This window comes from Methylobacterium oryzae (assembly GCF_036441375.1).
GTDB lineage: Bacteria > Pseudomonadota > Alphaproteobacteria > Rhizobiales > Beijerinckiaceae > Methylobacterium > Methylobacterium oryzae_A.
Genome location: NZ_MLCA01000015.1, coordinates 54536 through 111871, shown reverse-complemented (window position 1 = coordinate 111871; position 57336 = coordinate 54536). Strand labels below are relative to the sequence as shown.

The following is a 57336-nucleotide window of genomic DNA, read 5'->3' as shown; positions in this document are numbered from 1 at the left end:
ACACCGCGGTCGTGGACCGCCCGATCCGGATGTTCGGGGGCGGCGGCGACGACTACAATCCCGCCGCGACCTGCGCGGCCTACGCGGAGCGGCTGAAGGCGGCCGGTGCCGATGTCGACCTGACCGTCTATCCCGGGGCGCAGCACGTCTTCGACAACCCGACCGGGCCGAGCCAGCCCGTGACCGCCAAGGGCGCGCAGACCGTCCGCGCCTGCGAGATCCGCGAGGCGGCGGACGGCGCCCTCGTCGAGGGCGCGAACGCCGCGCCGTTCACCTATGCCGACCCGTGCGTGCAGCGCGACCCGCATATCGGCTCCGACGCCGCCGCCCGCGCCGCGGCCCTGTCGCGCGTCTCGGAGGCGCTCGACACGGCTTTCCGGGCGCGGTGAAGGACGGATCGCCGCGCGCGTCCCCGCGCTGCCCCGGCATCCGCGCGCAGGATCGTTCGATCAATCGGGGTCGACAGCATGGCCGCCGCGGCTGCCGCGACACGGCGGAGCGCGGCCGATGCCGCGCCGGCCCACCGCGTTGGCGGACCCCGAGGCATGACGTGCGGCGTTCCTCCCGGCGGGCGGCGCCGCGAATTCAGTCAGACCGAACAGGCTCTGCCGGATTTTCCCGACCTCGTGACCAGCAGGCCAGTAGACGCGGGCGTCTCGACGGCACTCGCCTTATCCGGGCAGCCATAGATCGCCCGGACATCCGCAGGCCCGCTGGCGCGCTGACGGACATCATCCGACCCGCGCTTCGCGAATCCCGCGGCATCGGGAGCGGAACTCCTCGAAAGTCCGGCGCTCTTCTACGGTCGTCGGAGCGATCAGAATAAACAATGCAGCATATATCGATCTTATAATATCTCCGGAAAACGAATTCTATTTTTACTCGGACCAGAACGCATCTGCCCCGAGAGCGAACCCGCTCGCAGGACGCCTCCGGGAAGAAAATCCGTCGGCATATATACTACTTTTGGACATTGCGCACTGCAGTGATCTCTGTAACCGGCTTATAGGGTTGGACTCGCACCGGCCAACACTGATATGTCATGTCCAAGCTTGGCTAGAATGGCCCGGCTCAGCGCGAGGGCGGCCATGGCTTTCAAACGAATCGGAACGCTCGTGGTGGTGCTGACATCGAGCGCGTGTTCGCACCTGCCGCTGATGCCGACCGCCTACAGCTCCTTGCCGCCCGCCTCGGCCACGGGCCCGCTCGTGGGCGCCGCGGCACCGCATGCCGAGGCCGATCTCGGCCCGCTTCCCGTCGTCATTCCCGGCACCCTGAAGCTTCGGGAATCCGAGATCGGGCAGCGCGGCGTCAACCCTCTGGCGGTGCTCGATTCCTCGACGCGCAGCCGCGCGACCTGGAAGTCTTTCCGTCCGGAAAACCTGGCGAAGCCGCCCGTCTATGCCGGCCTGTCGAGGATGGCGAGCGGTCTCGACGTCGGGGAGACCTCGGCCACACGGAAGGAGACCGTCCCGGGCTTCGACAGAGAGCGGGCGACGAGACGAATTCTGTCGGAATACAATCGCGAAGCGACGATGACGACTCTCCTGAAGGGCGGGCGCGACGCCGCGAAGAGCATCTGCTCGGGATGCTGACATCGCGGGCCGACGCGGTACCGGCCCGGGGCGACCTGATCTGTCCGGGACCCTCAGCGCCGCCGGGTCGTCCGAGATAGCGATCGGCTCCGCGGACCTCTCGGCGACGTCGGGGCCCGCAGGACCCCTCCAGCGCCCAGCGAGCGAGCGTCGTCCGGGGAGGAAGCCGACGATGTCACCGTCCTGCGGCGCGGATGCGCGCTTACCGGCGGCGCGCCGATCCCGGCCCGTCGCTGTCCCGCACGCGGAGCGGCGTCAGTAGCGCGGCGAGAAATCGATCCCCGTCACGACGGTGAACACCGGCGGCGTGCGGTCCGCAAGCTCGACGGAGGCGGGATCCTGCGACCGCTCCGTCTGGACGGAGGGGCAGAACAGGGCGGAGGGCAGCTCGGCCTTCGGCGAGAGGACCCGCTCCAGAGGTGCCGGCTTCGTCATGGCGGGCTTCGGATCCAGCCAAGTTCCGGGCATCACCTGCTGCCCGCAATTGCTGACGACCGCCTCGTGTATCGTCCCGTCGATCGCTGCGGAGACGACACAGCTGGCGGGATGATACACCAGCTCGTACTGGAATTTCCTGCTCTCATCGGACTCGGTCCGGAACCGGTCGTCCAGGACGACCGCCGTGTGAGGCCGGTCGGTCGTACCGACCACATAGAGGCGGCCTGTGGTGATGGCCGCCACGGTGATGTCGGAGGCGGCCCGGGCGGGCATGCCGAGGGCGAGCACCATCGCGCCAGACAGCGCCGCCGTCGATAACAAGCCGAGCATCCTGCCCTCACTCTCAACCCGTAACCCGATCGAACCCGACTCAATCATATCGCGAGCCGCAGTCGCGCCACGAACAGCGCATTCCACAGCCATTTTGCCTAAATACGGCCAGTCTTCATCACTCAATAGGGGTACGTCGCGCACTCGTTCCGCGGGATTCGGGCCTCTTCTACTGCATGCCCGGCGACACATCGGCCGCCGCACGCGTCATCGCCAACTTACCGCGCCGCCATATCTCGAAACAATATAGATCAGGCCCGCTATCATCGCACCGGCGAGAACGCAGACGAATATCGACAACCAACGATCAAAATATACGGCATCACGATCCGCGTGGTCGATCGCGCAGGCGACGCAGTAAGTGTTGGAGGGTTCCACCTTCGCGCCGCACGATTGGCAAACGCCGATCGAAAGCGAACGCTCTTTGGCAGTCATTCTGCGCGTTCGCGCCGGCCGACCGAGGCGCCGGCGCCGAATCGCAGCGCCCGTCTCCCAAAGCCTCATACAAGCACTCACCATCCAACATCGAAAAATTGCAGTGCATTAAAGTTGGAGCGACCGCCTTTCTCGTAAGTTCAATGCATTACGACGGTATATTTCAACTCGATTATTGTCAATTTTCGACAGGCGAAACACCGGATCCCGACCCAGCTTTCCCGCCGGGGTGACGACCGAGAACTGTCAAACGTTGAGACGATCGACCGAAGCCCCTGACCGGCGCAGCGCCGGCACCCGGCAGGCCGGACATGCCGGCGGCGTCACGGCGGCCCGGACCGGCCGATCCGCCAGGGCAGGCCGGGATCGTTGAGGGCACTCGGCACAGCGGTATCGGCCGGTCGCGCTATGACCGTCCCGCCGCGGAGGCCCGACGGCGCCGGATCGAGCCCGAGCCCCGGCCCCATACCAGAGTCGGAAGCCAGTACAGTGTCCCTGCCGCACGAAGACCTGACATGACCAGCAGAAACGAGTGGGCCAGGAGCGTGAGGATCGGTCCCGCCGGCTCGTCCGCCTCGACACGATCATACCAGATCGGGTCATCGCTCAGACGCGAATCGTGCTTGACCAATGCTCCAACCCTCCACAGCGCGATCCGGCCGGCCTCCGCCGAGTGAGCGAGATGTCTGTCGGCCCCGGAGAGACCGGAGACGACATCCTCGGCATTCCAGCGCCGCGGACCGGAGCCCGCCGCGTCGCGCGCGGATAGCGGCACCGTGGTCGGCCCGGTCCCGGGCCGCGCGCGGCGCGGGGAATGCTCGCGCGTCGCCTCAGGGCCGCCGGCGCCCTACCGGCTCCCGCGCTGGGCCAGAACGGCGGGAACGGTGCGCAGCATGATGGCGAGATCCCGGTGCAGGGTCCAGCGGGTGGCGTAGTCCAGATCCAGGGCCACGCGCTCGGCATAGGTCGTGTCGGAGCGGCCCGAGACCTGCCACAGGCCGGTCACACCCGGCGGCACGGCGAAACAGGTGGGGAAGGCGCGCCCGTAGCGGGCGACTTCGGCCGGCACGATCGGGCGCGGACCGACCAAGCTCATCTCGCCGCGCAGCACATTCCAGAGCTGCGGCAGCTCGTCCAGCGAGGTCTTGCGCAGCACGTAGCCGATGGCGGTGACGCGCGGGTCGTCGCGGAGCTTGTGGGTGGCCGCCCACTCGGCCCGGGCCTGGGGATGGGCGGCCAGATGCGCCGCCAGCACGGCGTCGCCATCCGTCACCATCGAGCGGAACTTCAGGCAGCCGAAGCGGCGCCCATCCCGTCCCACCCGCATGTGGCGGAAGATCGGCGCCTTGCGATCACCGGCATAGACGAGCGCGGCGATCAGGATCAGCAGCGGCAGGAGCAGAAACAACGCCGTGGCCGCGACCGCGATATCGAGACCGCGCTTGGCCGCCCAGCCCAGCCGCAGACCGCGTGCCACGAACGGTGCCGCGGGCAGGACGGCCTCCGCGACAGCCTCCGCGGCCTCGCCGACCTGATCCGCCAGGTCGACAGCATGCTGCGGTGCATGCAGGGCGGGCTGAAGCGGTGGGCCAGCGTCGCGCAGCATGGTTTCGGCTCCTCGTGACGGCAGACGGCCGGCGCGGGCAGGAACGGCTAATCAATTATTAAGGTTCCGATATCAAATTATCGATTCTGTTTCAAGCTTAGCCACACCCTACACCTCAGTCTATTCCCCTCCATAAGGCGCAAGAATAGACCTGGATCTTGCAAGCGTGAGCGCAGTGACACGCCACCCTGCGCAGCGCGGGGCGGCAACGAATCCAACTCGACGCACGGCCCCGCGCAATGTCTCGCGACATCTATCTTGGCCCTATGTTCAGCCACCATTGTGCACTGCGTGCGCCTGAGCCGCGGAGAGCCGCGCTGTCCGATGGTTGATGGGCACGAGCGGAAGCGCTCCCGAAGCTGTGCTTCTCGGCGGAAGCGGGCCGCCTATTCAGATGAGGGACGTTCTCGCAGGGGGAGGAACCGTCCAATCCCCAGGATTACGGCACCGGCCTTCCGGAACGCCCGCGCTCCGGTGCCACGGGGGCGGAGCATGGCACCGCGTTGGCGGCGATTCACCGGATCAGGCGGAGGAGCCCGACGAAATCAATTCAGAATTCTCGACGAGCCTGGCAAGGTGAAGATCGCGCCAATTGTGGATCCGCCGATACCGGACATCGGGGACCGAGTACGGGAATCGGATGCGTGCGGGATTGCCGGCATCGGCCGCTGCACCGCAGCAGAATGGGGAGGCGCGGCCACGGCCCGACGCCGAGGGAGTAATCACTATGGCGGCGTGCACCTCGGCGTGACCCGGATGGACGAACTCAGTATCCTGCGGATGGCTAAGCGGCATCTAACATGCAGGAGCTGCCACAATGCCGGAGTCCGTACGGATCGGGGTGGCTCATGACGCATCCGTCGAGGGGAAACGGCGTGCCGTGCGGCGCGGCATGCAGGCCGGCCTCCGCCTGTTCGAGCGGCCTGTGGGAGGCCAAAGACTGATGTGGATCCCGAGAATACCTTCCACGCCGGCACGGCCTGCGCGAACCGCCGGCCCGCGGCGCGTCGCGAGGCCGAGTGAGATTCATCGAAGGTCGTCAGGTCCGGCAACACCCGAGGCTCGGCTTACCCCTTGTCCGATCGACGACACCCGCCTCCGACCGAGCTGAGAACACCGCCGCCATGGACCATTGCCTACGGAACGGCTGCCTGACAGCGGCTGATCGGACACCCGGTCAGGAGCCGGCAGCGTCCGCTCGTCGCCCGTCAGGCCCGGAAGTGGGACATGCGCGCACCGCGCCGATGGCATCGGAGCCCTTCCGTGCGGCGCGGCCTGCCCCCCGCGATGATCTCGGGATCAAGGTTTGATCGATGAGAGTCGCGATCGTCCACTACTGGCTCATCGGGATGCGGGGCGGCGAGAAGGTCATCGAGGCACTCTGCGACCTCTATCCGGAAGCCGATATCTTCACCCACGTCTATGCGCCGCAATCCGTGTCGCCGACCATCAGGGCGCACCGGGTCAGGACCTCGTTCATCGGCAGATTGCCCTTCGCCGCCAGCCGATACAAATCCTACCTGCCCCTGATGCCGATGGCGCTCGAACAGCTCGATCTGCGGGGATACGATCTGATCATCAGCAGCGAATCGGGGCCGGCGAAGGGGATCATCCCGCCCTCCGACGCACTCCACATCTGCTACTGTCACTCGCCGATGCGGTACGTCTGGAACATGTACCATGACTATCGCGAGCGGACGGGGCTGCTCACGCGCATGCTGATGCCCCCGGTGGCCCATTACGTGCGGAACTGGGACGCGATCTCGGCGGGACGGGTCCACGAGTTCGTCGCCAACTCGGACACGGTCGCGCGGCGCATCGAGACCTACTACCGGCGTCAAGCCAAGGTCATCCATCCGCCCGTGGACACCGCGGCCTTCGAGACCGTTCCGGACGGTGAGCGCGGCGACTACCATCTGATGGTCGGCGAGATGGTCCGCTACAAGCGGCCGGAACTGGCGATCCAGGCCTTCAACCGTTTGGGGCAACCGCTCGTGGTGATCGGCGGCGGCGAGATGCTGCGCGAGTTGCGCAGCATGGCCGGTCCGCACGTCAAGCTCCTCGGCCCGCAACCTTTCGAGGTCCTGAAGCATCACTACGCACGGTGCCAGGCCCTGATCTTCCCCGGAGAGGAGGATTTCGGCATCGTGCCCGTCGAGGCCATGGCGAGCGGACGTCCGGTGATCGCGTACGGCAAGGGCGGCGCGACCGAGACGGTCATCGACGGGGTGACCGGGACCTTCTTCCACGAGCAGTCCGTCGAGGCGCTCATCGACGCCGTCCAGCGCTGCCGGACGATCGGGGTGGAACCCGAGCGCCTCGTCCGCCGCGCCGCCGATTTCGGCGCCGGCCGCTTCGCGGACGAGATCAGCCGCTTCGTCGACGGAGTCCTGGCGCGCGAACGCACGACAGCACCTCGCGCGCCGCGGGAATCGAGTCGCGCCTACTTGGTCCAGTGAGACGGCGCGCACGTCCGGGTGACGCGGATCGAGGCGGGGCCGGGCGGGCATCTGTCGCCGCGACGCGCGACCATCGTCGGGCTCCGGCTCGCGGCGCACGGCACCGCCGAAGCGATGACCGGCCAGGGGACGGCGCCGCTCCACGAGAGCGTGGGCGCCCTCAGGATCGACGCTAGACCTTGGCGCTCGCCGTCGGCATCAAGTGAGCCGCCGCGTTGAGCGTCGAAACACGGGCCGTCGGCTGGTAGTCGAAGCCGCCCTGCCGGCCAAACGACTCGATCCCGAAGTCGCGCAGACGCGAGAGCGCGCGGGACACCCTCTGATGGGCCCGCTCCGTGTAGATGGGATAGGCACAGGGCACCACTTGGCTGCCCTCGCAGATCAGATCCCCGACGAAGAGCCTGTTCTTGGCGACATGCGCGCGGAAATCCTGCTCGGCGGTCGACACGCAGTTGCCCGCATGGGCGGCAATGACCTCGACTCCGAAATACTCACGCCCATCCACGTGACCGTAGAAATCGGAATACATTGTCAGCCGCTTCCACGCCCCGTCATGCGCGAAATTGTACAGGATCGAGCAGTCGAATCCGCGATGTCCGCTGAAGCTGAAGTATAAGCTGATCAGCGTCACCGACGGCAGGTGAGGATCCTCTCGGATCCCGCAGAGCTCCAGGGCCCGATTGATCGGGATCGTCGAGATGAGCCGACGGGCCGTGACACGGCTGCGATCCGTGAGGACCTCGAATCGGGTCCCGCGCCTCGTGATCGATGCGATCTTCTGGCCCAGATGAAAAACGGTGCCGCGCTGCCGGAGGGTCCCCGCGGCCACCTCGTAGAGGGCCGTGAAGCCGGCGCGGGGCCGCGCCAGTTGCCTGTTGGTCGGACCTGTCGCGCGATGCCGGCGAACGTAGCGCAACAGGACACGCGGTCTAGCGTGTTCCTTGATCCAGAGCATTCTCTTCTCGGCGAATTCCAGATCGACCCCGTCGGCCGGCACGCCGAAGAAGCGTTTCATGTAGCTCTCGAGCCCCGACCTCCTGAGCAAATAATCTCCGATCCAGTACTGCGCAAACTCCCGCGCATTTCCGACCTTGCGCCGGAACAGACGTGAGAACGCCACCGACAACGCTATTCTGAAGATACCCCATGCCCCTGACCGGATGATGTCGTCCTTGATGGACAGCGGGTAAGAGGTCACGACAGCCTGGGGTGTCAGTTTACCCCAGGTCGGCATGATCGGGACGTAATGTTCGAGCAGCTCGGGAAAATGATCCAGGAGCGGCGAATCATCTTGAAAGATGAGGCTTCCGATATCGAAAGTGTACCCGTTGATGGACCGGTCGATGTGATTACCGCCCAGATTACCGAACTCATCGAGAACGGCGATCTTTCGGCACCCGAGATCGTGGAGTATGGACGCGGACACGAGGCCGGTGATACCGGCCCCGAGGATGATCGCGTCGAACACGTCATCGTCCGTGCCGGGAGACGCACCGGAATCGGGAGACTCAGTCATGATCTGCATTGGATCGGTACCAGTATCGAACCCTGACGCGTGACGCCGGGATGGGGTGACTGGGCGAGCGTAAAACGGCTCTCACCTTCGGCAATTGACGGTACCCGACCGTCCTCGCATCGATACTAGAAGCGCCGATCGAGGCCTGGGTATTACTATCGTAAAGAATTCTGATTTTGTAAATACGTCCCGGCACGCGGATCGAGTCTGCATCTCCGATCGAGCCACGCGTCTCGCCCTCTATTGCAGAAATGTTGGATAATTATTTCCGATCCGTTCGACGACCGTCTCAGATTTCACTGCTCGAAGCCGCGCATCTTGAAAGATCGAACGCGCGCAGGATGCCCCCGAGACAGAATTTCATTGAATCTGGACACGACAACCCCGGAGCCACGCGCCGGCGCTCCGGCGGAGATGCCACTGATCATTGCCGGAAAGCGGCACCTCGACAGTCCGGCGCGGCGCACGCCGCGCGGGCGCGCACTGGGCGGGGTCCCGCCGTATGGTCCTGCGGTCGGTCCCGACATGGGCGCGCGGAGCCGGCCCGACCGGCCCGAATCGGTTCCTAGGTCCCAAGCGACGCGTTCTGAGCGGGCCGGGGGCATGGATCCGCGAGCCGGGGCCGGATCGCGGCGGCCGGCCCGATCAGAGCCGTGGAAACGGGGGCGCGCCGGATCTGCTGGCGCTCGGGATACGCGCAGGCCGTGGCGGCGAAGATGTAGAACAGCAAGCCCTGATCGACCGTCGGACCCGCGATCATGCCGCCCGCGAGCAGGCACAGGCAGGCGACGCGGGCGGCGGAGCGGATATCGCTGGCATAGGTGCGCGGTGCACCGCGCCGAAAGCCGAACACCGAAGCCAGGAACAGCACGTAGAAGACGGCTCCGGGAATTCCGACATTCGACAGCACCGCGAGGGGAAGGCTCGACGTGCGATTGGTTCCGAGACCGACGCCCAGACCGCTCGAGTCGATGAAGTTCCGCCACGCGTAGGCGTTCCAGGCGGAGCGCTGAACCCCCGAACTTGTCTCCCCTTTACTCAGGACCAGCGTATCGACGTAATCGAAGACGCGGTCAGCCGCGCCGTTGACCGAGAGGGCCAGAAGGATGAGGACGCAGAGGACCAGCGGGCCGGCGATCACCAGTCCGGCGCTGAACCGGTCCTGCCGGTGCGTGCTGCAGCGCAGCAGCGCGATCGTGTAGAGGAGCCCGACCAGCACCACGGCACCGACCAGGCCGGTTGAGGATGTCGACAGGATCACGAACAGCAGCGAGATCAGCGCGAGCGGTCCCGTCACCAGGGGCTTGCGTCCACAGAGCCAGAGCATGCCGGTGAATCCGCAACTTCCCAGCGTCATCCCGGCAAATGCCGAGGCCTCGGGCCAGGCGCCGATGATGCGGCGCATCGTGCCGACAGTCTCCTCGTCGTGGAACGTGTACTGCGCGTTCCGGATGAACTGCAGCGCCTCCTGAGTGCCGGTCGCCGCGGTCAGCACGTCGACGATACCGAAGCAGATGTTGGCGGCCGCGTAGATGATGAGCGCTTTCGCGAGCGTTCCGATACCGTCTCTCGTGGAACCGAAAGCCGCGATGACGCTGAAGCACACGAGGTCGCCGAGAAGATAGATCGGCTGCGTGAAATTGCTGGAGACCGGCCCCAGGGGAACCACGCCGTCGCTCGTGATCAGGTGCGACGACGTGCCGAGCGGCACGATGTAGGTCTGACCCGCGAAGAGGCGCGGCAGGACGTAGCTGCTCGCCACCCCGTACAGCGCGAGACAGAGAAGCCAGAAGCCCGGTTCCGGAAGGCGGAACGACCGCAGGACCAGCGTCGAGATGTTGCGGTAGAACAGCGTCGCAATCATCAGGAACAGAAGGAAGAGATGCGCCGGCTGGACGTTGGCGCCGCCCAGCAGGAGCGCGGCGGCCGATCCGAGATTGCAGAAGACCACGAACGCGACGACGACCGAGTCCGTGCCGAACAGCAGGCAGAACAGGCCCGCGACGACCGTGATGGCGCCTATCGGTTCGAAACTCATGTCAGACGGGTCCCGGCATGATCGGCGTCCCGCCGGTATGGGGCGTGCAGGCGACCGCGTCGCCCGACCGCTGCGACGCGGCGCACGGGCCGTCTCAGCGGTTGGCGCTCTCGGTTGTCCGGTACGGTGCGTCCGGCGCGGCGGGGCCGCGGCTTACCGGAGAGCTCCCGGATGTGCGCCGCGGCGTCGGCGGCTGACGCGCCTCGCCGGCCCGGTCCGCCGGCTGACGCGCGAGCGTCACGCGCACGACGTCGCCGGGCTCGACGACGGCGTCCTCCGAGGCGAGCCACGTGCCCGCCTTCGCCCCCTGCTTCCGGGTTATCTCGTACCGCGCGCTCAGGCCTTCCGCCGCATCATCGGTGCTGCCGACCATCTGAGCCTCGGCATCGGCCGTGAGCCGCTCGGCCGTGCGCGTCTTCTCGTCGATCAGGGCGATCTTCTGCCGTGTCTCTGCGGCCTCCGACAGGGCCTCGCGGCGGAACCGGGCCTTGAGGTCTATGATGTCGCGCTCGGCCCGCGTGAGGCTCTGCTGGGCACGCAGCATGGCCACCTGGACGTCGAGCCGGCTGCTCTCGAACGAGGCCTGACTCTGCTCGGCGGCGAGCTTGCGCGGCGCGATCGTGAGCCCCTTCGAGACCAGATCGTTGATGAGACCGAGCTCCCCGCGACTGAGCTCGATCTGGCGGTCCAGGGTTTTGGATTTGCTGTCGAGGGTTCTCATCTCGTTTTCGAAACTGGCGACCGACTGTTCGATCGCCTTGATCTCGGCCTTCAAAGCGTTCCGTCGCGTGTCGAACAGAAGCTGCTCGCCGCGGACGGCCTGATCCGCGTACGCCTTGTCCGCCGGGCCCTTCGGATCGGCTCCGAACGCGATCGCGTCCGCGCCGGCGATCTCCGCCTCCAAGCGGGCCAGCTTCGCGGCCAGACCGGCGCGCTCCGCGGCGAGGTTTCGCAACTCGCCGCGCGACGTGACCGCATCGCGCTGGATGCTGCGCGGGTCAGTGCCGCGCATGAGGCCCTGCGCCGTGCTGACCGCCTGGAGAACGGTCAGGCCGGGCTGATACTCGTACTTGCCGGGCTGCTGGACCGCGCCGATGATGTAGAACGGACGGTACGTCGCGACCTCGACGGAAGCCGCGGGCTTCTCGGCGAGGTCAGCCACCTGCTTCAGCGCTACACCGATCGCGTTCGCAAGATCGAGCGGCGTCCCGCCCGCGGCCTTGATCTGGCCGATCAGCGGCATGGAGACCGTTCCATCCGCCGCGACGACGAACTGCCCGTTCAGCGCCGTCCACGAATAGGCCTCCCCGGTATTGCGACGCAGGTCATAGACGCGGATTGTCAGATGATCCTGAGGACCGAGCACGTACCGGCCGGCTTCGTCGGCGGCCGCAGCCGCGAGGGGACTGCCGAACAGCGCAATGCAGGCCGCCGCCATGGAACGCAGACGCATCAAATCCTCCTCGTCCCAAGCCAGTTCTTCAATATAAACTTGCGCGCTGCGACCGACCTACGGCATCTGTAGCACATATCTCCGAGACTCACATTGAATCGTAGCAGGGATAGCCAAATTATCCAAGATTTGTCGGCCCGTGTTCTGTCTTCCGGCCGCCGCTCGCGCGGGGTCGACAGGCCAGCGCCGCGCCGACAGCGCGTCGACCGCGAATCCGTCGATCGCCCCCTGCCGAACCCCGGGATCCAGGTCTGTACGGCACCAATCCTGTCCAGCGGCGCCTCAGGGACGCAGGGCCCGCAGGCGAAACCCGAGCAGATGCATGGTGACGCCGTAAGCCGCCACGCCGCTGGCAATCATGGCCACCAGAAGCCCGACCAGTCCGATGTCGATGCGGCTCAGCAGCGCCCGCAGCGCGACCACCGCGACGGCCATCACGAGGCATGAGAGTCCGACCTGCCAGAGGTTGCCCACCTGCCGCACCACCCCCACGCCGACGAGGCGCTGCGCGTAGATCGCGCTGATGAGGAAATGAAAGACGGCTGCCGCGACCCGCGCGTAGATCATCACCATGATGCCGCCGACGTAGAACCCGAGGGTCATGGTCGATATCTTGAAGATCAATTCCGCGATGTTGATCTTGAGCATGACATCCGGCTCGTCCATGGCGAGACAGAGCGTCGAGACCGGCTGATAATAGGCGGTGAACATGATGGCCAGGGACAGCCAGCGCAGGTAAGGCGCCGCCGGGCCCCATTGCGAACCGAGGACGACGCTGACGATCTGGTCGGCGGTCAGGGCAATGCCCACGCCGGCCGGGAACGCGATGATCATCGTGAGCCGCGCCGCCCTCAGGAAGGCGGATTGCAGGCGGAGGCGGTCATCGGCGATCGATGCGAACGCGGCCATCACCGGACGCATGGCGGGCCCGATGAGGCTCTGGGTCGGCAGGACGGAGAAGTCGCTCGCGACGCCGTACCGGCCCAGGACGGCCTTGTCGACGTGATAGCCGAGGAAGATCCGATCGTACTGCCAGCTGAAGGCGGCCAGGATCTGCGCGGATGTGAACCAGCCGGTGAAGGCCGAGAAGGCGCTCACCTTCTCCAACGAGAGTCGCGGGCGGTAGGGCGCCAGCACGTAGGACAGGACGGTCGGCAGGATCGACGATGCGGCCGGATTGATCACCAGCGCCCAGTAACCGGCCCCCGCGTAGAGAGCCCCGACGCAGATGAGGGCGGCTGCAATCTTGCCGGAGAAATCCGCTATGAACGACACGCGGAAGTCGATGGTGCGGTACAGATGCACCATGCTCGGGCTGTAGAGGCTCCGCGCGATCGGAGCCGACGAGAGCGCCAGCATGATCGGGATGAGCCGAGCGTCGCTGTAGAGATGCGCGACCGGCCAAGCCGCCGCCGCCATCAGGAGGGCGATCACCGCGCCGCGCAGAAGCCCCAGCGTGAAGGCCGTATCCAGATGCGATTTCTCGACGTCCTGCAGGCGCATCAGGGCCTGAACGAGGGGGACCTCGAGAACCATGTCGACGATGGCGACCAGGGACATGGCAATGGCCGTCAGGCCGAAATCGGCGGGTGACAGGACCCGCGCGAGGATGAGCAGCGTCGCGAGATCGATCGCGCGCCCGGAGAGCCGGGCGGCGACGCTCCAGCCGGCGCCGCGCAGCGTCTTAAAGGCCAGCATGGACGTGTCCCGCGCGGTGACGACCGGCCCCGCGGCGGCTCGAAGCGAAGTCGCGCGCGCTCAAGAAACAGATCCGGAACTAGACAACATAGCGGCTCCGATCCTGGCCCCGTCGATCAGCCTTGGACCAGTATCCGGCGGAAGCATCAATCTAGCCAATTTGGCCGCCTTGCGCGCGCACCACGACGGCGCAGCGCGGAGGCCGCGCGGCGTCCGGCCCTGCGCGCGGGATCGGGCCTCAGCCCGCCCCGCCGGCGGCACGCCGATAGACAGCCAAGGTCTCCTCGGCCACCCGATCGATCCGCAGGTGATCCAGGTTGAGCTGGCTCTTCGCCCGCCATTCGCTCAGCTGCGCCGGATCGGTGGTCAGCGCGATCAGCGCTCGCGCAAGCGCGTCGCAATCGCCGGGCGGGACAAGAATGCCCGCCCGTCCCGCCTCGAGGAGTTCAGGGATCCCGTCGACGTTCGTGCCGATGATCGCGCACCCCGCCTCCCGGGCTTCGGAGAGCACGAGCGGGGCCGGATCGGCGTGGGACGGGAGCACGAAGATGTCGGCCCCTAGCATCCAGCGGTAAGGATCGTCCCGCGGGCCCGCGAATGTGATGGCATCCGCGCAGGGCAGCGCGCGCGCGGTCCGCTCGTAGGCGTCCTGATGGGGACCGCCGCCGACGACGTAGAGCCGCATGGCCGGGTTATGGGGGAACGCCGCGTCGAAGGCCCGGAGGAGATCGGGCAAGCCCTTCCGCGGGTGCAGGCCTCCGACGAAGACGATCGCGGGATGATCCAGGTTCTGCGGCTCTTCGGATCGACCGCGCATGCGGGCCGAGCCGATCGTCCCGTTGAGCACGACATCGATTCGCGAGCCCGCGATGCCGCGCCTCCGCATGGACGAGGCGACGGCGCCGCTCACCGCGATGACCCTGTTCCCGAGACCCATGAGGATCGCGCCCTTCTCGAATTCATTGTGGACGGTCGTCACGAGGGGCATGCGCAACAGCTTGCAGCTCGGCCAGGCCAGAACGGCACTCGTCATCATATGGGCATGGACAATATCGGGACGCCAACGCCGAAGCACGCCGCCACAACCGAGGAACGACTTCAGAACCTGATCTGGACCGCGGTCGTGGCTCGCGAAGATCGTCTCGACGCCGTTGGAGCGGAGCAGGGCGTCGAGATCGCCACCCTGGCTGCCGACCGCGACCTGATGCCCGAGTTGCACCTGTCGACACGCGAGATCGACGGCCGCGTGGACATGGCCGTTCAGCCGACGCGTGTGATTCAGCAGATGGAGAATACGCATGACTTACGAGCGCACGTGTCGGATCCGCGCCTCTGCCCGCGCTGCGGATCTGCGGGAGCCGCGGCGCCGACGGGAGCGCGAGATACGACCTTAGTCAGACAGGAAAACTGATACAACTTTAATAGATATTTAGATGTTGATATTCATCTCCATGGGAGTGCAGCCCTCTAAATCGTGCCGTCCCTCAACACTGCCCCGCGCCTAATCTCGCCCGCACGATCTGGCGCACCGGCCGGCGCCTCAGCGAGAAGCGGAAGGCGAGCAACGCCTGCGCGCCGCGAACGGGCGCGAGGAACGTCGCCGTCACGAAGAGCGCATTCGCAACCTTCCATTTCAGCGGGCGCGGTTCGGTCAGCACGGATCCGATCAGATGCAGGAACGGGCGGCCGCCGTACCGGGTGCCACGAAGAGTCGCCGCACAGAACGCGAGGAACTGAAAATAGTATGTCTTCTCCGGCTCGATGAGCGAGACTTCGGGCCTCCAGTTCCGGAGCAGGCTCCGCAGATGAGCCAGCCGCGACTGAAACCGCTGAAGATCCCGCTCGAAGGTCGCCGCCTGCGGGACCCGTCCCAGGCCCGAATCATTCCGGCCATGGACGCGGTAGAGCCCGAGACTTTCGGCAAGGCTGACGACGTCGCCCATGAACGGAGCGGCCAGCAGGATCACGCCATCGACGGCCTGGTCGTACTCACATTGATGGAGCAGCTCACAAACGTCGCGCCGGAAGACGTTCCCGGACGTGGGGGGCGTCCGGTAGACCCCGGAGCGCAGGATGTCGTTGACGACCCTGTCCTGCCCGCGGAAGGCGTCGAGCGCCGGATACGGGTCCGCCAGGACAGCCCCGCCCGAATCGATGCAAGTCAGACAAAACTGGAGCTTGGCGACGTTCGTATCCAGTGCGGGGAGGATGCGCGCGAGCGCGCCCGGAAGGAGCTCGTCGTCCGCGTCGAGAAAGAGCAGAAACGGGGCGCGGGTCTTGGCCAATCCGTAGAGGCAGGCCGCCCTTTGACCGCCGTTCGGGATCCGGAACGCCGGAACGCCGGATTGCTGGATCATCGACCACGAGCGATCCGTCGATCCATCGTCGATCACCACGATCTCACAGGCGTCGCTGCCCTGATCGAGGACGCTCTGGATCGCCCGGCCTACGAAGTTTTCGTAGTTGAAGCAGGTGATGATGACGGCTAATTTCGGCTCCGTGATCACGACAGATGTCTTTCTCACTCGTCGCCCCGCGCTCCCGTATCTCACCGTCTCGAGCGCACAACACGGCGTGGTTAACACAGCATCGGACCGAGATCCACAGTCAAACCGTTGAAGTTCCGGCAAAATATCCAGCTCGATTGCTGGATATCGGCCCGATTTGCCCGGCACATCGCGACGAACGGGCGGAGAAGACGATCTCCATTTCCGCGGGTCGATCGGCGACCATCACCAGCCGACGCGGACCGGGCCCCGCGGGAGCGCGCCGCGCTGAGGCCCGGCGCCCCGTCGCGGTGTCACCCGAGATCCGCCGAGCGTATCGGTCGCTCGCCACGACGCAGGTCGCACCTTCGATCGCCGGGACTACACCAAACGGTGGTCTTGTCGGGCGTTTCCAGGCTTCGTAAGGGCCCACGATCCCGGAAAGCGGCGTCCTCGCTCGGGCCGATCAACCCGCCTTTCCGGGGGAGCACTGCCGCCTCGTCAATGCTTATGGCTGTGGCAGCACGTCTTCATTCATGTCGGACGGGACAAATTCTTGCTATACTGCTCAGAGTACGGTTGTCGTGCGCGGCGTCGCGCCGACACGGCACCGTCATTGCAGGAGGCTGCCGGACACCGTCCCGCAGCCGGAAATCGGGTTCGGTCGCAACCGGTCGGGAGAGATCAAGCCACCATGCACCTACCCGAGACGGCGGCCCGAATCGTATCCTGCGACGTCTTCGACACGCTGCTCCATCGCGACCACCGATCCGAGCGCTGCCGCTTCCACGACATCGCGACGGTCGCGTCGCGGCTGCTCGCGGCGGAGCACGGCACGGCGCGCCGCCCGGGCGCGATCTACGCCGCGCGCCTGCAGGTGCAGCGCGCGGCCTACCGCGCGCTCGACTTGACCAATCCCTCGGGCGACGTGCGCTTCGCCGACATGCTCGCGGCCATGACGCGCGTCCTCAGCCTCGATGATCGAGCCGCAAACATTCTGTATCGGGCCGAGATCACGGTCGAGCTCGCGCAGTTGCGCGCGAACGAAAGGCTGATGACCTGGCTGAAGCGGCGGGCGCAGGCCGGAGACAGGATCATCGCGGTGAGCGATACCTACCACCGCGGCGAGACGATCGCGCATCTGCTGAACACGCTGGCTCCCGGCCATCCCGTCGCGCGCATCTACACCAGCGCCGATCACGACGCGACCAAGCGGACACGGGCGCTGTTCGACGTCGTTCTCCGGAACGAGAAAGTGGCCCCGTCCGAGGTCCTCCACCTCGGCGATGACACGCTGGCCGATGTGACGATGGCCGCGGCCTCGGGCCTGCGCACGGCACACCTGCTCCGGCCGCGCCACATGGTGCTGCGGCGGCGCCTCGACGCCGTCCGCGCCCGCGTGATGCACCGGCACTGGATCGGTGCCGCCCGGGACGGGGCCGTGGGGAGTGGGGCATGAGGGCCTGGCCGTGAGGACCGGGCCATGAATGCGGTCGATGCCGCGCGCGGCGACGCACGCGAGGACGCGGTCGCGTTCGGGCAGCGCGTGCTGGGCCCGATCCTCACCGAATTCTGCTTACGCCTCTGGCTCGTCGAGCGCTTCCTCGCGCCGGACAAGACCGTCCTGCTGTTCTGCGCCCGGGGCGGCCTGCGCCTGCAACTCGCCTACGAGCGGTTCCTCGAGCGAGCCGGCCTGCCGCCGAACCTGCCGCATGCGGCCCTGATGGTGTCGCGCCTCGTCGCCGCCCGCACCGCCTTCGATCCGCCCAGTCCCGGCGTTCTCTCCGAACTCGGTCGGGAGTTCAGCGGCCGGGCGATGTCGGAAGTCGCGGCGGCGCTGGCGCAACGCGACGATCTGGCCCTGCCGGCTTCCTGGGATGCCCCCTTTCAGGACTCGACCTTCGCCGCGCTCCTCGCCGGCAACGAGCCCGGCGTCGCCCGTCTTCATGCCGCGGTCGCCCAGCAGGATGCCCGTTTCCGCGCGCATCTCGATGCCTGCGCGGGCACGGCGCGCCACTGCGTGCTGGTCGATACGGGGCTCTACGGCAGTACGGTCCGCATGCTCCAGGAGGGCCTGCCGGAGCGGACCTGGTCCGGACTCCAGTTCGCTCGCTGCAACTACAAGCGCCTCGCCACACCGCATTTCCGCCGCACGCTCGGCCTGAGCGTCGAGAGCGATTGGTACAAGCCCTGGGACGCGCGAACATCGGTGCTGCGCTTCTGGCACCTGATCGAGGCCTGCCTGGAACCGGACCTGCCGAGTGTCCGCACCTTCTCCCAGCCCGTCCCGGGATCGCCGCCGCGGGCCAATCTTCAGGAGGAGGGCTGGGAGGCGCGGATCGCGCCGACGCGGCCGGACCTCTTCACGGGCGTCCTGGCTCACATCGACCGTCTTCGCCTGGAGAGCGTGGCGACGATCCCGGACGAGGCGGCGCGGGCCTGGACGGCCCTGAAGACCGCGGTGATCTGGCCGGATGACCGGGCCGTCTCGGCCTTGAGCCTCGGCGGCAGATCCCGCGATTTCGGACGCGCCGAGTTGAGCGCGCAATACGCCGCGCCGCGTTCGGCTCGCCCCGTGCAGCAGATCCGCGACAGTCTCTGGCGCGAAGGCGCGCTCCTCCGCTGCTTCCCGCGGGTCGGCCGATTCCTGCTTCCCGTGATCGAGGCCGTCTACGCGGGACGCGCCCTCCACCGGGAAGCCGCTTCCCGTCTCCGGCGCAGCCGTGAGCCCGCGCCCGAGGCGCGCGCGGTGCCGTCCCAGTGGCGCCGGCAGGCCTCGGGTGCGAACTGAGCTCTCCGGCGCGTCCCCGAATGCAGCGCTCGCGCACGTGCTTCTGCACTCGGATTTTCTTGTAGAAAGTCAAAGCGGTGGCTATGAAATAATTAGCGCCCCGATTTTCTGCCTATATTACATACGGGCTTTCCGCGCACGGATGGGGCTGCGCGTGATCCCGGCTCCCGAGCGCGCGGGCCCGGCCGCGCCGCTCTCACGAAAGGTGGAATACTCTTTCTTCTCGTATTCGGTCCGCGAATCGAGGCTCGGACGGGAGTAGAGCGACAGCATGACGGCAGTCGGATCGTTTGGAATCAACGGTCGGTTCCTCACCCAGCCGATGACGGGGGTTCAGCGCTACGCGATGAACGTCACCCGGGCGATGAGCGCGGCCTTGGCCGCCCGGGGCGAGCGCGCGCCCCTGCTGTCCGTGCCGGACACGGAGGACCCTCTGCTCGCGGGCACGCCGCTCCGCACCGTCGGACCCGCGGGCGGGCATGCCTGGGAGCAGCTCATCCTGCCGCGCGCGTGGCCCGGCCCGTTGCTCAACCTCTGCAACACCGCCCCCGCGCTGAAGGCGGATCAGGTCGTCTGCATCCACGACGCGAACGTGTTCAACGCGCCGGAGAGCTACAGCGCGTCGTTCCGCACCTTCTACAGGACACTCCAGCCGCTTCTGGCCCGCCGCGCCGCGCGGATCGCCACCGTCTCGGCCTTCTCCGCCGGGCAGATCGCGAACCATCTCTCGGTGAGAGCCTCCGACATCGTCGTCCTGCCGAACGGGCACGAGCATGTGCACGCCTGGGATCCGCGACAGGCCGTCCGGGCACCGGCAAGCCTGAACCGGGACGCCGACGGCCTGGAACGTCCCTTCGTGTTGGCCCTCGGGTCCCGCGCACGCCACAAGAACCTCGATCTGCTGCTCAAACTGGCGCCCGCCCTGGGCGAGCTCGGCCTGGACCTGGTGGTGGCGGGCGGCCAAGCGAGCATCTACGCCGCCGAGGCGTTGCAGCGCGGCGAGAATGTCCGCCACCTCGGCTTCGTCACCGACCACGACCTCGCCTACCTGATGGAGCGCGCCCTGTGCTTGGCCTTCCCCTCTCTCACGGAGGGGTTCGGGCTTCCGGCCCTGGAGGCGATGGCGCGCGGCTGCCCCGTCGTCTCGACCGACCGCGCGAGTTTGCCGGAGATCTGCGGGTCGGCAGCCCTCCTCGCTCCGCCGGACCGGCCGGAACGTTGGATCGCCCAGATCCGCGCCCTCGCGTCCAGCCCGGACCTGCGATCGGACCTGATCGGCCGTGGCCGCGCTCAGGCGGCCCTCTTCTCGTGGCAGGCTTCGGCGCAGGGTTACCTCGATCTCATGCGCGCGCCGAAGGCGCGACCGGCCTCCCGATCCGCCGGGCCGTCGCCGCCCAGCATCGCCGTCGCCATCGCGACGCTCGGCCGCCCCGAGGTGCTGACCGGCACCCTCAGGCGGATCCTGGATCGGCAGACCCTGAAGCCCGACGCTGTCCTGATCTCCTGCGTCACCCCGGACGATGCGGGTGAGGCGGCCGCGTGGCCCGGCGTGACGGTGGTGACGGGGCGTCCCGGACTCGCCGTCCAGAGAAATGCCGCTCTCGCCGCGCTGCCCGAGGCGACCGATATCGTGGTCTTCTTCGACGATGACTTCGTTCCCGAAGCCGGTTGGCTCGCCGCGGCGGCGCAGCGCTTTCACGACGAGCCGGACATCGTCGGCCTGACGGGCGAGGTCGTCGCGGACGGCATCAAGGGCCCGGGGCTGCGCTTCACCGAGGTCGACCGGATGCTCGCCGCGCTCGGCCCGGTCGAGCCGGCGGCGCCGATCGAGGCCTTCAGCCCGTACGGCTGCAACATGGCGTTCCGTCGCTCGGCCATCGGCACGCTGCGGTTCGACGAGCGGCTCGTCCTGTACGGCTGGCTCGAGGACCGCGATTTCGGCGCGGCCCTGGCGGCCAAGGGCGGCCGGCTTGTCAAATGCACGGAGGCCCGCGGCGTTCATATGGGCGTGAAGGGCGGCCGGATCTCGGGCGATCGGCTCGGCTATTCGCAAATCGTCAATCCGTTGTACATGCTGCGGAAGGGCACGATGACTTCATCTCAAGTCCTCGGTCAGATTACCCGCAACGTTCTCAGCAACGTGACGCGCTTCCCGGCCCCCGAGCCGTTCATCGACCGGCGCGGCCGGCTGCGCGGCAATCTGCGCGGCGCCGCGGACGTGCTCCTGGGACGGCTGGAACCCGAGCGGGCCCTGCAGATCCGGCGGAAAGCGTGAGATGAACATCCACACCAACAACCGGATCGCGCCGGACCATACCCAGCCCCTCGCCCAGTTCCCGGAGACGACGTCCGTCGGCGTGCAGGACGGGCCGCTGGCCGTCATCTCCGCGGCCCTCAAGGCGGCCCGGCGTCACAAATACGCGGTCGCCATCTGGGTGCTCTTCTGCATCGGCTGCGCGGCGCTCTACGCGGTGACCGCAACCCCTTCCTACACGGCGACCGCGGTGCTGCTGCTCGAGCCGCGGCGCCCGGCGGGCTCGGGCTCCTCCGACGGTGCCCTGATGCCGAGCCTCGATGTGGGCCGGGCCGAGAGCGAGCTCCAGGTTCTCCGCTCGGAACGGCTGTTGGCAAACGTGTTCAACAGCCTCCAGCTCGCGAACAACCCGGAATTCGGCCCCCCGGACGCGGAGAGCCCGAGAGAGCCCGGCTCAAGCGCCTCGGAATTGTCGGGTCTGCGGACCGCCCCGCCCTCGACATCCGCCATCCTGCAGCAGAGGAAGTTCGAGACTTTCGCCGAGCGATTTAACGTCAGGCGCGTCGGCCAATCATACGTGGTTGAGGTCTCGTACACGTCCCAAGATCCGAATTTGGCGCGGCGCGTGGCGAACGCGGCCGTCTCGGCTTATCTCCTGCAATCGATCGCGGCCAAAGCCGATGCGGCCAAGAACGGCGCCGAGTTCCTCCAGGGACGCGTCAATGCCCTCGCCTCTCAGGCCCGGTCCGCCGCGGCGGCCGTCACCGAGGGCACCTTGCCGGACGCGCCGACGCCCGATGCCGATGCGCGGGTGATCGGCGCGGCGCTGCAGCCCCTCAAACCCTCGGCCCCGCGCAAAACCCTGATCCTGGGACTCGGCGCGATGATCGGCCTCGTGGGCGGATTGTTGGCCGTGGCGCTGCTGCAGGCGTTCGACCGCCGGATCCGGACGCCGCAGGATCTCGCCCAGCGGGCCGGCCTCCCCTGCCTCGCCGTGATGCCCGAGGTCGTGCGCAAGACCGCCGACGGGCGCCGCGAGACGGTGGATCTGCGCAACGTCAACGCGCCGTGGTTCCTCAACGTCAAGTTCTCCACCGGAGTCCGCGATCTGCGGACGTCGATCCAGCTGGCGCTCTCGGCGCGCGGTCACGAGTCCGACTGTGTCATCGCCCTGGTCGGCTGCACCCCGCGCACGGGCACGACTCTGATCGGCCTGAGCCTGGCGCGCCTGCTGCAGGAAGGTGGTCGGACGGCCCGGCTGATCGACACGAATATCCACGGCGCCGGAACCTTCTTCCTGACCCCGGACGCCAAGGCCGGCGTCGGCGCGAGTCTGGCCGACCTGATCATCAATCCCAGCCACCTGGCCTTGGCCAAGTTCGTGGATTTCGGGGGCGTCTCCGTCCTGCCGTCGCGGTCGCCGTACACGGCGGTCGGCACCGGCGTGTCCCTCAGTTCCTCGATCTTCCAGAGCGTCATCGACCAGATGCGCCGGGGCGGCTACGTCATCCTCGACCTGCCGCCGCTCTCCGTCTCGGCCGAGTCCCGGGTCGCGGCCCGTCGGGCCGATGTCGTGGTGATCGTCGCCGAGGCCGGGCGGACCACCGTCGATGAACTGTCGGACGCGGTGAACGGCCTGATCGGTGCCGGCGCGAACGTGATCGGCGCCGTTCTCAATCGCGCCTGACCCAAGCTCGCGCACCGTCGGCGCATCTGCGGTCGGCTCTCGACATCTCCAGCGACAGGGGCGGCGTAGATGCGATCTGCGAATACCGACAGACTTCAGATCCTCTATATCCAGCCGAGAACTCCCGTCTTCGCGGGAATCGAACGCGTCGTCGATACAATCTGCACCGAACTCGCGACGAACTACAGCGCAGAGTTCGATGTCGATGTCCTGAGACTCTCGCAACATAAAAATCACCCGCCCGAGCCGCGGCATTATCGAAGCGTCTTTCGGCCTGTCACGTCGCGGCTGGATCTTCTCCGAACCTTCAGGGCCGTCATCCGAGAAAAGCGCTACGACCTGGTGATCGTTCCGCAAATCGAGCCGACCGTCATCTTCTGGTTCGCCCGCCTCGGGATCCGACAGCGGGTTGCGATGCATCTCCACGGAAATCCGAGGCGTGAAGCCACGAATTTCAAATCCGCACTCTACTTCTTCCTCCTGAATCACCTGGTTCTTCGCCGCATAATCTCGGTCTTCGGAACCTCGCCGAGACAACTTGAAGCTTTCAAGAACGACTTCAACTGCTCGCGCCCGATGTACTGGGTGCCGAACCCGGTTCGGCGCTTCGACCCGTCGCGCACCGACACCCGACCGGACCCGACCCTCGTCACGTTCGTGAATGTCGGACGTTACGACTTCCAGAAGGGCCAGGATATCCTGATCAGGGCCTTTGCGAGGTTGTACGCTCGTCGAAAGAATATCCGCCTCAATTTGGTCGGTCACGGCTCCGACGAGGGCGCGCTCGCCGAGCAGATCCACGCGCTCGACATGTCGAACGTCATCACACTCGCGTATCATCCCGACAATCCGCAGCAGGCGCTCGACACCAGCGATATCTTCGTCGCAACTTCGCGCTGGGAAGGCTGGTCGCTCGCGATATGCGAAGCCTTGCGGTGCGGACTCCCGGTCATATCGACCGACTGCGAATTCGGCCCGAGCGATATCTTGGTCGATCAACGCCTCGGACGTCTGGTGCCACCCGACGACGAGGACGCGTTGGTCGAGGCGATGGATCACTACTGCGAAAATCTAATAATCGAAAAATCTTTCTCCGCTTTCAGGAAGGAGCATATCGACCGCTACAGCCCGGAGAATGTGGTCCATGTACACGCCAAGGCAATCCGACAATCCGTCATCTGACGCTCTCGGGCCGTTCGTCGGGACCGTACGCCGAGCATACGCCCACAGCACAGCCGCCCAAGCATGACCGAAGAAAATTCCACCTGCGTCGCGATCGCGTGGCCAAAGCCTGAGAGCAGACATACGGACCTCAAAGTTTTCGACGGACATGGAAGACCGAGGCCAGTCGAGACGAGAACGCCCTGACTTAGTGGAGTACCTACAGTGCTTGAGATCTACAAAAACTCGACTTACGCGGAAAACAACCCCGACTGGCACGAGGCGGATGCACCTTGGAAGGCGACGCAGATCGGGACTATGATCAAGAGGAACAAGATCACTTTCGACAGCCTCTGTGAAGTGGGGTGCGGGACCGGCGACGTGATCTTGAATCTCGAGCGCGCCTTCGATTTCTCGAGAGGTTTCGGCTACGAGATCTCGCCGCACGCCTACCGGCGCGCCAAGAGCAAGGAGACGACGCGAACGAAATTCTACCTCGAGGACGTGTTCGACGCACCTGACGCCCCTTTCGATGTTCTGCTCGCCGTCGACGTGATCGAGCACGTTGAAGACTATATCAACTTCACGAAACGACTTCGGTCACTTGCAAAGTTCAAGATCTTCCATATTCCGCTCGATCTTTCGGTCCAATCGCTGCTCCGCCGCCGGCCGATCTTGCACCTCCGGGCCAGCGTCGGCCACCTCCACTATTTCTTCAAGGATTCGGCGCTCGCCACCCTGCGAGACTGCGGGTACAACGTGATCGATTATTGCTATACCGCGAGCCGGATCGAACTGCCGAACCAAGCGCTGTCGAGCCGTCTGATGAGCGTCCCGCGGCGGGCCATGTTCGCACTCAACAAAGATCTGACCGTCCGGGTACTCGGAGGATACTCGCTGCTGGTGCTCGCCGAATGAGTCGGGGTCACCCGGCCCGATTTCGCGCTGCCGTTCGCGCGATCGTCCGGTCGCTCGCGGTCCGCGATTCGCGGTCGGTTCAGTCGGCCCGCGCCGCGCAGGTTCGGGGCGGCGACGTCTCCGGCACCCGCAAGACCGGAATGGAGTGGCGCCGCAGCCGCTACGTCCAGGCCCACCCCTCTACCCTTGCCGGCAAAGCGAGCGAACGGGCAGGTATGCCCCCTTCGCACAGGACCCGCTGACCACGATCCGGCCCTCCTCCCGGTCGGTCGCGATCCGACCTCGTCCCCTACTGAGCCCGAGAAGGTCAGCGACGTCACAACCCGCGCGGCCATGCCGGCCTGCGCGCGGGCGGGCCGCGATGTTCGGTGCCTGGCGGGTGGTTGCCTCGAGGCCGGGAGCGGCGCTCGCGCCGGTCGTCCCTCTGGAGCGGACCGCAGTTGCGCACCCCCGCGTCGGAGCCGCCGCGTGCACGCACGGCATCCGGCTAGCCGTACACGCGGACATAATCGACCTGCATATGGACCAGCTTCTGAGCCTCGGTCAGCTGGGGCGCCTGAACATCTGTCCGCAACGCCAGCGTGAGGAGTGGCCAGAAGACATCGCCGGTCCTCTCCATCTCCGACGCACGGGTCAGCGTCCAGATGTTGATCCGGTTCGTGGCCGGGTTGATGATCGGCCGGCGCTCGAAGTAGGGAATGCAGGTCCCGTCGCGGATCAGCACGCCGTAGCGGCAATATTGCTGCGTCATGTCGACCGGCGTCGGGACGCCGCTTCCTTCGTTATGCTCGTCGGGCTGCCCCCACTCGTGCAGGTAGGCGCCGTAGAGTTTCGGCTCGAAGCCCTTCTGCTCGACGATATCAACTTCGATGCTTCTCTTCGTGTCGGTTATGCCATCCCGGTTGAGCAACCAGAAAGCCGGCCACGTCAGAGGATGTCTCGGGAACTTCATCCTGGCCTCGAAGTAGCCTTGAGCCCAGCCGATCGAGACGACACCGCTCCGACTACCCGCCTGCAGATTTCCGGAAATCCACTGGTAATCGGGCTCACTGTTCCCGTAGTAGTTTGTGACGCTCATTTTGCGCCCGATATACTTCGCCGAAATCTGGAGGGCCGTGCCTCCCGTGGCGTCCGGATCCTCGATGATCTCGTAGGGCTTGAAACCTTCTGCCCCGGAGAGGGGCGCGAAGGCCGAGCGACCGTAGAATCCGGACGGTCCCGTCGTCGCCTTCGGGCCGCCATTCCAGATCCGCCCGTTGATCTCCTTGAAGGGCTCGTCGAAGACGAGCGCCCGCCCCTGAGTTGGGTCTACGGCGGCGTCGATCGCCGCGTCGGCACGACCAACCCGCATCAGGGACGCCATCGTCCAGAGCGGCAGACCTCGAAGACCAAATTTCACAATATCTCGGCGGCCACAATCCGGCTTTATCATTCGCGGCGCTCCGAATCGCGGCGGCGATTACTGGTCCTCGATCCTACCGCTCGGACGGCTTCCGCCTCAAGGCTTCATCCCGGCCGGCCTCGGGCCCTCGGCGCGGAAGTCCGATTGCTCGCGCGCGTCCGCCGTCCGAATCTCGGAGTTGCCGCCCGGACATGCGCAGTCATAGAACCTCCGCGCCGCGGCGGCGGCGCGCTTGTCGAGGATGCCGGGCGTGATGCCGTCACGCCGGGGCGCGGTCACGCGGCCTTCCCATCCGGTTCGCTTTCTCTCGGCCCTGAAGCGACGTCGGGCGCGACGCGGCCACCCGCGAAACCGGGACGGCTGCGCCCCGCCGGCTCCTCACTCGAGTTCGATGACATTCCGGGACGCGGGCTGCGCGCTCCGCACGGGCGGGCCGCGGTTGCTGAGGAAATCGGCCGGCGCCGTGGGCGCGGGCTTGGCGACGGGTGCGGCGCGCGCGGATTGCGCCGGCTGTTCGGGTCTGTCGACCGGAGCCGGGTTCGCGACCGGCGGCAGCGGCGCGACGACGCGTCCCTCGGCCTGGTCGAGGCAGCGCCGCAGGGCGCCGGGATCGGGCAGCAGCGTGCAGTCGTTCACCGAGAGCGGGCTCGGCTGGGCGGCGGCCGCCACCGCGCCCGCCGCGAGAAGGGCGACGGCGCCGAAGGCGGTCCGCACCGCGCGTCTCCGGGGATCCGGCGCCGGGCTCACGGCTGCGCCTGCCGGATCCGGGGATTGACCTGCCGGACCTCGATCTCGCTCGGCTCCGACGGCAGCAGCTTGCGGGGGGGTGCCGTCCCGGTACGGGCGGCCTGCTGCTGGGCCTGGGGTGCCATCGGCTGCGGCGTCGGGACGTTCGGCCGGACCTGCTGGGCCGGCTGAGCGGGCGCATCCGCCTTGTCGAGCCGGCCGAGCCGCACCCGCACATAGTCGACCGACCGCTTGGCCGCGTCGAACCCGCACTCGTAGGTCACCCGCACCCACTCCTTGGCGGGGCTGAGGAAGCGGATCGAATCGCCGCGGTAGCGGACCACCGTGGCGCCGCCCTCGGGCGCCTCGGCCTGCTGGAAGATCTTGGCGAAGGGCCGGGAGACCCACTCGAAATCCGTCGGCGCCTGCGCCTCGATCCGCGGCGCGCAGATCTGCGACGCGAGCTCGTTGTTGGCGCGCACGCAGGTGGCGTCGCAGCCCGGAGCGGCAGGGGCGGGCTGCCCCGGCCCGGGACTGGCGGTATTGGCCTGCATCGGCGCGGGCTGCGCGGGCGCCGGCTGGGCCGATGCCGGTTGCGGCGGGGCGGGCGGTGCCGCGGATTGTGCGCCCGCCGACAGGATCCCGGCCGACCATACGGTTGCGGCGGCGAGCAGGATCTGCACGCGCGATCGGCCGCGCTGCCTCATCGTAGCCTCCCCATCAACACACGGCGCAGGCGGTTTCCGCCTTGCGCAGATATCGACCGTTCCGCCGGCCGCGTGCACCCACCGGCTGTGAACCCACCGGCTGTGAACCCACCGGCTCAAGCCCACAGGGCGGCCCTTCCGCAGCGGCGGGGGGCACGCCCCAGGAACCGCCCCCATACGACCATTCAGGACGGTCTTGCTTGATCAATAGAGTACCACTTTTGGCGATGACTGATGTGTCCAATTTAACACGCATCTAGCGGTCCGCGTTTTCGCCGACGAAAACTGCCTAATCCGGTCAGGGCGGCCGGCTCCAGAGATCGTTAACGAGCATCCGTAACCGCCTGCAGGAATTCAATTTTCCTTGTGCCGATTGACTGATCTCATCCCGTCTAATGCGCACGAAATCAGACGAGGGATTTCGACAATTGTAGGTTTTCGGTCAACGGGCGCTTGACACACGTCTTCGGCTTATGGATACGCTTAACAAGCCGTTAAAGCGCCGCGACGACAGTGCGACCGCGATGGCATAGATTGTGTTCAAAAGAACACATAAAATACAAGAGGGAGTGTATCTATGTTGAAATCAGTTGTTCTGGCTTCCGTCGCCGTCGCCAGCCTGACCGCCTTCGCGACCGGCGCCTCGGCGCAGTCGAGCACCACGCCGGTTCTCGGCAACGGCACGATGGCGAACGAGTCTTTCGTGCTCCAGCGGGGCAACAATAACACCGCTACCGTGAATCAGACCGGCACAAATGTTAAGGCTGGCTCTCTCACGAATACGCTTGACCTAACGGCCCCCAGCATCACCGAAGGCAATGCTAATTTTCAGTTTCAGATTACCAACACCGTTCTTCAGAAGGGCTCCGACAACACTCTCGCCATCACGCAGGCTGGAGAAAATAACCAAATCGTGACGACCAATCTCAATGTTGATCGGTACGATTTCTCGTTCAATCCCAGCAATGGTTCATTTAGTGCTGGAGATGGCAACAAGGTGACGATTACGCAGAACGGCAAGGATGGCCAGGCCCAGTTCCAGCAGCGGGGCAACAGAAACGAAGCTACCATCAGGACGGACACCACTGTCCAGTATACCTATGCTGGTATCTTTCAGGATGGAAATGACAACAAGGCCGGCATCTATCAGCACGACGGGAGCGTGAACGCCTACGCGGTCGTTCGCCAGGTGGGCAGCAGCAACAACGGCTATATCGATCAGTACGGACAGACGAATTACGCTGCGCTCCTTCAGGTGGGTGACAGCAACACTGCAAGCATCGGCCAGGCGGGCACGGCCGGCGTCGGCGCGTTCGGCTACCAGAACGGCTACGGCAACACTGGGTCCATCACGCAGTTCGGCGCCGTCGCTTCCAATGCCGGCTTTGCCCAGATCGGCAACGGCAACAAAGTCAGCATGACGCAGCGGTAAGAAGCAGGCGCCAAGCTCGTTTCCAGCCAAGACATACAGAAGGGGTGCCCCCACTGGGGCGCCCCTTCTCCGACGAGTCGAGGCCACAATCACGATGTCGGACGCGAGGCCAATCATGCCCAGCTTCGCCGTTGACCCACCTATTCTCTGCCGGGTGATCGAGAACCGCTCGGCCGATGTCGCGCGCTTAGCCCTCCGCATAGAGGCGCTACGCGGAGCCGCCGGTCAATACAGCCTCGTGGTGCGCAAGGCCGACCCGGCCGGCACGGCAACGATGCAGCAGGGCGGCGGCTTCGACCTCGCTGACGGCGGCACCCGCGAGGTCGGCAAGCTGACCATCAGCGTCCGGCCGGACGGCCAGCTGAGCGTCGACGCTTCCGTGCAGGTGGACGGCCGCAAGATCGGCTGCGCCTACGACAGCACGCAGGACCTGTGACACGCCGTTCGAGCCCTGAAGAGCGGCAGTTCGAGCGACCTCAATTTCCTGATGGGACGAGCGACCGCGGCTCCATTGACATTGCCTCACACGAGAGGCAGCCGCAGCGGGTCTCCATCCTCGATCCGTGTGTCTAATTCACCACATGTCAGTTGTAGTCACGTGTGGATAAGCCTTGATACTATACATCCGCGCGGAACATTGATTTAAGGTGGCCCAAAATGGGCTTAGGGAGGCATATGATGCGCCGTACGCGTCGCAGTTGCGCTGCAGGTCGAGCGCTGCTCGTTGCCGTCCCGCTCGCCGTCGCGAGTGCGGCCGGCCCCGCGGCGGCGCAGGACCGGGTCGCGATCGAGCAGATCCAGGCGGCCGCCCAGCGCGCCGCCGGCGCTCCGGGGCGGGGGATCCAGGAGAGCGACTACATCCTCGGCAATCAGTCCGGCATCATGCTGCTCAACCCGAGCGGCCCGCCCCAGTCGGCGCAGGCCAATCAGGCCCGGGCCCTGCAGATCGGATCGAACAACACCGGCACGATCGACATGGCGGGCTACGCGAACACGGCGATCCAGAACGTGATCGGCTCGCGCAACACGGTGACCCAGCAGCAGACCGGGTCGTACAACCAGTCGACCGTGTCGGTCTTCGGCGAGTCCAACACGATCGGGACCCGGCAGGACGGCAGCGGCGCGGCGGCCACCATCACGGTCCGCGGCGACAACAACGCCATCTCGGCGCAGCAGCAGGGCAGCAACCCGACGCCGATCAGCATCACGCGGGTCGGCAACGGCCCTAGCGTCTCGGTCACCCAGAGGTAGTTCCATGCGCCAGTCCCGCCTCCTCGGGCCGCTCGTCTGCGGCTGGGCGCTCCTCGCCGCGGCCGGCGCGCAGGCCGGCAGCCTCGTCTACCAGCCGGTCAACCCGTCCTTCGGGGGAAGCCCGCTGAACGGCTCCTGGCTGCAGGCCGAGGCCGCGGCCCAGAACGACGCGCAGCGGTCGGCCCAGCGCGACCAGCAGCTGTTCTCGGCCAACCAGAGCGCCGCCAACACCAAGACCCCGGGCCAGATCTTCGCCCAGCAGCTGCAGACGCAGATCTACAGCTCGCTGGCCAACCAGATCACGCAGGCGCTCTTCGGCGAGAACGCCCAGCAGAGCGGCAGCTACAGCTTCGGCGGATCGCAGGTGACCTTCCAGCGCCTGGGCAGCAACATCCAGCTCCAGATCTTCGACGGTCAATCGACCACCACCATCGTGGTCCCGGCGACCGCGGCCGTGGGCGGCAGTTCGACGGGCACGTCGCCGCTCTCGGGCGCGCCCTGAGCGCGAGGCGCAGCGATGGTTGCCGAGCATCGATCCCGGAGTCGGCTCCGCCCTCCTCCGTCGCCCGCTCCGGCGCGCGCGCGGAAGGTCGGATCGCCGAAGCGGAACGGAGACGGGGTGGCCCGTGCGTAGCTTTCTGAAGAGCCTGGCCGCCGCCGCGCTGCTCTGCGCGGGCCTGGCCGCCTGCGCCCCGTGGGAGCGCGAGCTGCTCGCGCAGGCGCCCGTGGTGACGCCGCCCTCCCCCACCGATCTAAATCTCGAGACGCTGCCGCCGCCGACCCGGAAGATCGACATCGCGATCTACAATTTCCCGGACCTGACCGGTCAGAACAAGCCGAACGACAACATCGCCGAGTATTCCCGCGCCGTCACCCAGGGCGGCGGCGCCTTCGTGGTCGACGCGCTGCGGCGCGCCGGGCGCGGGCAGTGGTTCTCGGTGGTCGAGCGCACCGGCCTCGCCAACCTGCTGCAGGAGCGGCAGCTGATCCGGGCGACCCGCCAGGAATTCGAGGGCACGGAAGCGAAGCCGCTGCCGCCGATCCGCTTCGCGGGCCTGATCGTCGAGGGCGGCATCATCGGCTACGACGCCAACACGGTCACGGGCGGCGCCGGCGCCAACCTCCTGGGCATCGGCGGCGACACCAAGTATCGGCGCGACGAGGTGACGGTGGCGATGCGCATCGTCTCCGTGCAGAGCGGCGAGGTGCTCAACAGCGTCACGGTGACGAAGACGATCTACTCGGTCGCCCTCAACGCCAACGCCTACCGCTACGTCGCGGTGGCCAAGCTGCTCCAGGTCGAGGCGGGCGTGACCCGGAACGAGCCGACCCAGATGGCGGTGCGCGAGGCGATCGACCTCGCCGTCTACGCGACGATCATCGAGGGCAGCCGCAAGAAGCTGTGGCGCTTCCGCGACCCGGTGCTCGGGACCCGCCTCGTCGACGAGTATCTCGCCCGCGACCGGCCGACGCCCCTCGAGGTCCCCGGACCGGCGGTGGCGGCGGGCCCGCTGGTGGTGAAGTCCTGACCGGCCATGGACAGGCCCGTCTCACCGACGCACATGTTCGGCCGTCGTCGAGGGGGCGTGCGCGGCACGCTGGCCCTCTGCCTCGTCCTGTCCGCCGCCCTGACCCCGGTGATCGCGCCGCGGGCCTCGAGCACGGCCCGGAGCCCGGCGGTTCCCGAGGCCGCCATCCTCACGCCCTTCGCGCCGATCGCCGCGCCACCGCCGGTCGGACTGGCGGACGGGCCGGCGGTGGCGCCGCTCACCGCGCCGATGATCGCCGACCTGATGGTTCTGGGTCGCGGCGCGTTCCAGCCGATCGAGACGGCCGCCTTGCTGTTCCCGCAGGCCGGGGACGGCATGCACGCGCTGATCGCCGCCGCGGCCGCCGCCAACGGCCTGCCCAGCGACTTCTTCCTGCGCCTGCTGCGTCAGGAGAGCGGCCTGAACCCCAATGCCGTGAGCCCCGTGGGCGCGCTCGGCATCGCCCAGTTCATGCCCGGCACGGCCGCGGAGCGCGGCCTGCGCAACCCGTTCGACCCCCTGGAGGCGATCCCGAAATCGGCCGAATTGCTGCGGGAGCACCGGGCGCGCTTCGGCAATCTCGGCTTGGCCGCGGCGGCCTACAATGCCGGGCCGCAGCGGGTGCGCGGCTGGCTCGAGGGCCGTTCGGGCATGCCCGCCGAGACGCGCGACTACGTGGCCCGGATCACCGGCCGCACCGTCGAGGAATGGGCCGCGGAGAGCGGCCGGTCCTTCCTGAGCGTCCCGCCGCTCTTCCCGCCCCCCCGTGGTCTCGGCCCTGTGGCCGGCTGGCCCGCCGATGCGCCGGTGCGGCACTCGACCCTGTTCGGGGTTCCGCCGGCGGCGCGCGGCGCGGCGGTGGCCGGTGAGCGGGCAGGCCGGGCGGGCGCCAAACGGGGCGCTCAGCGGGGCGCTCAGCGCCTGTCGGCCCAGTCACAGCAACCGCGATCCGAACAGGCCCTCTGCGCGGTCCTGAACGGCCAGGGACGCACCTGTCTGGTCCAGGCGGTCTACTGAGGCGGCGCCAGCTGCTCGACCTGGACGGATTGGGCCGGCGTGGCCGGCAGGCGGCTCTGCCGAAGCTTGCGCCGCTTCCCACGCCGCGACACGCCGGTCGCCGGGATGGCACCCGCCGCGTCGAGCAGGGATTGGTCGATCACGGGCGGCTGCTGGAAGGCTGCCGGCCGCGGGCCGGGTGCGAGCCGCTGGCCTTCGTAGAGCTCGATGCAATCCCGGAGCGCCGTCGGGTCGCGGATGAAGGTGCAGTCGTTGACGTTCGGCACCGGCGCGCCCTGGGCCAGTGCGCCCGCGGCGCACCAGACAGATGCGACACCGAACACGACCGCCCTCGATCTCCATCTCGACATGACGAACCTCACGGGCGTGCAGGTGAGGCGTTGCGCCGTCCCGAACCTACATTCATCAGCACCTAACAGAACAAGCTCTCGACCAACCAGTTCCGAACTGCCGATTTCAGACGCATATTCGCAAATCAGATCAAGATTCGGGAAACAGGACGGCGCTCTGCGTCAGACCAAGGCCGCCTCGTCCCGCTCGGTTCGCCGCGGGCGATGTCGAGGGTGACCTCGGATCGCGCAGCCCTGCGCGCGAGCCCCGAACGGGCCGGCGACCATAAGCTCGACGGCTGGTTCGCTCCGTCCCCGTCGGGAGCCTCGGCCGGCTCACAGGCGCGGCCAAATCGGATCCAGTCCTGGCCCGAGAGGTCGAGCCCAACGTCCGAGCTGCCCTACCGAGAGGGTCTCACTCGTCCTGAACGGCTAGGAATTATGGGGAATGGCGCGCCCGAAAGGATTCGAACCTCTGACCCCCAGATTCGTAGTCTGGTGCTCTATCCAGCTGAGCTACGGGCGCCTGACACGGCGGCGGGCTCTCGGCCCGCCGGTGTGAAGGGGCTTCTAGAGGCTCAAATCCGGCTTGGCAAGACACTTCCGCCAACGACCTTCGCGGCCCGGGCATCGCGCCGTCGGTGCCTGGGGTCTACGGAGCCCGGGCGCTCGCGCGCACGCGCTCCTCCGCGGCCCGGATCGCCTCGGGCGTGCCGACATGCAGCCACTGGCCGTCGAGCCGCATCCCGAACAGCCGCCGCGCCGCGATCGCCCGATCGAACAGCAGGTTGAGCGAGAAGGCACCTTCCGGCGTGTCGGCGAACAGGCCCGGCGTGAGGATCGCCACGCCCGCGTAGATGAACGGCGCCACCGCGCGCTCGCCGCGGCGCTCCAGGCGGCCATCGGAATCCATCACGAAGTCCCCGGCCCCCTCGTAGCCGAGGCTGGTGGCGGTCGGCGCCACCAGCAGCAGGCCGTCCATGCGGTCCCCGTCCCAGGTCTCGATCAGCCGGCGCAGGTTGGAGGCCGGCCCCTCGAGCCAGAACGAGTCCGAGTTCAGCACCACGAACGGCGCCTCCCCGAGGAGCGGCAGCGCCTTGCGGATGCCGCCGCCCGTCTCCAGGAGCGCCGCGCGCTCGTCGGAGACGGTCGTGGCCGGCCCCCGGTCCGTCCGCTCCGCCCGACGCGCGAGGTGCCCCTCGATCAGGTCGGCGAGGTAGTGGACGTTGACGACCGCATGCCCGATCCCGGCCTCGGCGACCCGGTCGAGGGCGTGGTCGAGCAGGCCCTTGCCGGCCACCTCCACCAGGGGTTTCGGCACGGTGGCGGTCACCGGCCGCATGCGCTTGCCCAGGCCCGCGGCCAGGACGAAGGCGCGGCTGACGGCGGGGCTGGGATCGCTCATGCGGTCGGGAATCCGGAGGTCAGGGTTCGGGCGCCGGGGCGACGAGGCCCGGCAGGTGGTCCGCGTGCCAGGCCCGCAGCCCGGCGAGCGCCGGATGGGCGAGGTTGCGGGCGAGATAGCCCTCGATGCGCGGCAGGTGGGCGAGGTAGCCGGGCTTGCCGTCGCGCCGGTCGAGGCGCGCGAAGATGCCGAGGATCTTGGTGGCCCGCTGGGCCGCCAGCAGCGCGTAGGCGGTGGCGAAGGCCCCGACGTCGAAGGCCGGGTCCCGGCCGCGACGCTCGCGGGCGTAGAGGCCGAGCAGCCGCAGCTCGAATTCCGCGCTGGAATCCACGCGGGCATCCTGCAGCAGCGAGGCGACGTCGTAGGCCGGGTGGCCCATGACGGCGTCCTGGAAGTCGATCAGCCCGACTCGCTCCAGCCCGTCGCGCTCGGGCAGCCAGATCAGGTTCGGGGAATGGTAGTCGCGCAGGGTCCAGGTCGGCCGGTCCGGGATCGCGCCCCGCAGCGCCGCCCGCCACAGGTCGACGAAGGCCGCCCGCGCCTCCGCCGACAGGCTGACGTTGCGGATCGCCGGGGCGTACCATTCGGGCATCAGCTCCGCCTCGAACAGCAGCGCCTCCATGTCGTAGGGCGGCAGCCTGTGCTCGATCCCCTCAGCCACGGGCAGGACCGGGGGGAGCGGGTTGGCGTGGAGCTTGGCCAGCACGCGCACGGCCTCGGCGTAGCGCTCGGGCCGCGGGGCGCCGCCCTCGACCACCGGCTCGCTGCCGAGATCCTCCAGGATCAGCAGGCCCTCGGTCAGGTCCTCGCCGTAGATCTTCGGGGCCGAGAAGCCGAGCGCCCGCAGGCCCCGGTCGAGGGCCACGAAGGCGTGGACGCTCTCGGCGAGGTGCACGATGGCGCTGTAGGGCTTGCCGTCCCGCACCGGCGGCCCGTCGGGGCGCGGCGGCGCGATCATCAGCACGGCGCTGGTGCCGTCGGGCTTGGTCAGGCGCTCGTAGGCGCGGGAGGAGGCGTCCCCCTGCATCAGCGTCCGCTCGGCGATGTCCCATCCGCTGCGGTCGAGGAGGCGGCGCACCGCGCGGGCCCGGTCGAGGCGGGCGCGCATGCCGCCGGCGCCGTCGATCCGGGCGAGCCGCGCCTCGGGGCCGAACTCCGCCCGCAGGGACAGGTCCACCGTCAGCACCGGGCCGCCGCGGGGCGGCATCCGGTCGGGCCACTCCACCAGGGTGATCGCGCCCTCGGCCATCTCGTCGAAGCCGAGTTCCACCAACTCGTCGGGGTCGCGCAGCCGGTACAGGTCGGCGTGGACGATCGGCCGACCGTCGCGGGCCGCGTAGGGCTGGATCAGCGTGAAGGTCGGGCTCGGCACCTCCAGGCGCGCGTCGCCGGCGAGTTCGCGGATGATCGCGCGGGCGAGCGTGGTCTTGCCGCCGCCCAGCCCTCCGGACAGCGCCACCACGTCCCCGGGCATCAGGAACTCGGAGAGGAAGAGGCCGAGATCCTCGGTGGCCGTCTCCTCCGGCAGCACGAATTCCCAGGGCGCCGGCTGCGCGGGTGCCCCCTCCTCCATCTGCCCGTCCTGCTCGTCTCCGCCCAAAGCCCGCCTCCGAGACCCGAAGACGCATGGTCCGAAAACACGCACCGGATGCAAGCGTTTCCGCCCGGAGCCGCGCGCTTCCCGCCCGCCCGGTGCATCGAAACCACGCTCGCGGAAGCGGCGAGAGACCGCGCCGGGCCCCCGGAAATCCGTCAGGCCCGGGCGTGGACCCTCGTCCGGTCCTGGTCGGCCCCGCGGGAAAGCCCGCAGCGCCACGCCTCAGCGTTCCAGGCCGCCGCGGCCGCGAGGGCGTCCGCCTCGGGCATCGGGCGGCCGAAATGGTAGCCCTGACCCAGGGCACAGCCCATGGCGGCGAGGGCCTCCGCCTCGGCGCGGCCCTCGATGCCCTCGGCGACCGCCACCACCCCGATCTCGTCGGCGAGCCGCAGGATGGTCTGGACGATCCGGCGATCGCGCGGCTCCGCCAGCATCGCCCGGACGAAGGCCCGGTCCACCTTGAGCGTGGTGATCGGCAGCGTGCTGAGATGGCTGAGCGAGGAGTAGCCGGTGCCGAAATCGTCCACCGCGATGCCGAGGCCGGCGGCGCGGCAGCGCGCCAGGGCGGCTGCCGCCCCGGCCGGATCCTGCATCAGCGCGCTCTCGGTGATCTCGAGCTTCAGGGCGCCAGGGGCGATGCCGGTCCGGCGCAGCATCGCGTCGACCAGGCCGCATATATCCGAGCGGGCGAGGTCCTGGGCCGTGACGTTGAAGCTCACGAACAGCGACGGCTCGACGGAGGCCGGGGCGCGCAGGCCGGCCTCCAGGACCCGCGGGACGATCCGGCCGATCGCGCCGATCACCCAGGCGGTGACCGCGAGGATCAGGCCGTTCGCCTCGGCGGCCGGGATGAAGGACGCGGGCGACACGAGCCCCCGCTCGGGGTCGTGCCAGCGGATCAGGGCCTCGAAACCGGCCAGCTGCCCTGTGGCGAGCCGCACGATCGGCTGCAGGAACAACGCGAACTCGTCCCCGGCCAGGGCCCGCCGCAGGGCGCGCTCCTGCGCGAGGGAGGCGACCGTCGCGTCGAAATCGGCGCGGGCGGAGGGCGACGGCGGCGCCGGAGGCCCCTCCGCCGCGGCCGGCCCGAGGCGCGGCAGGGTCTCGCGGAACCGGGCGATGAGCCCCTCGAGGCAGAGGCGCAGGATCGGGTCGGCGCCGGCGAGCCGCTGGCGGATCTGTGCCGCGCCCACCGGGACGAGCACGCAATCCGCCTCGGCGCGCGCGCCGGCGGAGCGCGGGAGGGCGTCGAGGATGGCCATCTCGCCGAAGATCTCGCCGGCCCCGCGCCGGGCGAGCACGGTCTCGCCGCCGTCGCCTCGCCGGAAGATCGCGATGCGGCCGCTCAGGATCAGGTAGGCGCAGTGCCCGATCGCCCCCTCGTCGAACAGGACGGCACCGGCCGGGAGGGTGACGGGGTCGGAGAGATCCTGCATCGGCCGGGGACGCTGCGCCTTCGACGGGAAAGCCCGGCGCGATCCTTGGCCGGGCGACCTTAAGATCGGATCAAGGACCGGCCGGATCAGCCGCGCGGGATCCCGTGCGCCTTGATCCGGGAGGCCAGCGTCGTCGGGCGCAGGCCGAGGAGCGCGGCCGCGCCGCCCGGCCCGGAGATCCGGCCGCCCGCCAGCGCCAGCGCCGCGACGATCTCGGCGCGGTCGCGCGCCCGGCGCTCGGCCTCCGTGGCGGGCCGCCCACCGGGCGCCGCGGCCGGTGTGGCCGGATCTGCGGGCCCCGGCGCCTCCCCGTCGGGCAGGTCGAGGCGGAGGCGGCCCCGGGCGGAGAGGATCACCGCCCGCTCGATCACGTTCTCCAGCTCGCGGACATTGCCGGGCCAGGGATAGCGGCAGAGGCGGCGGACATCGCCCTCGGTGAGGCGCGGCTCCGGGACGGCGAGGCGGCGCGCGGCGACCCGGAGCAGGTTCTGGGCGATCGGCGGGATGTCCTCGGGCCGCTCGCGCAGGGGCCGCGCCTGGATCGGGAAGACGTTGAGGCGGAAGTAGAGATCCTCCCGGAAGCGGCCGGCCCTGACCTCGGCGCGCAGGTCCCGGTTGGTGGCCGCGACCACGCGCACGTCCACCGCCCGCGTGCGCGCCTCGCCGACCCGCTCGAACGAGCGCTCCTGCAGAACGCGCAGCAGCTTGCCCTGGAGATCGAGGGGGATCTCGCCGACCTCGTCGAGGAACAGCGTGCCGCCATCGGCGAGTTCGAACCGGCCGACCCGGTCGCGGACCGCCCCGGTGAAGCTGCCCTTGGCGTGGCCGAAGAACTCGCTCTCGAACAGCTCGCGGGGGATCGCCGCGCAGTTGACGCGGATCATCGGGCGGGCGCCGCGGCGGCTCGCCTCGTGGATCGCCCGGGCGATCAGCTCCTTGCCGGTGCCGGATTCGCCGGTGATCAGCACGGTGGCGTCGGTGGCGGCGACGCGGTCGACCTGCCGGAGCGTCGCCGCGATGGCCGGCGAGCGGCCGATGATGCCCTGGTGCTGGCGCTCGGCCCGGATTTCCTCCTTGAGATACGCGTTCTCCAGCTCCAGGCGCTCCCGCAGGGAATCGACCTCGGCGAGCGCGCTCGTCAGGCGGGCCTCGGCCTCCCGGCGCTGGCTGATGTCGCGGAACACGATGACGGCGCCGAGGAGGCGCCCCCGGTCGCGGATCGGCGTCGAGGTGTACTCGACCGGGAAGGACGTCCCGTCGGCGCGCCAGAAGACCTCGTGATCGACCTGGTGGACGATCCCGTCCCGGAACGCCGCGTAGATCGGGCAGTCGCGATGGGGGTAGTGGCTGCCGTCCGGGTGGGTGTGGTGCACGGCGGCGTGCATGTCCCGGCCGACGAGGTCGGCGGCCTCGCAGCCGAGCATGCGCGCGGCGGCCGGGTTGACGAAGGTGGTCACGCCCTCCGCGTTGACGCCGTAGATCCCCTCCCCGGCCGCGCGCAGGATCAGCTGGTTGCCCCGCTCGATGTCGCGGAAGATGCGCTCCACGCGCTGCCACTCGGAGAGGCCGGCGCGCATATGGGCCTCGGCCTCGCCGTCGATCTGGCGGCGCTGGAGGATGTCCGGGTCCGCCAGGGTCACGAGGAGGCGCATCGCCGCGCCCGGCAGCGGGAAGGCCGCCGTATCGACCCGCAGGTCGCGGCCCGCCGCGTCGCGCGGCGCCAGCGTCCGCGTCCACCAGTGCCCCTTGGCCAGGACGGCCTCGGTGAAGACCGTGAGGGCCGGGAGCTGGCCGGGAAACAGCGCGCTCGCCCGCGCGCGCCGCAGCGCCGGACGCCCGTAGCCAAGGAGGCGTACCGCCGCCGGGTTGGCGTCCGCGACGCGGTCCTCCTTGGGCGCGAGGACAAGCATGGGGTCCGGGCTCGCCTCGAAGACCGGCCCGAACGCGGCAGCCGCGGCGAGATCACGAGATGTCGTCATCTGCTCACGATATCTCGTTACCGACGAAATGTCGTCAGCGGTGACCTTTTCCTTAACCCGCTGCCAGAACGGCCGATTCTGCCCCGCCTTCGGCTGGCACACACTTTGCCCAGTGGAGGCTGTCCGCCCGTCGGCCGGCGCCGCTCCCGAGGGCGCGCCGCGACGACGGCCGGCGGATGCCCCCATCCGGCCGCGACCGTTTCCCCTCACCGGTCGCGATCCGGGCGCGCACCCCGCCTCGGGGTGGGTGAGGCCGCGGAGAGCGCGGCCTCACCGGGCCCATCGCAGATTCGAATCCGGGAGCCGACGATGAAGCGCGAGGACCTGACCGAGAAGCTTCTCGACATCAAGCGCGAGAAGGGGTGGAGCTGGAAGCACATCCACGAGGAGATCGGCGGCCTGTCGCCGTTCCTGATCACCGCGGCCTGCATGGGCCAGATGAAGCTGCCGAAGGCCCAGGCCAAGCGGGCCGCCGAGCTCTTCGGCCTCACCGCCGCCGAGGAGCGGATGCTCAACGAGCCGCCCTATCGCGGCTCGATCCCGTCGATGCCGCCCACCGACCCGCTGATCTACCGGTTCTACGAGCTGGTGATGGTCTACGGCACGACCTTCAAGGAGCTGATCCAGGAGGAGTTCGGCGACGGCATCATGTCGGCGATCGACTTCAACATGGACATGGCCCGCGAGGCCAACAACAAGGGCGACCGCGTGCGGCTGACCATGTCGGGCAAGTTCCTGCCGTACAAGTATTACGGCAACGACGACGACACGCCGGAATACGGTTTCAAGGAGGGGTGAGCGACCCGGAAGGGTTTCCCCCCGATCAGGATCCGATGTTCATACATCCGGATCGGGCCAGCGGCACTGGCCGCGGCGCGCGACGCGCCCCTCTCCCGTGCGGGAAAGGGCTGGGGTGAGGGACGACACGCACCCTGATGGAGCGCGTCGTCGACGCGCGCTCAGCTCGAGCTCACTCCGGGCGACCGGATCCCTCACCCTGTCCTCTCCCGAACGGGACAGGGGATCCGCGGCTCGTCCTGCCGCCGCAGCGCCTCAGGCAGCCGCCGGCCGGCCCTCCGGCTCCAGGTAATCCTGCACCGGCTGCGCCGGGCCGCCGCGCATCAGCACGTAGAGGAACGGCACCAGGAGCAGGGTCGCGGGCGTCGCGAAGGCGATGCCGCCCATGACCGCGCGGGCGAGCGCGGCGTTCTGCTCGCCGCCCTCGCCGGTGCCGAGCGCCATCGGGATGAGCCCCAGGAACATCGCCGAGGCGGTCATCAGCACCGGCCGCAGCCGGGTCTCGCCGGCCGTGATCGCCGCCTCCAGGGCGCTGCAGCCCGTCGCCTCCCGGTGCTCCTTGGCGAAGGTGACGAGCAGGATCGAATTCGCAGAAGCGATGCCCACCGACATGATCGCGCCGAAGATCGACGGGATCGAGAAGGGCGTGCCGGTGACGAACAGCGCGAAGGTGATGCCGCAGAAGGCCATCGGCAGGGCGGCGATCACCACGAACGGGTCGCCCCAGCTCTGGTAGTTCACCGCCATCAGCAGGTAGACGGCGATCAGCGCGATGGCGAGGCCGATCTCCAGGCGGAAGAAGGCCGAGCGCATGTTCTCGATCTGGCCGCGGACCGTGATCTTGTCGGGCGCCTCCAGGTTCTTCTGCTCGTCCTGAACGATCGCGTCGATCTCGCGGGCGACCGAGCCGAGGTCCCGGTCCTGCACCGACGCGAAGATGTCGAAGGTCGGCTGGATGTTGACGTGGCTGATCATGGTCTGCGTCGGCGTCCGGCGGATGTCGGCGAGGCTCGACAGCAGAGTCAGCACCCCGGGACCGGAGCCGGAGGTCGCGGCGGCGCGCACGAACATCGGCGTGTTGCGCAGGTCGGTGAGCGAGCTGTTGCGGTACTCGGGCGTCTGCACCCAGAGCTGGTACGGGATGCCGGTCTTCGGGTCGGGCCAGAAGTTCGGCGTGACCTGGTAGCTGCCCGACAGCGAGATGTTCATGTTCTGCGCCACCTGCTGCTCGGTGAGCCCCAGCTCGGAGGCGAGGCGCCGGTCGACGTCCACGTAGAATTGCGGCTCGTTGACGATCTGCTGCAGGTGGACGTCGACGAGGCCCTTCGTGTGCTTCAGCCGCTGGACGATGCGCTGGGCGACTTCCAGGTCCTTCTCCTTGTGCCGGCCCGAGACCTGCACGTCGATCGGTGTGAGGACGCCGAAATTCAGGATCTGGGTGATCATGTCGGCGGGCTGGAAATAGACGACCACGTCGGGAAAGCGCTTCATCAGCACGTCGCGCAGGCGCTTCGTGTAGGCCGCCACCGAGCCGTGCCCCTCCTTCAGGCTGATGAGCATCTGCCCGTCGTTGTAGGAGACGAACGAGCCGTCCGAGAACGCGAAGTTGTAGTTGTTCGACGGCAGGCCGATGTTCTGCAGGATCTGGTCGACCTCACCCGCCGGGATCACCTCGCGGACGGTGTCCTCGACTTCGGCGAAGACCTGCCGGGCGGTCTCGATGCGCATGCCGACGCGGGTGCGCAGATGCATGGTCATCTGGCTCGCCTCGATCTGCGGGAAGTAGTCCTGGCCGACGAAGACGAACAGGACGCCGGTCATGCCGAGCACGCTTCCGACGGCGCCCAGGGTGACGACCCGGTGGCGCAGCACCGCGTGCAGCAGGCCGACATAGCCGCGGTGGAACCGCGCGAAGCCGCGCTCGAAGTGGCCGTGGATCCAGCCGGCGAGCCGCAGCGCGGGGGCGCCGACGAGGCCGGCGGCCCGGGCGATGCGGCCGCGCCGGGGGGCCTCGTGCCGGTCCCGGTCCTTGGCGTGCTTCTGCCGGTATTCCGGCGCCACGATCACGTCGATCAGCAGCGGCACCAGGGTCCGCGACAGCAGGTAGGAGGTCAGCATCGCGAACACGACCGCGAGCGCCTGCGGGGTGAACAGGTATTTCGGCGTGTCGGTCAGGGCGAACACCGCCGTGAAGGCCGCGCAGATCGCCAGCGTCGAGATCAAGGCCGGCTTGGCGATCCCGGCGGCGCCGTGGACTACGCTCTCGCGGAACTCCTCGCCCTCCTCGAACAACCGGTAGGTGTTCTCGATCGCCACCGTGGCGTCGTCCACCAGGATGCCCACCGCCAGGGCGAGGCCGCCCAGCGTCATCACGTTGATGGTCTCGCCGAGCGCGGCGAGCACGGCCAGCGAGGTCATCACGCAGAGCGGGATCGAGATCAGCACGATGATCGTCGAGCGCCAGGAGCCGAGGAACAGCAGGATGGCGAGCCCCGTCAGGGCCGCCGCGGTGAGCGCCTCGTGCAGCACGCCCTCGATGGCGTTCGACACGAAGACCGACTGGTCGAACAGCGGCTTGATCGACAGGCCCTCGGGCGCGGCGGCGCGGATCGTCGGCATCGCCGCCTTGACGTTGTTGACGACGTTGAGGGTCGAGGCGTTGCCGTTCTTGATGATCTGCATCAGCACGGCCTGCTGGCCGTCGGCGCTGACCACGTTGACCTGCGGCGGGCCGCCGTCGCGGACATAGGCGACGTCGCGCACCAGCACGGGCTGCCCGGCCACCACCTTGATCGGCGCGAGGTTCAGCGTCTCGATCGAGGGCGGGGTGGCGTTGAGCTGGACCGGGTATTGCTGCTCGCCGATCTTGGCGAGGCCGGACGGCACCGTCAGGTTCTGGGCCGTCATGGCGTTCGTGACGTCGAGCGGCGTCAGGCCGAGCGCCTGCAGGGCGTTGAGGTCGAGATCGACCATGATCTGCCGGGGCGCGCCGCCGAACGGCGACGGTAGGGTCGAGCCGGGGACCTGCGCGAGCGTCTGGCGGATCCGGTACTGGGCATAGTCGTAGACTTGGTTGAGACTCTCCTTGGCCGAGGTCAGGGCGAGCTGGATGACCGGCACCGAGGAGGCGGAGTAGCGCACGATCACCGGCGGCTGCGTGCCGGGGGGCATCACGGCGCGGATCGAGTTGGTCGAGGAGACGACCTGGGCGATGGCGAGGTCGAGGCTGACGGTCGGCTCGAAGTAGATCCGCTGCACCGCCGTGCCCTGGAGCGTCGTCGACTCCATGCGGCGGATGTTGTTGACGTTGTTGGAGATGCCGTACTCGGCATAGGTCGTGACGCGCTGTTCCATCTCCGGCGCCGACAGGCCGGTATAGGTCCAGACCACCACGACGACCGGGATGTCGACGACCGGCAGCACGTCCTTGGGTGTGACGAGGATCGCGCCGACGCCGCCGAGCATCATCAGCACCGCGAGCACGTAGGTCGTGATCCGGAACTTGAGCGCGTAGAGGACGAGGCCCATGCGGTCTCCGCCGGCCGGCCGCGGGCCGGCAACTCCGCGTTGTATACCGGCTCACCGGCTAAACCCGGAATGTTTCGCTATCACGTCCGGGCAGGCAAGGGTCGGGCCGCGTCGCCGCAGGGCCGCGCGTCCCCGCCGGACGGGGCGGCCCCGACCCGCGCCCTCACCCTGAGGCGCGGGCAGGCGGGAGCCCCGCCTCGGGCCGCCGCGCCCGCCGGATCAGCGCAGCAGGGCGGACTTGTCGACCTGCAGCGCGGCGGCGATCTCGTCGAGCGCCTTGTGCTCGACCGCGCTGATCCCGTCGATATCGGCCACGTCCGCGCCGATCAGGAACACGTCCTGGCGCTGCTCGATCGGCCGCTCCGCGATGGCGCCGATGTGGCGCAGGTTCTCCAGCCGCCCGGCCCGGGTCTTGGCCCGGGCGATCGCCTCGTAGAGCTCCTGCTCGACGCGCAGCGTGTCGTAGGATTTCTCGAGGATCGGGTTGGCGCGGATGCCGCTGATCGCCGACTCGATCTCCTCCTCGCCCACGTCCCCGTCCGCCACGATGACGTTGGCGGCGGACGAGACGGCGGCCTGCAGGAAGACCGCGTCGCCCGCATACGACATGATCGTGCGGCCGAACCGAAGGATGGCGTCCTGGAAAATGCTCATGCCGACCTCCCGTCGGGCCTGAGATGGCGGATATTGTGGCGGCCGAGTCAAGATGCGGCCGAGCTTATGCCCGGGATCGCGGAGGACTAGTTCTCGCGCGGCGGCCTCACGTGGCGGGCTCGTGGCCCGGCCAGTCCCGCCCGAGATGGGCGGCGACCCGGGCCGGATCGTCGCCGACCGCCGCCACGGCGGCCTCGACCTGCTCCACCGGGACCATGAACCGGCGCGCCCAGTAGGCCCGCTCCCAGGCATGGGCGGTGTTGACGGCCCGGGGTTCCTTCGAGTCCTGCGCGCTGTCGTCGGTCATCGGCCTTCCGCATCCGGCGAGGGCCGGCGGCCCTCCGGCGTAGAGAACGCCGGCCGGGCCGGATCGGGTCCGCGCAGCGGGCGCGGTTCGGTCCGCGGCGAAGACACGCCACCGTCCTTGCGAGCGGAGACGACCAGGCTCGCCGGCCGCCGCTCAGCAGCAGCGGAAGCCCGACGTGTTGCCGACCCCGAAGCGGGCGTTCTCCCGGTTGCGGAAGAACTCCACCTCGGTCATCGGCGCCCGGTCGGGATGGGTGCGGCGGACATGCTCGGCATAGGCCGCGTAGTCCCCCTGCCCGACCATCAGCCGGGCGCCGTCGCAGACGCATTTGGACAGCGTCCGGATCCGGTCCCGCAGGTTCGACGACGGCAGCATGGGACCTCCTACTCGGCCGCGACCATGTGCGGCTCGGTCTCCAGCGCGGTCCAGCGATCCGCGCGCCACGCCTTCAGGCAGGCGGCGATGCCGAAGCCCGCGATGGCGACGACGAGGCCGATGAACAGGGCCGCCAGCACCGCGTCGATGCGGTCGTTGAGGATGATCTGGCTCATCTGGTCGGCGTTCTTGGCCGGGGCCAGGACCTTGCCCTCCGCGGCGGCGGCGGCGTAGCGCTGGGCATGGGCCAGGAAGCCGATCTTCGGGTCGGCCGAGAAGATCTTCTGCCAGCCGGCCGTGAGGGTGCAGATGCACAGCCACGCGGTCGGGATGATGGTCACGAACGCGTAGCGCTCGCGCTTCATCTTGAAGATCACCACCGTGCACAGCGTCAGCGCCACCGCGGCCAGCATCTGGTTCGAGATGCCGAAGAGGGGCCACAGGGTGTTGATGCCGCCCAGCGGGTCGGTGACGCCCTGGTAGAGGAAGTAGCCCCAGGCCCCCACCGAGAGGGCGGTCGCCGCGATGCTCGGCCCCCAGGCGGTCGTGTTCTTGAACGCCGGCACGGCGAGCCCCACGAGATCCTGCACCATGAACCGGCAGGCGCGCGTGCCCGCGTCCACGGCGGTCAGGATGAACAGGGCCTCGAACAGGATCGCGAAGTGGTACCAGAAGGCCATCATCGCCTTGCCGCCGACGGCCGACGAGATGATGTGGGCCATGCCGACCGCGAGCGTCGGCGCGCCGCCCGCCCGCGAGATGATCGTGTGCTCGCCGACATCCGCGGCGGTCTGGGTGATCACCTCCGGGGTGGTGGCGAAGCCGAGCTTGGTCACCGCGGCGGCCGCGGTCTCGGGCGTCGTGCCGACCAGCGCGGCGGGCGAGTTCATGGTGAAGTAGACGCCCGGGTCGATCACGCAGGCCGAGACCAGCGCCATGATCGCCACGAAGGATTCCATCAGCATGCCGCCGTAGCCGATGAAGCGTGCATCCGCCTCGCTGGCGATGAGCTTCGGCGTCGTGCCCGAGGAGATCAGGGCGTGGAAGCCCGAGACCGAACCGCACGCGATGGTGATGAACAGGAACGGGAACAGGCTGCCGGCCCAGACCGGGCCGGTGCCGTCCACGAACTTGGTGATCGCCGGCATCTGCATGTGCGGCGCCACGAAGGCGATGCCGAGCGCGAGACCCACGATGGTCCCGATCTTGAGGAAGGTCGACAGGTAGTCGCGCGGGGCCAGCAGCAGCCAGACCGGCAGGATCGAGGCCACGAAGCCGTAGCCGATCAGCATCCAGCAGAGCTGCGGGCCCGTGAAGGTGAAGGCCGGACCCCAGACCGGGCTCGACGCCACCGAGCCGCCGGCGACGATCGCCAGCATCAGCAGGACGAAGCCGAGGATGGAGACCTCGCCGATCTTACCGGGGCGGATGTAGCGCGAGTAGACGCCCATCAGCATGGCGATCGGGATCGTCGACATCACCGTGAAGGTGCCCCAGGGGCTCTCGGCGAGCGCCTTGACGACGATCAGCGCCAGCACGGCGAGCAGGATCACCATGATCAGGAAGGTGCCGAACAGGGCGATGATGCCGGGAATCGTGCCGAGCTCGGCCCGGATCAGCTCGCCGAGCGAGCGGCCGTCCCGGCGCATCGACACGAACAGGACCATGAAATCCTGCACGGCACCGGCGAGCACCACGCCGGCCAGGATCCACAGCATGCCGGGCAGGTAGCCCATCTGGGCGGCGAGCACCGGGCCGACCAGGGGGCCCGCCCCCGCGATCGCCGCGAAGTGGTGGCCGAACAGGACGCCGCGATTGGTGGGCACGTAGTCGAGCCCGTCATTGTGGCGCACGGCGGGCGTCACGCGCTTCGGGTCGAGGCGCATCACCTTGTCGGCGATGAATTTCGCGTAGTAGCGGTAGGCGATCAGGTAGGTGCAGACCGAGGCGACCACGATCCAGAGGGCGTTGATCGTCTCGCCCCGCTGGCTCGCCACGATCGCCAGCGCCGCGGCGCCGAGCGCCCCCACGAGGGCCCAGGGCCCATGCCTGCCGATCGCCGAACCCATGTCCCACTCCCTGACCGACCGCCTCGCGCGCGGGGCCACGCGCGGGGGGCTCCGGCTGGGACTTCGTGGTCCCGGGCTACACGGGCGGGTTATCCTATTGGTCCGCCGTTGACGCAAGCGATCCGAGCTGTGATGCAACGTCGGCGGCGGCACGACGCCTAATCTGTCACATCGGGTCCCCGGCACGGCCCCGACCCCCTTCACGGCCAGGCTGCCGAGCTCCGTCGCCGCCCGCCGTCGGAGAAGGAAGGGCGCCGGCGCGGTCCGGGCCTGCGAGGAGCGCACGACAATGGCGAAGGTCGCATTCCTGGGTCTCGGCGTGATGGGCGGCCCGATGGCCGGACACCTCGCCAAGAAGGGTGGCCACGACGTCACCGTCTACAACCGCACCACGCCCAAGGCGGAAGCCTGGGTGAAGACCTACGGCGGCGCCTTCGCCCCCACGCCCCGGCAGGCCGCCGAGGGTGCCGAGATCGTGTTCGCCTGCGTGGGCAACGACGACGACCTGCGCAGCGTCGTGCTGGGCGAGGACGGGGCGCTCGCCGGCATGAAGCCCGGCGCGGTGTTCGTGGACCACACCACGGCCTCCGCCGAGGTCGCCCGGGAGCTCGCCGCGGCGGCGGAGGCCAAGGGGCTCGGCTTCATCGACGCGCCGGTCTCCGGTGGCCAGGCGGGCGCCGAGAACGGCGTGCTCACCGTGATGTGCGGCGGCGACGCGGCGACCTACGCCAAGGTCGAGGGCGCGATCGGGTCGTTCGCGCGGGCCTGCCGGCTGATGGGCCCGGCGGGGGCCGGCCAGCTCACCAAGATGGTCAACCAGATCTGCATCGCCGGCCTCGTCCAGGGCCTGTCGGAGGGCGTCCACTTCGCCAAGCGCGCCGGCCTCGACGTCGAGGCGGTGCTCGACGTGATCTCCAAGGGCGCCGCCGGCTCCTGGCAGATGGAGAACCGCGGCAAGACCATGAACGCCGGCAAGTTCGACTTCGGCTTCGCGGTCGACTGGATGCGCAAGGACCTGGGCATCCTGCTGGACGAGGCCCGCCGCAACGGCGCCAAGCTGCCGGTCTCGGCCCTCGTCGACCAGTTCTACGCCGAGGTGCAGGCCATGGGCGGCAACCGCTGGGACACGTCGAGCCTCGTGGCGCGGCTGGAGCGCTGACACCTTCCGCCTCCACCCTGGACTCGATCACAGGGTGAGGCGCGACCTGCTTCCCTCTCCCCTGCGGGAGAGGGGACCGGCGCCGATCTCGGCAACGGCCGCGCCTGCTTCGCCCGGTGCGGAGGACGCTCTCATCAGAACAGGTCTTCGACCTCCGCGGATTCCGGATCCACCCAGCGCCACGCCGCCCCCATCTGGTGGCGGAACCACGTGAACTGGCGCTTGGCGTAGGCGCGCGTATCCGCCTGCCCCCGAACGATCGCCGCTTCCAGGCTCACCGTCCCGTCGAGATGCGCGATCAGACCCGGCACCCCGTGGGCGCGCATGACCGGCAGCATCGGGTCGAGGTTCCGCGCGCGCAGGCGGGCGACCTCGTCCAGCGCGCCGTCCGCGATCATGGTCCGGAACCGGGCGTCGATCCGGGCCCGCAGCACCGCCCGGTCGGGCGCCAGGAAGATCTTCCGGAGAGCCCATCCGGATAGCGGACCCGGCACCGGGTCGCCGTAGAAGCTCGCAATCGGGCGGCCGGTGGCGGAGAAGATCTCCAGGGCGCGCATCACCCGCATCCGGTCGCTCGGCCGCAGGCGGGCGGCCCCCTCGGGATCGTGCCGGGCGAGGTCGCCGTGCAGCGCCTCGGTCGGGCGGCCCTCGGCCTCGGCCCGCACCTGCGCGCGCACGGAATCAGGCACCGGCGGCAGCTCGGAAAACCCCTGCTCCAGCGCGCGAAAATACAGGCCCGTCCCACCGACGAAGACCGGCAACCGTCCGCCGAGCGTCGCCAGCAGCGCCGCCGCGTCCCGCGAGAAATGGCCCACGGAGTAGTTCACGGCGCCGTCGACGTGGCCGTAGAGCCGGTGGGCCACACGCGCTTCCTCGCCTGGGTCGGGCCGGGCGGTCAGGCGGCGCAGGTCAGCGTAGACCTGCATGGAATCGGTGTTGATCACCACGCCGCCGTGGCGCGCCGCCAGCCGGGCGGCCAGCGCCGACTTGCCCGAGGCGGTGGGCCCTGCGATGAGGATCGCCGCCGGGCGCCCCCCGGCTTCCTCCCGGTCTGGCGGCAAGGCGAAACTCCACGATGCTGGTCGCGGTCCTGATAGCAAACCCGGATCGGCCGTCCATCACCGACGCGGTGCTGGCCGAGACGCGCGCCGTGCTGCGGACGGAGCACCAGCCCCGGGTCCTGCACGGGGAGGTGGCGGCCGAGCTGCTGGTGCCGGGCGAGCCCGCGGCCGCGGCGTCCCTCGCGGACGGGCTGCGGACGGCGCTGGCCGGCGAGCCGATCGACCTCGCGGTGCTGCCCGCCGACGCGCACCGGCGCAAGCGCCTGTTCCTGGCCGACATGGATTCCACCATGATCGAGCAGGAATGCATCGACGAGCTCGCCGGGACGCTCGGCCTCAAGGACCACGTGGCGGCGATCACCGAGCGGGCGATGCGGGGCGAGATCGCCTTCGAGCCGGCCCTGCGCGAGCGCGTCGCGCTCCTGAAGGACATCCCGGTCGACGCGGTGGACGGGCTGATCGCCGAGCACCTGACCCTGACCCCGGGCGGCGGCACGCTGGTGCGGACGATGCGGGCGCACGGCGCCCATACCTGCCTGGTCTCCGGGGGCTTCACGCTGTTCACCGGCCCGATCGCCGCGATGATCGGCTTCGACGAGCACCGGTCCAACGTGCTGGGCGTGGCGGACGGGCGGCTCACCGGCCGCGTCGAGGACCCGATCGTCGGGAAGGCCGAGAAGCGGGCGACGCTGATCGCGCTGCGCGGGCAGCTGGGCCTCGGCGCCGCCGAGACCCTCGCGGTCGGCGACGGCGCCAACGACCTCGACATGCTGGGCGAGGCCGGCCTCGGGGTGGCGTTCCGGGCGAAGCCCGCGGTCGCGGCCGCGGCGCATGTCCGCGTCGAGCACGGCGACCTCACCGCGCTCCTGTATCTCCAGGGCTACGCGGCGGCGGAGTTCGTGGCGTAAGCGCTCAGTGGAGGGTGCGGGTCAGGGCGATGACCGCGCTGAGCACGGCGAGCGTCTGAAAGCCGATCGCGCCGACCAGCCAGCGCACCGTCTCGACCTTCGCGGAGGCGATCGCGCCCTTCACGGCCTCGATGTCGGCCTTGGTCTCGAGGCGCAGACCGTCGATGTCGGCTTTTGTGGAAAGGCGGAGGGCTTCGATATCCGACTTGGTCGACTGACGAAGACTGTCAGAATCCGCCTTGGTCGAAATGCGAAGCCCCTCGATATCCGCCTGGGTCGTGAGTCGCAGTGCCTCGATGTCGCCGCGGGTCTGTATCTTGAGGGCTTCGATATCGCCGCGGACGATCTGCAGGTCGGCCTGCACGTCGCGAATGTCGGCTTTGGTTGCCAGATTCCCGTCGAAGACGTCGACCAGCGCGTCGGCCAGACCCTCCGCCTGCTCGGGCGACAGCTTCGCCTTCTCCCGCAGGGCGCGGGCGAACTTCAGGGTGTCGAACGCAACGGCCGTCATGGGTCCGAACTCGCCCGAGCCGCACCGACTCGCGGCCCCAGTGTGCCGTGCCGCGGCGCAGCGTCAATGTGGGCTTCCTGAACGGGCGAGGGCCGCCGCTCCCCGCGAAGCGACGGCCCTCGGCAACGCGGATGAGGCCGCTCAGTCGAGGCCGACGGCCACGAAGCGCACGTCGCCGGTGGCGCCCGCCACCAGCAGCAGCACCGACTTGCGCCCCTCCTTCTTCAGGGCGTCGATCCGCTTGGTCACCTCCGCGGGGGTGCTCACCGCCTCCTGGCCGACCTCGACGATCACCTCGCCGGGCTGGATCCGCTTGTCGGCGGCGGTCGAGTTCGGGTCGACGCGGGTGACGACCACGCCCTTCACGGTGTCCTTGATGGAGTACTTCTTGCGCAGCTCGTCGGTCATGCCGGAGAGGTTGAGGCCCAGCGCCTGCCGGGTCGCGCTCTCGGGCTCCGGCTGGCGCAGGTTGGCGAGCTGCGGCTTGTCGCTGTCCTCCAGGCGGCCGAGGGTGACGGGCTTCGTCACCTCCTCGCCCTTGCGCATGACGACCACGTCGACCTTCTGTCCCACCGGGGTCGAGGCGACGATGCGCGGCAGGTCGCCCGAAGCCTTCACCGGTGCGCCGTTGAACTTCAGGATCACGTCGCCGACCTCGATCCCGGCGGTCCTGGCCGGTCCCTTCTCGTCGACGCCGGCCACCAGGGCGCCGCGCGCCCCGCCCTTGAGGTTGAGCGCCTCGGCGGTGGTGTCGTCGACGTTCTGGATGCGCACGCCGAGCCAGCCGCGGCGAACCTCGCCGAAATCGCGGAGCTGGTCGATCACGGGCTTGGCCGTGCCCGACGGGACCGCGAAGCCGATGCCCACCGAACCGCCGGTCGGCGACAGGATCGCCGTGTTGATGCCGATCACCTCGCCGTCCATGTTGAACAGCGGGCCGCCCGAATTGCCCTTGTTGATGGCCGCGTCGGTCTGGATGTAGTTGTCGTAGGGTCCGGACTCGATGTTCCGACCCCGGGCCGAGACGATGCCGGCCGAGACCGAGCCGCCGAGCCCGAACGGGTTGCCGATGGCGATGACCCAGTCGCCCGGCCGCATCTTGTCGGAATCGCCGAACGGCACGGCCTTCAACGGGTGATCCGCCGGCGGCTTCACCCGCAGGACCGCGAGGTCGATCTTCGAATCCTTGCCGACGATCTCGGCCTTCAGCTTGGTGCCGTCGTGCAGGATGACCTGGATGTCGTTGGCGTCGCCGATGACGTGGTTGTTGGTCACCACGAGGCCGGCCGAATCGATGATGAAGCCGGAGCCCAACGAGTTCGACTTGCGCTGCTGGCGCGGGCCGTCGCTGTCGCCGCCGCCGCCGCGACCGCCGCGCCGGTTGAAGAACTCCTCGAACAGGTCCTCGAACGGGGTGCCGGGCGGCACCTGCGGCCCGGCGCGGCCGGCCCGGGCCTCGACCGTGGTGGACGCGGAGATGTTCACCACCGCGTCGGTGACCTGCTCGGCGAGATCGGCGAGCGAGGCCGGCCCCTTGGCGAAGGCCGGGACCGGCAGGGCGGCCGCGGCCACGGAGACGCTGACGGAGGCGCCGATCAGGATCGAGGCCATCAGCGCGCGGGCGCGGGAGCGGGGCTGCGCCGGGGCGCGGCCGAACGGCGCCTCGGGGGCGCTCGCGACGGGGTGCATGGTCGACCTCTTCAAGAACGCGTTTCCGGTCCCGCGGGCCTCGACCGATGGCCGACCGCCCGCGGGTTGTCCTGCACGGTAATCCCCGGGCGCCGGGGCGCCAACGGGCTCCCTCAGCGCGCCGTCCCGGCCGTGGAGCCGGTCGTCGACCCGGTGGTGGCGCTCGGATCGGCCGGTCCGCGCGGTCCGCGGGCAGCCGGGGCGGGTGCCCGGCCCTGCGGATCGCTGAAGAAGCGGAAGAAGTCCGTGTTCGGGCTGATCACCAGGCGGGTGTCGGATCCCTTCAGCCCGCTCTCGTAGGCCTGCATCGAGCGGTAGAAGCTGAAGAAGTCCGCGTCCTTGCCGAACGCGTCGGCGAGGATGCGGTTCTTGTCCGCGTCACCCTGTCCGCGCAGCTGCTCGGATTTCTGCGTCGCCTCGGCGAGGATCACTGTGACCTCGCGGTCGGCCTTGGCGCGGATCGTGGCGGCGATCTGGTCGCCGTTGGCGCGGATGTCGGCCGCCTCGCGCTCGCGCTCGGTCTTCATCCGCCTGTAGACGGCGGCCGAGTTCTGCGCGGGCAGGTCGACGCGGGTCAGGCGCAGGTCGACGATCTCGATGCCCAGCGCCTTGGCCTGCCGGTTCACGTCCTCCTGGATCTGGTGCATCAGCTGGCCGCGATCGGTCTTCACGATCGCGTCGCGGGTCGAGCGGGCGAGCACGTTGCGCAGGCCGGAATTGGCGAAGCTCGCGAGCCGCTGGTTGGCCAGCCCGACATTGCCCACCGCCTGGTAGAAGCGCAGCGGATCGACGATCCGGTAGCGGGCGAAGGCGTCCACCTCCAGGTTCTGCCGGTCGGCGGTGAGCACCGTCTGCACCGGCAGGTCGAGGTCGAGGACGCGCTTGTCGAAGATGACCACGTTCTCCATGAACGGGATCTTGAAGTAGAGGCCGGGCTTGTCCTCGCCGGTGGCGTTGAGGACGGCGCGGACGCGGCCGAACTGCAGGACGAGGGCCTGCTGCATCTGGCCGACGGTGAAGATCGAGGCGTAGAGGCCGATCGCGACGATCGCCGCGATCGCGATCAGGCCGGTGCGGAGAGCCTGCTTCATCGGGCGGCTCCCGTCTGGGTCTGGGCGCGGGCGCCGAACTCCGAGAGCGGCAGCACCGGCAGCACGCCGGCCGCGGTCGCGGCGCCGGGCTGCGTCCCGTTCTGGTCGATGATCACCTTGTTCACGGAGCCCAGGACCTTCTCCATCGTCTCCAGGAAGATCCGCTCGCGGCTGATCGCCGGGGCGGCCTTGTAGGAGGCATAGACCTCGCTGAAGCGCGCGGCCTGACCGGTGGCGTCGGCGGTCGCCTTGGTCCGGTAGGCCTCGGCCTGCTGGACGATCTGGGAGGCCTTGCCGCGGGCCTGCGGCACCTCGCGGCTGGCGTAGGTCTTGGCCTCGTTCTGCGCCGTGTCGGCGTCCTGCTGGGCCGCGTTCACGTCGATGAAGGCGGGGCGCACCTCCGGCGGCGGGTTGACCGAGACGAGCTGCACCACCTCGATGCGCACGCCGGCGCCGTACTCGTCGAGCGCCTTCTGGACCATCTCCTTCACCTCCTGGGCGATGCTCGACTGCTCGTTGGTGAGGATCGCCTGGATGTTGCGGCGGCCGATCACCTCGCGCATCGCGCTCTCGGAGATCGCCTTGATGGTGCCCTCCGGATTCTGGAGGTTGAACACGAAGTCGGAGGCCTTCAGCGGGTTGACCCGCCACTGCACCTCGAAGTCGAGGTCGACGATGTTCTCGTCACCGGTGAGCATCAGGCTCTCGTCCGGCACGTCGCGGGTGCGGCCCTGGCCGTTCGGGCCGGAGCGGAAGCCGATCTGGATCGAGTTCTGGGAGCCGACATCCGGCTTCACCACCCCGCCGATCGGGTAGGGAAAGTTGTAGCGCAGACCCTCGCCCTTGGTGCCGACGTAGCGGCCGAAGATCGTCTCGATGCCGACCTGACGGGGGTAGACGGTGTAGAAGCCGGTGGCGAGCCAGATCGCGATCGCCAGGACGGCGATCACGGCCGCGCTGCGCCCGCCGCCCGCGCCCGTGGAGCCTCCGCCCCCGTAGCCGCCCGAGCCGCCGCCCGGGATCAGACCGCGCAGGCGGTCCTGCCCGCGCCGGAGCAGGTCCTCGAGGTTCGGCGGCGTCTTGCCGCCGCCGCCACCGCCCCAGGGACCGCCGCCGTTGCCGCCGGGCCGACCCCAGGGGCCCCCGCCGCCGCTCTGATTGCTCCAAGGCATCCTAGCCGTCGTCTCCTGCCTGTCCGCGCCCGGCCCGCATCCCGGCCGGCGCCCCCTGCCTGAACGGCCACGCTCGCCCGCCTAGTCCCGACCATCCGCACCGATCGCACCGCGACCGCATCCGGCTGGAGGCCTCGAGGGCCCGCGCGCATCTTCCCGCAGGATGTGCAGGCCCGGCGTGAGCGCGCGCACCCGACAGGCACCTGCGGGCGCACGCCCCGTGCTGTCAAGGCTGGCAGGTGGGCATGCGCGGCGCCGAACGCAAATGCGGCGGCGCGCCTCAGCGCGCGCGCTCCCAGTCGACGAAGGCGAAGGCGTGCTCGTCCCGCGGGCCCGCCGGGTGCGCCTCGCGGAACGTCTCCCGGAAGCGGGCGCGGTCGAAGGCCGGGAACCGCACGTCGCCCGCCGGCTCCGCCTCGACCTCGGTGAGATGGAGCCGGTCGGCATGCGGGAGCGCGAGGGCGTAGATCTCGGCGCCGCCGACGACCATCAGCTCCGACCCCGCCGCGGCCAGCGCGGAGTCCCAGTCGTGGACGGTCTCGACCCCCTCGGCGCGGAAGCCCGCATCCCGGGTGAGCACCAGGGTGCGACGTCCCGGCAGGGGCCGGCCGATCGAATCCCAGGTCCGCCGGCCCATCAGCATCGGCTTGCCCATGGTCAGGGCCTTGAAGCGCTTGAGATCGCTGGAGAGATGCCAGGCGAGCCCGTTGTCGCGGCCGATCACGCCGTTGCGGGCGACGGCGGCGACCAGGGAGACGATCGGGCTCATACCGCCACCGGGGCCGCGATGGCGGGATGCGGCTCGTAGCCTTCGATGGCGATGTCCTCGTACCGGAAGGCGAAGAGGTCGCGGACCTCGGGGCTGAGCCGCAGCTGCGGCAGCGGGCGCGGGGTCCGGCCCAGCAGGGTGCGGGTCTGCTCCAGGTGGTTCCGGTAGAGATGCGCGTCGCCGAAGGTGTGGACGAAGTCGCCGACCCCGAGCCCGGTCACCTGGGCGATCATGTGGGTCAGGAGGGCGTAGCTCGCGATGTTGAAGGGCACGCCCAGGAAGGCGTCCGCCGAGCGCTGGTAGAGCTGGCAGGAGAGCCGCCCCTCGCTGACGTAGAACTGGAACAGGCAGTGGCAGGGGGCGAGCGCCATCCGGTCGAGGTCGGCCGGGTTCCAGGCCGAGACGACTAAGCGGCGGGAATCGGGGTTGCGCCGGATCTCGTCGAGCACCCAGGCGATCTGGTCCACCGTGCCGCCCCCGGGCTTCTCCCAGGAGCGCCACTGCTTACCGTAGACCGGGCCGAGGTCGCCGTGCTCGTCCGCCCACTCGTCCCAGATCGTCACGCCCTTCGCCTTCAGCGCGGCCACGTTGGTGTCGCCCGTCAGGAACCAGAGCAGCTCGTGGATGATCGAGCGCAGGTGCAGCCGCTTCGTGGTGACCAGCGGGAAGCCCGCCGACAGGTCGAAGCGCATCTGGTGGCCGAACACCGAGAGGGTGCCGGTGCCGGTGCGGTCGTCTTTGGCGACGCCCTCGTCGAGGATGCGCCGGAGCAGGTCGTGATAAGCGTCCATCGGGCACTCCTGCGTGCCAGAATGGCGGGTGGCAGGTTCCAAGCCCGTATATGTGCATGACGAGCGCGAGTCTCGATGCGGGACGGCCCTTGGTTGTTGATGCCAAGGCGCTCCTCAGTGTCGGACCGACGTTCCCTCGGGCGGAGAACGCATCAACCCGGCCAGAGCAGGTAGGTCACCAGCGCGAGGTTCGACCAGCCGTGCAGGGCGATGCCGGGCCAGAGCCGGCCGGTGCGCCAGCGCAGCCAGCCCAGCGCCAGGGCGAGCGGCAGCAGCGAGACCGGCCGGGCAAGCCCCCAGGACGAGATGTGGGCGGCGGCGAAGATGAGCGCGGTGACCACGATCGCACCCGCGGGTCCGACGGCCGCCTGGGCGCGGGCGAAGGCCTCGCCGCGCAGCAGGAGCTCCTCGGCCACCGGCGCGAGGATCGCCAGATAGGCGAGCCAGGCGGCGACCGCGGCCTGGCTCATGAACGGCGACAGCCGCACGTGCTGGCCGAAGCTCGCGCCGAACAGCTCCGCCGTGCCGGTGACCCAGGCGATGTGCAGCACCGGCCAGATCAGGAGGATGCCCAGCAGCGCGACCGGGCGCATGCCGTTCGGCCGCTCGCGGTCGAGGGCGAGGCGCCGCCGCCAGCCGGCCCGGTCGCGCCACCACGCGCCGCCGACCACCAGGGCGGCGAGGAAGACCTGGCGCAGGGCATCGATCGCGAAGGCCCGGTGGGCCAGTTCCACCGCGCCCAGGAACGGGCGCCGCTCGGGGGGCAGGAACGGGTCGAT

48 protein-coding genes and 1 tRNA gene (2 of these 49 only partly in view) are annotated in these 57336 nt (G+C 68.8%); 18 read left to right on the top strand and 31 right to left on the bottom strand.

Annotated features, from left to right (window positions below; translation table 11 throughout):
* On the top strand, positions 1–389 hold the final stretch of the coding sequence (locus MOTC310_RS28585; RefSeq protein WP_331304212.1) for a dienelactone hydrolase family protein. 619 nt of this gene lie to the left of the window's left edge; 389 of the gene's 1008 nt are visible here — the last part of the coding sequence; the start codon falls outside the window, past its left edge; it ends in the stop codon at positions 387–389.
* Between the two features lie 726 nt (positions 390–1115).
* Complete coding sequence (locus MOTC310_RS28580; RefSeq protein WP_331304211.1) at positions 1116–1595, top strand: hypothetical protein; 480 nt, start codon at positions 1116–1118, stop codon at positions 1593–1595.
* A gap of 255 nt (positions 1596–1850) precedes the next feature.
* Here MOTC310_RS28580 and MOTC310_RS28575 read toward each other — a convergent pair whose 3' ends face one another.
* The 3 genes from MOTC310_RS28575 to MOTC310_RS28565 form a co-directional block, all read right to left on the bottom strand.
* On the bottom strand, positions 1851–2363 hold the full coding sequence (locus MOTC310_RS28575; RefSeq protein ID WP_331304210.1) for a hypothetical protein: 513 nt from the start codon (positions 2361–2363) through the stop codon (positions 1851–1853).
* Between the two features lie 207 nt (positions 2364–2570).
* Complete coding sequence (locus MOTC310_RS28570; protein ID WP_331291811.1) at positions 2571–2798, bottom strand: hypothetical protein; 228 nt, start codon at positions 2796–2798, stop codon at positions 2571–2573.
* 847 nt (positions 2799–3645) lie between these two features.
* Complete coding sequence (locus MOTC310_RS28565) at positions 3646–4404, bottom strand: sugar transferase (protein ID WP_331304209.1); 759 nt, start codon at positions 4402–4404, stop codon at positions 3646–3648.
* 1313 nt (positions 4405–5717) lie between these two features.
* Between MOTC310_RS28565 and MOTC310_RS28560 the strand changes: the two genes are divergently transcribed.
* The gene (locus MOTC310_RS28560) at positions 5718–6863 is read left to right on the top strand and encodes a glycosyltransferase (protein WP_331291813.1); all 1146 of its coding nucleotides are present in this window, start codon (positions 5718–5720) and stop codon (positions 6861–6863) included.
* Positions 6864–7035: 172 nt separating this feature from the next.
* Here MOTC310_RS28560 and MOTC310_RS28555 read toward each other — a convergent pair whose 3' ends face one another.
* From MOTC310_RS28555 to MOTC310_RS28530, 6 genes are all read right to left on the bottom strand, one after another.
* Positions 7036–8379, bottom strand: a complete 1344-nt coding sequence (locus MOTC310_RS28555) for an NAD(P)-binding protein (RefSeq protein ID WP_331304288.1) — start codon at positions 8377–8379, stop codon at positions 7036–7038.
* A 565-nt stretch (positions 8380–8944) separates the two neighbouring features.
* A complete protein-coding gene (locus MOTC310_RS28550; RefSeq protein ID WP_331304208.1) occupies positions 8945–10417 on the bottom strand; it encodes an O-antigen ligase family protein in 1473 nt (490 codons plus the stop codon).
* Between the two features lie 94 nt (positions 10418–10511).
* Positions 10512–11870 (bottom strand): polysaccharide biosynthesis/export family protein, encoded by a 1359-nt coding sequence (locus MOTC310_RS28545; protein WP_331304207.1) that lies wholly within the window; start codon positions 11868–11870, stop codon positions 10512–10514.
* Between the two features lie 282 nt (positions 11871–12152).
* Complete coding sequence (locus MOTC310_RS28540) at positions 12153–13568, bottom strand: lipopolysaccharide biosynthesis protein (RefSeq protein ID WP_331304206.1); 1416 nt, start codon at positions 13566–13568, stop codon at positions 12153–12155.
* A gap of 238 nt (positions 13569–13806) precedes the next feature.
* Positions 13807–14868, bottom strand: a complete 1062-nt coding sequence (locus MOTC310_RS28535; protein WP_331304205.1) for a glycosyltransferase family 4 protein — start codon at positions 14866–14868, stop codon at positions 13807–13809.
* Positions 14869–15052: 184 nt separating this feature from the next.
* Positions 15053–16075 (bottom strand): glycosyltransferase family 2 protein, encoded by a 1023-nt coding sequence (locus tag MOTC310_RS28530; protein WP_331304204.1) that lies wholly within the window; start codon positions 16073–16075, stop codon positions 15053–15055.
* Positions 16076–16670: 595 nt separating this feature from the next.
* On the opposite strand from MOTC310_RS28530, the gene MOTC310_RS28525 reads away from it, so the two are divergent.
* The 6 genes from MOTC310_RS28525 to MOTC310_RS28500 all read left to right on the top strand — a co-directional run bounded on the left by MOTC310_RS28525 (position 16671) and on the right by MOTC310_RS28500 (position 24865).
* Positions 16671–17513, top strand: a complete 843-nt coding sequence (locus MOTC310_RS28525; RefSeq protein ID WP_331304203.1) for a hydrolase — start codon at positions 16671–16673, stop codon at positions 17511–17513.
* Between the two features lie 24 nt (positions 17514–17537).
* Positions 17538–18845 (top strand): rhodanese-like domain-containing protein, encoded by a 1308-nt coding sequence (locus MOTC310_RS28520; RefSeq protein WP_331304202.1) that lies wholly within the window; start codon positions 17538–17540, stop codon positions 18843–18845.
* Positions 18846–19116: 271 nt separating this feature from the next.
* Positions 19117–21120: a glycosyltransferase gene (locus tag MOTC310_RS28515; protein WP_331304201.1), complete on the top strand. Its 2004-nt coding sequence runs from the start codon at positions 19117–19119 to the stop codon at positions 21118–21120.
* A gap of 1 nt (position 21121) precedes the next feature.
* A complete protein-coding gene (locus MOTC310_RS28510; RefSeq protein ID WP_331304200.1) occupies positions 21122–22786 on the top strand; it encodes a Wzz/FepE/Etk N-terminal domain-containing protein in 1665 nt (554 codons plus the stop codon).
* Between the two features lie 69 nt (positions 22787–22855).
* A complete protein-coding gene (locus MOTC310_RS28505) occupies positions 22856–23968 on the top strand; it encodes a glycosyltransferase (RefSeq protein ID WP_331304199.1) in 1113 nt (370 codons plus the stop codon).
* Positions 23969–24172: 204 nt separating this feature from the next.
* Positions 24173–24865, top strand: coding sequence for a class I SAM-dependent methyltransferase (locus MOTC310_RS28500; protein ID WP_331291826.1), 693 nt, complete (start codon positions 24173–24175; stop codon positions 24863–24865).
* Positions 24866–25352: 487 nt separating this feature from the next.
* On the opposite strand, the gene MOTC310_RS28495 is transcribed toward MOTC310_RS28500, so the two are convergent.
* The 3 genes from MOTC310_RS28495 to MOTC310_RS28485 form a co-directional block, all read right to left on the bottom strand.
* The gene (locus MOTC310_RS28495) at positions 25353–26297 is read right to left on the bottom strand and encodes a glycoside hydrolase family 16 protein (protein ID WP_331304198.1); all 945 of its coding nucleotides are present in this window, start codon (positions 26295–26297) and stop codon (positions 25353–25355) included.
* 348 nt (positions 26298–26645) lie between these two features.
* Positions 26646–26981 carry a hypothetical protein gene (locus MOTC310_RS28490; RefSeq protein ID WP_331304197.1) on the bottom strand — a complete coding sequence of 112 codons (336 nt, stop codon included), beginning with the start codon at positions 26979–26981 and terminating at the stop codon, positions 26646–26648.
* A 29-nt stretch (positions 26982–27010) separates the two neighbouring features.
* Positions 27011–27700 carry a hypothetical protein gene (locus MOTC310_RS28485; RefSeq protein ID WP_331304196.1) on the bottom strand — a complete coding sequence of 230 codons (690 nt, stop codon included), beginning with the start codon at positions 27698–27700 and terminating at the stop codon, positions 27011–27013.
* A 577-nt stretch (positions 27701–28277) separates the two neighbouring features.
* Here MOTC310_RS28485 and MOTC310_RS28480 point away from each other — a divergent pair.
* The 6 genes from MOTC310_RS28480 (at position 28278) to MOTC310_RS28455 (ending at position 32929) form a co-directional block, all read left to right on the top strand.
* On the top strand, positions 28278–29132 hold the full coding sequence (locus MOTC310_RS28480) for a hypothetical protein (protein ID WP_331304195.1): 855 nt from the start codon (positions 28278–28280) through the stop codon (positions 29130–29132).
* 115 nt (positions 29133–29247) lie between these two features.
* Positions 29248–29568: a curli-like amyloid fiber formation chaperone CsgH gene (gene csgH, locus MOTC310_RS28475; RefSeq protein ID WP_331304194.1), complete on the top strand. Its 321-nt coding sequence runs from the start codon at positions 29248–29250 to the stop codon at positions 29566–29568.
* Positions 29569–29807: 239 nt separating this feature from the next.
* Positions 29808–30383, top strand: coding sequence for a hypothetical protein (locus MOTC310_RS28470; protein WP_331304193.1), 576 nt, complete (start codon positions 29808–29810; stop codon positions 30381–30383).
* A 4-nt stretch (positions 30384–30387) separates the two neighbouring features.
* Complete coding sequence (locus tag MOTC310_RS28465) at positions 30388–30885, top strand: curli assembly protein CsgF (RefSeq protein WP_331304192.1); 498 nt, start codon at positions 30388–30390, stop codon at positions 30883–30885.
* A gap of 124 nt (positions 30886–31009) precedes the next feature.
* On the top strand, positions 31010–31912 hold the full coding sequence (locus tag MOTC310_RS28460; RefSeq protein WP_331291835.1) for a CsgG/HfaB family protein: 903 nt from the start codon (positions 31010–31012) through the stop codon (positions 31910–31912).
* A gap of 57 nt (positions 31913–31969) precedes the next feature.
* Entirely contained in the window at positions 31970–32929 is a 960-nt protein-coding gene (locus MOTC310_RS28455; protein ID WP_419539971.1) for a lytic transglycosylase domain-containing protein, read from the top strand.
* Here MOTC310_RS28455 and MOTC310_RS28450 read toward each other — a convergent pair.
* The 6 genes from MOTC310_RS28450 to MOTC310_RS28425 all read right to left on the bottom strand — a co-directional run bounded on the left by MOTC310_RS28450 (position 32923) and on the right by MOTC310_RS28425 (position 39675).
* Complete coding sequence (locus MOTC310_RS28450; protein WP_331304190.1) at positions 32923–33252, bottom strand: hypothetical protein; 330 nt, start codon at positions 33250–33252, stop codon at positions 32923–32925. The genes MOTC310_RS28455 and MOTC310_RS28450 overlap by 7 nt on opposite strands.
* 455 nt (positions 33253–33707) lie before the next feature.
* Positions 33708–33784, bottom strand: a tRNA-Arg gene (locus MOTC310_RS28445).
* 126 nt (positions 33785–33910) lie between these two features.
* On the bottom strand, positions 33911–34663 hold the full coding sequence (locus MOTC310_RS28440; RefSeq protein ID WP_331304189.1) for a nucleotidyltransferase family protein: 753 nt from the start codon (positions 34661–34663) through the stop codon (positions 33911–33913).
* Between the two features lie 19 nt (positions 34664–34682).
* On the bottom strand, positions 34683–36236 hold the full coding sequence (tsaE, locus tag MOTC310_RS28435) for a tRNA (adenosine(37)-N6)-threonylcarbamoyltransferase complex ATPase subunit type 1 TsaE (RefSeq protein WP_331304287.1): 1554 nt from the start codon (positions 36234–36236) through the stop codon (positions 34683–34685).
* Positions 36237–36415: 179 nt separating this feature from the next.
* Positions 36416–37696, bottom strand: coding sequence for an EAL domain-containing protein (locus tag MOTC310_RS28430; RefSeq protein WP_331304188.1), 1281 nt, complete (start codon positions 37694–37696; stop codon positions 36416–36418).
* Between the two features lie 86 nt (positions 37697–37782).
* Positions 37783–39675 (bottom strand): sigma 54-interacting transcriptional regulator, encoded by a 1893-nt coding sequence (locus MOTC310_RS28425; RefSeq protein ID WP_331304187.1) that lies wholly within the window; start codon positions 39673–39675, stop codon positions 37783–37785.
* A 309-nt stretch (positions 39676–39984) separates the two neighbouring features.
* Here MOTC310_RS28425 and cynS point away from each other — a divergent pair, with 309 nt between their 5' ends.
* Positions 39985–40473: a cyanase gene (gene cynS / locus MOTC310_RS28420; RefSeq protein ID WP_091784976.1), complete on the top strand. Its 489-nt coding sequence runs from the start codon at positions 39985–39987 to the stop codon at positions 40471–40473.
* Between the two features lie 255 nt (positions 40474–40728).
* Here the strand turns inward: cynS and MOTC310_RS28415 are convergent, their stop codons facing one another.
* The 5 genes from MOTC310_RS28415 to MOTC310_RS28395 form a co-directional block, all read right to left on the bottom strand.
* Positions 40729–44001, bottom strand: coding sequence for an efflux RND transporter permease subunit (locus MOTC310_RS28415; RefSeq protein WP_331304186.1), 3273 nt, complete (start codon positions 43999–44001; stop codon positions 40729–40731).
* Between the two features lie 219 nt (positions 44002–44220).
* Positions 44221–44655, bottom strand: a complete 435-nt coding sequence (locus tag MOTC310_RS28410; RefSeq protein WP_331291841.1) for a tellurite resistance TerB family protein — start codon at positions 44653–44655, stop codon at positions 44221–44223.
* Positions 44656–44761: 106 nt separating this feature from the next.
* Complete coding sequence (locus MOTC310_RS28405) at positions 44762–44962, bottom strand: DUF3606 domain-containing protein (protein ID WP_331291842.1); 201 nt, start codon at positions 44960–44962, stop codon at positions 44762–44764.
* A gap of 153 nt (positions 44963–45115) precedes the next feature.
* A complete protein-coding gene (locus MOTC310_RS28400) occupies positions 45116–45337 on the bottom strand; it encodes a YbdD/YjiX family protein (protein WP_331291843.1) in 222 nt (73 codons plus the stop codon).
* An 8-nt stretch (positions 45338–45345) separates the two neighbouring features.
* Entirely contained in the window at positions 45346–47406 is a 2061-nt protein-coding gene (locus MOTC310_RS28395; protein WP_331304185.1) for a carbon starvation CstA family protein, read from the bottom strand.
* Positions 47407–47695: 289 nt separating this feature from the next.
* On the opposite strand from MOTC310_RS28395, the gene MOTC310_RS28390 reads away from it, so the two are divergent.
* Positions 47696–48565 carry an NAD(P)-dependent oxidoreductase gene (locus tag MOTC310_RS28390; protein WP_331291845.1) on the top strand — a complete coding sequence of 290 codons (870 nt, stop codon included), beginning with the start codon at positions 47696–47698 and terminating at the stop codon, positions 48563–48565.
* A gap of 134 nt (positions 48566–48699) precedes the next feature.
* Here MOTC310_RS28390 and miaA read toward each other — a convergent pair whose 3' ends face one another.
* Positions 48700–49626: a tRNA (adenosine(37)-N6)-dimethylallyltransferase MiaA gene (miaA, locus tag MOTC310_RS28385; RefSeq protein WP_331304184.1), complete on the bottom strand. Its 927-nt coding sequence runs from the start codon at positions 49624–49626 to the stop codon at positions 48700–48702.
* A 14-nt stretch (positions 49627–49640) separates the two neighbouring features.
* On the opposite strand from miaA, the gene serB reads away from it, so the two are divergent.
* Complete coding sequence (serB, locus tag MOTC310_RS28380) at positions 49641–50534, top strand: phosphoserine phosphatase SerB (protein ID WP_331304183.1); 894 nt, start codon at positions 49641–49643, stop codon at positions 50532–50534.
* Positions 50535–50538: 4 nt separating this feature from the next.
* Here serB and MOTC310_RS28375 read toward each other — a convergent pair whose 3' ends face one another.
* From MOTC310_RS28375 to MOTC310_RS28345, 7 genes are all read right to left on the bottom strand, one after another.
* The gene (locus MOTC310_RS28375; RefSeq protein WP_331304182.1) at positions 50539–51045 is read right to left on the bottom strand and encodes a coiled-coil domain-containing protein; all 507 of its coding nucleotides are present in this window, start codon (positions 51043–51045) and stop codon (positions 50539–50541) included.
* Between the two features lie 141 nt (positions 51046–51186).
* The gene (locus tag MOTC310_RS28370; RefSeq protein WP_331304181.1) at positions 51187–52734 is read right to left on the bottom strand and encodes a DegQ family serine endoprotease; all 1548 of its coding nucleotides are present in this window, start codon (positions 52732–52734) and stop codon (positions 51187–51189) included.
* 113 nt (positions 52735–52847) lie between these two features.
* Positions 52848–53825, bottom strand: coding sequence for a protease modulator HflC (gene hflC / locus MOTC310_RS28365; protein ID WP_331291850.1), 978 nt, complete (start codon positions 53823–53825; stop codon positions 52848–52850).
* Positions 53822–54997: an FtsH protease activity modulator HflK gene (hflK, locus tag MOTC310_RS28360; RefSeq protein WP_331304180.1), complete on the bottom strand. Its 1176-nt coding sequence runs from the start codon at positions 54995–54997 to the stop codon at positions 53822–53824. The genes hflC and hflK overlap by 4 nt, the downstream gene beginning before the upstream one ends.
* Before the next feature lie 280 nt (positions 54998–55277).
* Complete coding sequence (locus MOTC310_RS28355) at positions 55278–55766, bottom strand: dihydrofolate reductase (RefSeq protein ID WP_331304179.1); 489 nt, start codon at positions 55764–55766, stop codon at positions 55278–55280.
* Complete coding sequence (locus MOTC310_RS28350) at positions 55763–56557, bottom strand: thymidylate synthase (protein WP_331304178.1); 795 nt, start codon at positions 56555–56557, stop codon at positions 55763–55765. Before MOTC310_RS28350 ends, MOTC310_RS28355 begins: the two co-directional genes overlap by 4 nt.
* Positions 56558–56709: 152 nt before the next feature.
* Positions 56710–57336, bottom strand: partial view of a CPBP family intramembrane glutamic endopeptidase gene (locus MOTC310_RS28345; RefSeq protein ID WP_331304177.1) — the 3' portion only. The gene runs 231 nt beyond the window's last position; only the last 627 of its 858 coding nucleotides appear in the window; the start codon falls outside the window, past its right edge; it ends in the stop codon at positions 56710–56712.

What these genes read in the sequence shown, in the direction of transcription:
- MOTC310_RS28355 (WP_331304179.1), bottom strand. Translation starts at nt 55,766, where the DNA reads ATGAGCCCGATCGTCTCCCTGGTCGCCGCCGTCGCCCGCAACGGCGTG.
- MOTC310_RS28430 (WP_331304188.1), bottom strand. Translation starts at nt 37,696, where the DNA reads ATGCAGGATCTCTCCGACCCCGTCACCCTCCCGGCCGGTGCCGTCCTG.
- MOTC310_RS28425 (WP_331304187.1), bottom strand. Translation starts at nt 39,675, where the DNA reads ATGACGACATCTCGTGATCTCGCCGCGGCTGCCGCGTTCGGGCCGGTC.
- MOTC310_RS28470 (WP_331304193.1), top strand. Translation starts at nt 29,808, where the DNA reads ATGATGCGCCGTACGCGTCGCAGTTGCGCTGCAGGTCGAGCGCTGCTC.
- serB (WP_331304183.1), top strand. Translation starts at nt 49,641, where the DNA reads ATGCTGGTCGCGGTCCTGATAGCAAACCCGGATCGGCCGTCCATCACC.
- MOTC310_RS28570 (WP_331291811.1), bottom strand. Translation starts at nt 2,798, where the DNA reads ATGACTGCCAAAGAGCGTTCGCTTTCGATCGGCGTTTGCCAATCGTGC.
- MOTC310_RS28545 (WP_331304207.1), bottom strand. Translation starts at nt 11,870, where the DNA reads ATGCGTCTGCGTTCCATGGCGGCGGCCTGCATTGCGCTGTTCGGCAGT.
- MOTC310_RS28495 (WP_331304198.1), bottom strand. Translation starts at nt 26,297, where the DNA reads ATGATAAAGCCGGATTGTGGCCGCCGAGATATTGTGAAATTTGGTCTT.
- MOTC310_RS28515 (WP_331304201.1), top strand. Translation starts at nt 19,117, where the DNA reads ATGACGGCAGTCGGATCGTTTGGAATCAACGGTCGGTTCCTCACCCAG.
- MOTC310_RS28560 (WP_331291813.1), top strand. Translation starts at nt 5,718, where the DNA reads ATGAGAGTCGCGATCGTCCACTACTGGCTCATCGGGATGCGGGGCGGC.
- MOTC310_RS28485 (WP_331304196.1), bottom strand. Translation starts at nt 27,700, where the DNA reads ATGAGGCAGCGCGGCCGATCGCGCGTGCAGATCCTGCTCGCCGCCGCA.
- MOTC310_RS28465 (WP_331304192.1), top strand. Translation starts at nt 30,388, where the DNA reads ATGCGCCAGTCCCGCCTCCTCGGGCCGCTCGTCTGCGGCTGGGCGCTC.
- csgH (WP_331304194.1), top strand. Translation starts at nt 29,248, where the DNA reads ATGCCCAGCTTCGCCGTTGACCCACCTATTCTCTGCCGGGTGATCGAG.
- tsaE (WP_331304287.1), bottom strand. Translation starts at nt 36,236, where the DNA reads ATGGAGGAGGGGGCACCCGCGCAGCCGGCGCCCTGGGAATTCGTGCTG.
- MOTC310_RS28350 (WP_331304178.1), bottom strand. Translation starts at nt 56,557, where the DNA reads ATGGACGCTTATCACGACCTGCTCCGGCGCATCCTCGACGAGGGCGTC.
- MOTC310_RS28370 (WP_331304181.1), bottom strand. Translation starts at nt 52,734, where the DNA reads ATGCACCCCGTCGCGAGCGCCCCCGAGGCGCCGTTCGGCCGCGCCCCG.
- MOTC310_RS28405 (WP_331291842.1), bottom strand. Translation starts at nt 44,962, where the DNA reads ATGACCGACGACAGCGCGCAGGACTCGAAGGAACCCCGGGCCGTCAAC.
- MOTC310_RS28410 (WP_331291841.1), bottom strand. Translation starts at nt 44,655, where the DNA reads ATGAGCATTTTCCAGGACGCCATCCTTCGGTTCGGCCGCACGATCATG.
- hflK (WP_331304180.1), bottom strand. Translation starts at nt 54,997, where the DNA reads ATGCCTTGGAGCAATCAGAGCGGCGGCGGGGGCCCCTGGGGTCGGCCC.
- MOTC310_RS28395 (WP_331304185.1), bottom strand. Translation starts at nt 47,406, where the DNA reads ATGGGTTCGGCGATCGGCAGGCATGGGCCCTGGGCCCTCGTGGGGGCG.
- hflC (WP_331291850.1), bottom strand. Translation starts at nt 53,825, where the DNA reads ATGAAGCAGGCTCTCCGCACCGGCCTGATCGCGATCGCGGCGATCGTC.
- MOTC310_RS28440 (WP_331304189.1), bottom strand. Translation starts at nt 34,663, where the DNA reads ATGAGCGATCCCAGCCCCGCCGTCAGCCGCGCCTTCGTCCTGGCCGCG.
- MOTC310_RS28505 (WP_331304199.1), top strand. Translation starts at nt 22,856, where the DNA reads ATGCGATCTGCGAATACCGACAGACTTCAGATCCTCTATATCCAGCCG.
- MOTC310_RS28565 (WP_331304209.1), bottom strand. Translation starts at nt 4,404, where the DNA reads ATGCTGCGCGACGCTGGCCCACCGCTTCAGCCCGCCCTGCATGCACCG.
- MOTC310_RS28375 (WP_331304182.1), bottom strand. Translation starts at nt 51,045, where the DNA reads ATGACGGCCGTTGCGTTCGACACCCTGAAGTTCGCCCGCGCCCTGCGG.
- MOTC310_RS28540 (WP_331304206.1), bottom strand. Translation starts at nt 13,568, where the DNA reads ATGCTGGCCTTTAAGACGCTGCGCGGCGCCGGCTGGAGCGTCGCCGCC.
- cynS (WP_091784976.1), top strand. Translation starts at nt 39,985, where the DNA reads ATGAAGCGCGAGGACCTGACCGAGAAGCTTCTCGACATCAAGCGCGAG.
- MOTC310_RS28510 (WP_331304200.1), top strand. Translation starts at nt 21,122, where the DNA reads ATGAACATCCACACCAACAACCGGATCGCGCCGGACCATACCCAGCCC.
- MOTC310_RS28535 (WP_331304205.1), bottom strand. Translation starts at nt 14,868, where the DNA reads ATGCGTATTCTCCATCTGCTGAATCACACGCGTCGGCTGAACGGCCAT.
- MOTC310_RS28575 (WP_331304210.1), bottom strand. Translation starts at nt 2,363, where the DNA reads ATGCTCGGCTTGTTATCGACGGCGGCGCTGTCTGGCGCGATGGTGCTC.
- MOTC310_RS28390 (WP_331291845.1), top strand. Translation starts at nt 47,696, where the DNA reads ATGGCGAAGGTCGCATTCCTGGGTCTCGGCGTGATGGGCGGCCCGATG.
- MOTC310_RS28550 (WP_331304208.1), bottom strand. Translation starts at nt 10,417, where the DNA reads ATGAGTTTCGAACCGATAGGCGCCATCACGGTCGTCGCGGGCCTGTTC.
- MOTC310_RS28555 (WP_331304288.1), bottom strand. Translation starts at nt 8,379, where the DNA reads ATGACTGAGTCTCCCGATTCCGGTGCGTCTCCCGGCACGGACGATGAC.
- MOTC310_RS28520 (WP_331304202.1), top strand. Translation starts at nt 17,538, where the DNA reads ATGAATGCGGTCGATGCCGCGCGCGGCGACGCACGCGAGGACGCGGTC.
- MOTC310_RS28400 (WP_331291843.1), bottom strand. Translation starts at nt 45,337, where the DNA reads ATGCTGCCGTCGTCGAACCTGCGGGACCGGATCCGGACGCTGTCCAAA.
- MOTC310_RS28415 (WP_331304186.1), bottom strand. Translation starts at nt 44,001, where the DNA reads ATGGGCCTCGTCCTCTACGCGCTCAAGTTCCGGATCACGACCTACGTG.
- MOTC310_RS28480 (WP_331304195.1), top strand. Translation starts at nt 28,278, where the DNA reads ATGTTGAAATCAGTTGTTCTGGCTTCCGTCGCCGTCGCCAGCCTGACC.